The following is a 57,671-nucleotide window of genomic DNA, read 5'->3' as shown; positions in this document are numbered from 1 at the left end:
CGAAAGGTGCGACACCAGGGCCCGGGATGGTAACGGGCCGGTTCGCGATCTCCCCCGAAACGTTGGGCGCGTTTGGCATCGATTTGGCTGGGTTTGGCCTGTTGGGGCAGGCACCAGCTGATTTTGAGATGTCGTTAGATCCGCAGCGCCCTCAACGGCTGCGGCTTCGGTCTTCGCTAGAGGGATTGGGCGCGTCCATCCCGGCGCTCAGCTGGCGCAAGGCGACAGAAACAGAGGGCGAGTTGCGGCTTGAGATCGCAACAGATCAGCAGCCCGTAGGGGTGCCGGTGATGTCGATTACAGCGCCCGACTTGGCGGTTGAAGGCGCGATTACCTTGACCGAGGGTGGCGCGTTGGAGCGTGCACTACTTTCCCGGCTACAGGTGGGCAGCTGGCTCAACGCAACCGCTGATATCCGTGGGCGAGGACCAAGCCGCGCGCCCAGCGTTGCGGTTACATCAGGCTCGGCTGATCTGCGCCACGTGGATTTTGACACTGGGGCACGCGCCCCGGCGGGCGGACAAACCGTGCCCCTAAAAATTGCGCTGGATGCCATCACGATTTCGGATGGGATCGTTTTGAATAATGTGTCGGCTGAGGTGTCGACCCAGGGCGGCACCAACGGGCGGTTTACTGCTCTTTTGAATGGTGGTGCGCCAATTGCGGGTACGTTGGTGCCCTCGGCGCAGGGGACTGCGGTGCGTATTCGGGGGGATAATGCAGGTGCGACGCTGGCCTCGGCTGGGGTGTTTCGCAACGGCAACGGCGGCAGTTTTGACCTAAGGCTCGTGCCCCGCGCTGGGCAGGGTCGGTACACTGGGCGATTGGACATAGAGGACATGCGGGTTCGTGATGCGCCCGCGCTGGCCTCTTTGCTGTCCGCTGTTTCAGTCGTTGGATTGTTGGAGCAATTGGGCGGCGAGGGGTTGTTTTTCTCAACCGTTGAGGCGGATTTTGAACTGGAACCGGGCGCGGTGCGTGTGATGCGCGGGGCGGCGTTCGGCCCGTCGCTTGGGCTGACATTGGATGGGACGTACGGGCTGACGTCACGCGTGCTGGATATGCAAGGCGTGGTGTCGCCGTTTTATTTGGTGAACGACCTGTTCGGTGGGCTGTTTGCCCCGCGCGACGAGGGTTTGATTGGCATCAGTTATGCGTTAAGTGGCCTGGCAAGTGCGCCGCAGGTACGGGTCAACCCGTTGTCGGTTCTGACGCCGGGCCTTTTCCGAGAGGTCTTTCGCCGGGCCCCACCTGCACCGACACAATAGCGACGACCAATTACGGGGCCTTCCATGCAGCTGTCAGACTTTGATTTCGACCTTCCTGAGGGGCGTATTGCGACGCGGCCTGCGCGACCTCGGTCCTCTGCGCGGCTGTTGGTGTCGAACGGTGGGGCGTTGCACGATCAGCGAGTCACCGATTTGCCCAACTGGCTGCGCCCGGGTGATCGGCTGGTGTTGAACAACACCAAGGTGCTGCCCGCGCGGCTAAACGGCGTGCGCCCACGCAACAGTGCCCAAGGTCCGGTGGAAGCCAAGGTCGAAATTACCTTGCTGGAACCAAACTCTGAGGGCCACTGGTCGGCGCTGGCCAAGCCCCTGCGCAAGCTGGTCGATGGCGACCGCGTGGTGTTTTCTGACGCGCTTGAGGCGCAAGTTGTCTCGCGCCGCGAGAGCGACGTGGTGCTGCAATTCAACTGCACAGGTGATGATTTTGATGCGGCCCTAAATGCCGCCGGTGCCATGCCGCTGCCCCCCTATATCGCGGCCAAGCGGGCTGCTGATGCCCAAGACATGGATGACTATCAAACCGTGTTTGCGCGCCATTCTGGTGCGGTGGCTGCACCTACGGCCTCACTGCATTTTGATGCCGAATTGCTGCAAACCCTGCGTGATCACGGTGTTACCTTTACCGAAGTTACGCTGCACGTTGGGGCGGGCACGTTCCTACCGGTCAAGGTTGATGACGTGACCACGCACAAAATGCACGCCGAGCGGGGCAATATCACCCCCGAGGCCGCCGCCCAAATTAATGAAACCCGCGCGGCCGGTGGGCGGATCATCCCGGTTGGGACCACGGCCCTGCGCCTGCTAGAGAGTGCCGCGGCAGAGGACGGAACCCTTTCGGCATGGGAGGGGGCGACGGATATCTTTATCTATCCCGGCTATCAGTGGAAAATAACCGATGCGCTGATGACCAACTTTCACCTGCCCAAATCGACGCTGATGATGTTGGTCGCGGCCTTAATGGGGCACGAGCATATTATGCGCATCTATGATCACGCCCTAGCAGAACAATACCGCTTTTTCTCGTACGGTGACAGTTCGCTGTTGATCCCCCCGCGCACCGCCGCACAAGGTGTCTAGGGGTCGGTAAATCCGACCTCAGTGTGTCGCACGCAAGACAGAATCCCTATCTATGCCCTGCGAGACAAAACGGGTGTACCCCCGCGCTTAAGGAGCTGTGGCGATGGTTGAAGTGATGCGCGGAACTTGGGCCTTGATGCTCGGAATGATGCTGTTGATGGTCGGAAACGGCCTTCAAGGCACACTTTTGGGCGTGCGGGGCAACATCGAAGGGTTCTCCACTACGGCGATGTCGATTGTGATGTCAGGCTATTTCTTGGGTTTTTTGCTGGGCTCCAAGGCCGTGCCCGAGATGATCCGCCGGGTGGGTCACGTGCGAGTGTTCGCGGCTCTGGGCTCATTCATCTCGGCGTGTCTGATCCTGTTTCCTGTATTCACCGACCCGATTAGTTGGACTATTTTGCGCATCGCGGTGGGGTTCTGTTTTTGCGGCGTCTACATCACCGCCGAAAGCTGGCTGAACAATTCGACGACCAACGCGACGCGGGGCCAAGCGCTATCGCTGTATTTGATCGTGCAAATGCTGGGCATTGTCGCGGCGCAAGCTCTGTTTGCGCTGGGCGACGCGGGGGGCTGGGTGCTGTTCATCCTGCCGTCGGTGTTGGTTTCGATCGCGTTCGCGCCGATTTTGCTGACGATTTCTCCGGTGCCGCCGTTTGAGGCGACCAAGCCGATGTCTTTTCGTGAAATCTATGCGGTGTCGCCATTGGGGTGCGTGGGCATTTTCCTATTGGGCGGTATCTTTTCGGCGCTGTTTGGCATGTCGGCGGTTTATGGCGCTTCGATCAAGCTATCCTCGGGTGAAATTGCGACGTTCATCGCGGCGATCTACTTGGGCGGGATGCTGCTGCAATTCCCGATTGGCTGGATTTCGGACCGGATGGATCGGCGGAGCCTGATCCTGATCCTCGCGGTGATTGGGTTGTTTGCCTGTGCGCCAACGGCTTTCGGGTTGGGCGGGTTTACCGGCCTGCTGATTACGTCCTTCTTCATCGGCGGGATGGCGAACCCGCTCTATGCTCTGTTGCTTGCGTATACCAACGATTATCTCAACCCAGAGGACATGGCCGCGGCCTCAGGTCAGCTGTTGTTCATCAACGGTCTTGGCGCCATCACCGGGCCGCTGATTACCGGGTATTTGATGGAAACGATCGGCCCTTCTGGGTTCTTTCTGTATCTCGCGATCCAGCTGGGCGCACTTGCGATCTATGCGGCGTGGCGGATGACCCAACGTGCAATGCCTGGTGATGATGAAAATTACGAAATCGTTTCGATGACGCCGATGTCACCAGCATCAACAGCCGTCACCATGGAAGCCGTGGTCGAAGGCTGGGAAGAACAGGCAGAAGAAAATGCCGAAGACACTGCCGCGTGAATTTCTTGCGCAATGCCAATGAATTGGGCAAGGTGAAAGGGCCTGGTGGGGGATAAGGCTAGGGGAGGACCGGTCATGGACCGATTTGAAGAGGTGTTGGAATTCTGGTTGGAGACCTGCAGCGAGAAGGACTGGTACCAAAGCACACCAGAGGTGGATGCTGAGATATCTACGCGATTTCAGGGGCTTTGGGATGAGGCGCGCAGTGGCGGGTTAGAGGCTTGGGCCTTGTCGCCGCGAGGAGCGCTGGCGTTCTTGATCCTGACGGATCAGTTTTCACGCAATATGTTCCGAGGCGAGGCGACAGCCTTTGCTACCGATACCCAAGCGCGGGCCGTGGCGAAAAAAGCGATTGAGCGGGGTTTTGACCTGCAAGTCGAAGGCGCAGCACGTCAGTTTTTCTATCTGCCGCTTGAACACTCAGAATGTCTGAGCGATCAGGACCGAGCTGTGCGGTTGATCGCGACCCGCTTTGAGAGCGAGCAAAGCCTGCTGCATGCACGAGCGCATCGTGAAATTATACGCCAATTTGGTCGGTTCCCATTTCGGAACAAAGCCTTGGGGCGGTCAGGGACCGCACAAGAGGATGCGTTTATGACGGCTGGCGGGTACGGCGCGTTTGTCGAAACCCTCGCGGCGGATGCGGCATAGGCACTTAACTGCTATTGCGACCATTCGCGCGGGTGACGTTCGATTTAAATTTAGTTTAAGGGTAAACTAAATTTCGAATTGGAGAATCTGATGGCGGCGAAAAGCTTTGATATGGTCGTAATTGGTGCAGGCCCCGGTGGCTATGTGGCCGCGATCCGTGGGGCGCAACTGGGGCTGAATGTGGCCGTGGTTGAGCGCGAGCACCTTGGTGGCATCTGCCTCAACTGGGGCTGTATCCCGACCAAAGCGATGTTGCGTTCATCGGAGGTGTTTCACCTGATGCACCGCGCCAAGGAGTTCGGGTTGAAGGCGACAGGTATCGATTACGATCTGGATGCCGTGGTCAAACGGTCCCGCCAAGTGGCTGGGCAATTGTCCGGTGGCATCGGGCATCTGATGAAAAAGAACAAGATCACCGTCATCATGGGCGAGGCGCGGATCGCGGGCAAAGGTAAAGTGTCAGTCAAAACCGAAGGCGGCACCGAAGACCTGAGCGCAAAGGCGATCATCCTTGCCACTGGCGCGCGTGCGCGTGAACTGCCCGGGCTTGAGGCTGATGGCGATCTGGTCTGGACCTACAAAACCGCCCTCACGCCACCCCGCATGCCCAAAAAGCTGCTTGTGATCGGCTCCGGCGCGATCGGTATCGAATTCGCGAGCTTCTACAATACGTTGGGTGCCGATACGACTGTGGTTGAGGTGATGGACCGCGTCCTGCCCGTCGAAGACGCCGAGATCTCGGCCTTTGCCAAGAAGTCATTTGTCAAACAGGGTATGAAGATCATGGAAAAAGCCATGGTCAAAAAGCTTGATCGCGCCAAGGGCAAGGTCACCGCGCATATCGAGACAGGTGGCAAGGTCGAGACGCATGAGTTCGACACCGTCATTTCTGCCGTCGGTATCGTGGGCAACGTTGAGGGCCTTGGCCTTGAGGAATTGGGCGTCAAGATCGACCGTAGCCATGTTGTGACGGATCCCTATTGCCGGACCGGGGTGGAGGGGCTTTACGCGATTGGTGACATCGCAGGCGCACCTTGGTTGGCACACAAAGCCTCGCACGAGGGGGTCATGGTGGCCGAACTGGTTGCGGGCAAAGGCAATCCGCACCCAATTAAGCCCGAAGAGATCGCGGGCTGCACTTATTGCCACCCGCAGGTGGCCTCGGTGGGCTACACCGAAGCCAAGGCCAAGGAACTGGGTTTCGACATCAAGGTTGGTCGTTTCCCGTTCATCGGCAACGGCAAAGCCATTGCGTTGGGCGAGACCGAAGGCATGGTCAAAACCATCTTTGACGCCAAAACCGGCGAACTGCTGGGCGCGCATATGGTTGGGGCTGAGGTGACCGAAATGATCCAAGGCTACGTCGTAGGCCGCAAACTGGAAACGACCGAGGCCGACCTGATGGAAACCGTGTTCCCGCACCCGACGCTGTCGGAGATGATGCACGAATCCGTTTTGGACGCGTATGACAAAGTCATTCACATGTAAGCCGCGTCGCGATTAACGATGCCTTGCAGCGCCCCCGATCGGGGCGCTGTTTGCGTTTTGGGGCCTTGCGGTGTGACAGGGCATGGTTCAATCAACGGGGATGGAACGCACGCGATGGGGCCTTGTGGCCCTTCTTTTTATCATGGGTATGTTTGCCGCCGCGCAATTCGGCAAAGTCTCGCTGACGCTTAGCGAACATGCGATGGTGTTTGATCGCTCCCTCACGGGGGTTGCGCTGTTCGTTTCGTTGGTGGGCTTGGTCGGCTTGTTTTGCGGGGCGGCGGCGGGCGCGATTGTGGCGTGGCTTTCGCCCCGGACCAGTTTGCTTATCGGGCTTGTGATGAGCGCGGCGGTGTCATTGGTGCAGTCGTTTCTGCCGCCAGCCGAGATTTACGCGGCTTTGCGCCTGCTGGAAGGGGTCCCCCACCTGACGCTGGTCGTCGCGGCACCGCCCATTATGGCGATGATTGCGACAGACCGCGACCGGCCCGTTGTGATGTCGATCTGGGCAATGTTTTTTGGCCTGTCCTTCGCGCTGTCGGCGTTGATTGTGCCGACGCTGTTGGAATGGGGTGGCCTGCCGCTGGTGTTGCGGGCGCATGGGATTGGTTTTTTGGTCCTTTTGGTAGTGTTGTGGGGCCAATTGCCCTGCACAGATCGCGCGGCACTTTCGTTAAATATCATCCGGTTGCACCGGGACATCTATACCTCGCTGCCTATCGTGGCGCCGGGGGTTGGGTTTGTTTTCTATACGGTAACCTATATCGCGTTGCTGACCTATTTGCCCCTCGCGCTAGAGCGGCCAGATTTGTTCGTCAGGTTGCCGCTGGTCAGCCTATGCTCGACCCTTTTGGCGGGCTACGTGTGTCGCAGCATTGCACCTGATCGGGTTGCCACCGTTGGCTTTTTGGGTGGCGCCGTGGCAAGTGTCGGCATCGGCCTTGGCATCCCACTTACCCCGGACATAGCGTTCTTCTTTCTTGGTTTGGTGCCGGGTGCGTCGTTTGCTGCGATACCTTTTTTCAACGCGGAGCTGGCGGATCGCACCCGCTCAACGGGCGCGATCGCTCAGCTAGGGAATTTGGGTACCGTTTCGGGCACCCCGATATTTGCTGGCCTTCTGGCTAGCTTTGGATTGCCCGGCATTCTACTCGGGCTTGCGGGGTTTTGCCTCGCGGGAGCGGGTGTTTTGCTGCTAATTGGCCGCTCCTTAGGGGACCTTAAAAGATAACTGGTAAATGTTCCGCTAATGTTCCAAAATTTGGTTTGAGAGTAGCCGCAATCCACTTAGATAGTGTCCTGTGAACGGATGAGGATATCATGGCAGAGCTGAAAAACATCGAGGTGCGCGGCGCGCGCGAGCATAACCTCAAGAGCATCGACGTAGATATCCCCCGCGACAAGCTGGTGGTGATCACGGGGCTGTCTGGCTCTGGTAAGTCGTCATTGGCCTTTGATACGATCTATGCCGAGGGGCAGCGGCGTTATGTCGAGAGCCTCAGCGCATATGCGCGGCAATTCCTTGATATGATGCAAAAACCTGATGTTGATCATATCTCAGGTTTGAGCCCTGCGATTTCAATTGAACAAAAGACGACCTCGAAAAATCCGCGCTCTACCGTGGGGACCGTGACCGAGATTTATGACTACATGCGGCTGCTGTTTGCCCGGGCCGGGACCCCGTTTAGCCCGGCCACTGGCGAACCGATTGAGGCCCAGCAGGTCCAAGACATGGTAGACCGGGTTATGGCCATGGAGGAAGGCACGCGGGGCTATCTGCTCGCGCCAATCATCCGGGATCGAAAAGGGGAATATCGTAAGGAATTCCTTGAACTGCGTAAGCAAGGTTTCCAGAGGGTTAAGGTCGATGGCGTGTTCTATGACCTTGATGAACCCCCGACGCTTGATAAGAAATTTCGTCACGATATTGATGTGGTGGTTGACCGGATCGTGGTGCGCGAAGGCGTTGAAACGCGGTTAGCAGACAGTTTTCGCACGGCTTTAGATCTGGCGGATGGGATCGCAATTCTTGAAACCGCGCCCAAAGAAGGCGACCCGGACCGCATCACGTTTTCCGAAAAATTCGCCTGTCCCGTATCCGGGTTTACGATCCCCGAGATTGAGCCGCGTTTGTTTTCCTTTAACGCCCCTTTCGGGGCATGTCCCAAGTGTGATGGGCTTGGGCATGAGCTGTTTTTTGACGAACGCCTCGTTGTTCCCGATGTAACCCTTTCGCTTGCCAACGGTGCGTTGGCTCCGTGGAACAAGGGCAAAAGCCCGTATTTCTTGCAAACAATCGACGCCATCGCTGCCCATTTTGGCTTCGACAAAAAGAAAGCCTGGAAGGATTTGCCGCAAGAGGTTCAGCAGGTTTTCCTTCGCGGTTCGGGTGAGCAAGAGATTAACTTCCGCTATGACGAAGGCGGGCGCATTTACCAAGTTCAGCGCGTATTTGAGGGCGTCATTCCAAACATGGAGCGCCGCTACCGCGAGACGGATTCCGCTTGGATCAGAGAAGAGTTTGAGCGCTATCAAAACAACCGCTCCTGTGGCGCATGCGGAGGATACCGGCTTCGGCCTGAAGCGTTGGCAGTGAAAATTGCAGGCGTGCACGTTGGCCAAGTTGTGCAGATGTCGATCCGCGAAGCCTTTGACTGGATATTGTCCGCACCAGAGCATCTGAGTGTGCAGAACAATGAGATCGCAAAGGCGATTTTGAAGGAGATTGCCGAGCGTCTCGGATTTCTAAATAACGTGGGTCTAGAGTATCTTACGCTGAGCCGTTCAAGTGGTACGCTGTCTGGTGGTGAAAGTCAGCGTATTCGATTGGCAAGCCAGATCGGCTCGGGGCTGACGGGGGTGCTCTATGTGCTGGACGAGCCGTCCATCGGCTTGCACCAGCGAGACAATGATCGTCTGCTCGGAACGCTGAAAAACCTGCGGGATCAGGGCAACACGGTGATCGTTGTTGAGCACGATGAAGAAGCCGTTCGCGAAGCCGACTACGTGTTCGACATTGGACCGGGGGCGGGTGTGCACGGAGGCCAGGTAGTTGCTCACGGCACACCAAGCGAGATCGAAGCCCATGAAACCTCTATTACTGGAGCGTATCTAAGTGGGCGCCGCGAAATTGCGGTGCCGGCAACACGCCGTAAGAAGGGCAAGAAGAAGCTGACGGTCGTCAAAGCGACCGGCAATAACCTTCAAAACGTGACTGTCGATTTTCCACTTGGTCAATTTGTGTGCGTCACTGGTGTGTCGGGAGGTGGGAAATCGACCCTAACTATTGAAACGCTGTTTAAGACTGCTTCAATGAAGTTGAACGGTGCGCGCCAAACGCCAGCGCCGTGTGAGACGATCAAAGGGCTGGAACATCTTGATAAGGTGATCGACATTGACCAACGCCCAATCGGGCGCACACCACGGTCAAATCCAGCGACCTACACTGGTGCTTTTACACCGATCCGGGATTGGTTTGCGGGCCTGCCAGAGGCCAAAACACGCGGCTACAAACCTGGCCGTTTCTCGTTCAACGTCAAAGGCGGGCGATGTGAAGCGTGCCAAGGCGACGGCGTCATCAAGATAGAAATGCATTTCTTGCCAGATGTTTACGTGGAGTGCGAGACTTGCAAGGGGCAGCGCTACAACCGTGAAACACTTGAGATCAAGTTCAAGGGTAAGTCCATTGCTGACGTGTTGGACATGACTGTAGAAGATGCTCAGACGTTCTTTCAGGCGGTCCCGTCCATTCGTGAAAAGATGGACGCGCTCATGCGTGTTGGTCTTGGCTACATCAAAGTCGGCCAGCAGGCGACCACCTTGTCGGGTGGTGAGGCGCAGCGGGTTAAACTTTCGAAGGAATTAAGTAAACGCTCAACGGGACGCACGCTGTATATTCTGGACGAACCGACCACAGGTTTGCACTTTGAGGATGTACGTAAGTTGTTGGAAGTCTTGCATGAACTTGTGGATCAAGGGAACTCAGTCGTGGTGATTGAGCATAATCTTGATGTGGTAAAGACCGCTGATCATATCATCGACATCGGACCTGAGGGTGGCGATGGCGGTGGGCGTATCGTGGCTGAGGGCTCGCCGCAAAAAATTGCAGAAATCCCCGAAAGCCATACTGGTCACTACCTCAAACCACTTTTGCAAAAGCGTTCCCTGGCGGCCGAGTAGGTTTAAGTCGTGACGCGCAGGCTTTCTAATCCATGAAAATGGTAAATGTCAGCGTATCGCGGCGTGCCAAGCAGCTGCAACTTAGGCTTCCGGTCCCACAGGCGTTTGAGCGAGATCTCAAGTTCGAGGCGAGCAAGCGGAGCGCCAATGCAAAAGTGAATGCCAGCCCCGAAGCTTAACGGTTTCGGCCCAGTTCTATCTGGCTGAAATACGTCTGGGTTTTCAAAGACTTTGGCGTCACGGTTGCCAGATGCCAGCAAAAGCGCGACCCGATCACCGGGCTTAAACCTATGGCCCGCGATTTCTACGCTTTCATAGGCGATCCGTTCAAACAGATGCAGCGGTGGGTCAAACCGTAGGATTTCATTACTAAAGGCTTCGTCTACGCGCGGTACTATCTCACGCTCCAAGAGCGCCTTAACCGTATTCCCAAGTGTATGAACAGTCGCTTCATGTCCTGCATTAAGTATCAAAATACAGGTACTGATCACCTCAGCCTCGCTAAGCTTTTCTGCGGTGTGTGCCGTCAACAGAGTTGAGATTAGACTGTCATCAGGATTTTGCCGTTTAGCCTCAATTTGAATTTTGATGTAGTCAGAGAAGCTTTGTGCAGCGGCCGCTGCAATATGTTCCTCGGTACGTGTGCGATTGGATCTATACATCGCGACCATGCTGTTGGACCATTGCACGAGACGCCGCCAGTCGCCTTCGGGGACACCTAAGAAACGGGCGATGATACGCGCAGGAAGCGGACGCCCGTAGTATTCGAGTAGATCAAACGGTTCGTGCGGAAAGACATCAATGAGTTCATCGCATAGCGCGTCGATTTCGGGACGCAGCGTTTCAATGCGTCTGTTCGTGAATGCACGCAATACGGCACCGCGCAGCCGGGTATGGTCGGGCGGCTCAAGTTCTAGCATCGAGTGTGCTTCTACCGCATAGAAGGGCTCAAGGTGTGGCGGAACTGGCGTTCGCTCTATTGGTGCGCGCCCAAATTGGCGATCGCGCAATATGGCGTCTATGGTCGGGTAATCCGTGGCGCAAACAATGCCGTAGTCTTGCCAGTAGACCAAAGATTCGGCTGACCGCATGCTTGCATAGAACGAGTAGGGGTCTTGAACGAAAGCTGGGTCACGTGGCGATTGTGAGAAGCTTTGCATCACTGCGCGGCGAGGGCCTCAATGATGGGGCAGAAATCTGCGGCCTTTAGGGACGCTCCCCCAACCAATGCGCCGTTCACGTTCGCGCAGCTGAATATCTCATGCGCATTAGCCGCTTTGACGGAGCCGCCATAGAGCAATGTGAACTCTTTACCGTCGCTGAACCGCGCACTTAAGTCGTCGCGCAAAGCATCGTGGACCTCGGTGATTTGTGCGACTTCAGCTACGCGCCCGGTTCCGATGGCCCAAACAGGTTCGTAAGCGATGACTGTGTCGGCTGCGGTTGCATCGTCGGGCACGCTGTTGCGAAGTTGTGTGGCCAGAACGTCAAGGAAGCCACCCGACTCGCGCTGCGCCAGTGTCTCGCCGATGCAAATAATAGAGATCAGACCGGCGGCCTTAGCGGCTTTGGACTGTTCCTGAATGTCGACATCAGTCTCATTGTGATCGGTGCGACGCTCAGAGTGACCAACAATCACATGCGTTGCGCCAGCATCCCGCAGCATCTGAGCGGAGATATCGCCGGTATGGGCCCCGTGCTCTGCTGTGTGACAATACTGGCCACCGATGTGCAGGCCGGGTGTTGCAGCCGCCGCGATCAGCGTAGCTGGCGGGCATATCAGTGTCGGAACATCCGAAGCCTTGGCTGTCGCTGCTATGGCGCGAAGCTCGTTCAAATCGGACGTGAGCCCGTGCATTTTCCAATTGCCAGCAGCGAGTTTAGAGGGCATGCGCGGATCTCCTGAGCCTGAATGTTCAGGAATGGTTAAGGCTTATCAATGGCCAATGCATCATCAAATTTGATCGACTCGCCGCAACCACATGCGTCTACAACGTTGGGATTTCGAAATTTGAATCCGGCTTCAAGCAGGCTCACTTCGTAGTCGATTTCGGTTCCGAACAGGAACATCTGCGCCATAGGGGCGATCATAACACGCGCGCCTTCGACCTCTACGACTTCGTCATTCTTATCTATCTCAGAGACGTACTCCATCGTGTATTCCATCCCTGCGCAGCCACCTTTCTTGATGCCGATGCGCAAGCCCATGGAGTTATCTTTCTCCATCAGCTTTGAAATTTGGCCCGCCGCGGCGGGTGTCAGGGATACAGGTGGATTGCCGGGAATGCCGAACATGAGCGATCTCCTTTGAAAGCAAGATAAGCCCGAGTGGATGCGGGCTCAAGAGGCTTGGCAGCAGTTAGTGGCGCGTTCAACTGATCAGGCCACCTGAGGCTTCGTGGTGATCGCCACCACTAACGACATACTAACAAGCTTAATGTCACGGCATCACGTTTGGCGTGGTGCACTCCGGCCCCACATACACCCGAGGGGCCTTTACATGAATCCTAATTCAAGCCGCGCCTCGTCTGACATCATTTCCATGCCCCACTGTGGTTCCCACGTGAGGTCAACGTCCACCTGTTTGACGCCCGGTAAGGGGGCGACAGCATCAGCAACCCAACCAGGCATTTCACCAGCCACGGGGCAACCCGGTGCCGTGAGCGACATGATGATCCGAACTTCGCTTTCGGCATTGATATCAATGGTGTAGATTAGGCCCAAGTCATAGATGTTGACAGGAATCTCGGGGTCGAACACCGACCGGCAGGCGTTCACGATGCCTTCATAGAGCGGGTGATCTGTAGAAGAGGGCGCGATCAGCGGCGTGCCTTCAAGAGCGTCTGACATGGAGAGATGAGCCTTCGACTTGTTTCCTTACCGAAAATATAGGGAATAGGTTCGGCGGCGTCCAGACGTCAGGCGTGCATTAACCATGACTGCGTAGCATTTTGGTTAACCGGCCGCCGTAATTCATGTGCACAGTGAATTCATATCCGCAGTCTGCGACGTAAAATCGGGTGTTTTGGTCACACATCTTGCATGCGTCTGCGCGCAAGCGTATCCGCCGCTGTATGACACAGACTTTTTCTTTTAGCCTTCAAGGTACAGATGGCCGCGCGCGCACGGGCACTGTCCACACGCCGCGCGGCGATATTCGCACACCTGCCTTTATGCCTGTCGGTACTGCGGCAACCGTCAAGGCAATGATGCCTGAAAATGTACGCGCGACCGGCGCGGATATCTTGCTAGGGAATACGTACCACCTGATGCTGCGTCCGACGGCAGAACGCGTGGCGCGCTTGGGTGGTTTGCACACCTTTATGAACTGGGATCGACCGATCTTGACGGACTCGGGTGGTTTTCAGGTTATGAGTTTGGGCGCACTGCGCAAGCTTACCGAAGAAGGTGTGACCTTCAAATCTCATATTGATGGGTCCAAACACCATCTAACCCCCGAACGTTCAATGGAAATCCAGCGGCTTTTGGGCTCAGACATCGTGATGTGTTTCGACGAATGCCCGGCGCTGCCTGCAGACCGCGCGCGGATTCGCGAAAGCATGGAGTTGTCGATGCGGTGGGCCAAGCGGTCTCGCGATGCCTTTGGCGACAGGCCCGGCCACGCTCTGTTCGGCATCCAGCAGGGTGGGTTGGAGGAAGACCTTCGCGCCGAAAGCGCGGAAGCCCTGCGCGCGATCGAATTCGATGGGTATGCCGTTGGGGGGCTCGCGGTGGGTGAGGGGCAAGAGGCGATGTTCTCTTGCCTTGATTTTGCGCCAGAGCAATTGCCCAAGGACAAGCCTCGCTACCTGATGGGCGTGGGCAAGCCGGACGATTTGGTGGGGGCCGTGAAACGCGGTATCGACATGTTTGATTGTGTCCTGCCATCGCGTTCGGGGCGTACAGGCCAGGCGTTTACGCGTCACGGTGTCGTCAACATCAAGAACGCGCGCCACATGGACGATCCGCGCCCATTGGACGCCGAATGCACGTGCCCCGCTTGCTCCAACTACTCGCGCGCGTATTTGCACCACGTCTTCCGGTCCCAAGAAATCCTTAGTTCAATGCTGCTGACGTGGCATAACCTGCATTACTATCAGGAGCTGATGGCGGCGATGCGGGCAGCAATTGCCGCTGGCACATTCGCTGTTTTTGAGGCGAATTTTCATGCAGCACGTGCGCAGGGCGACATTGAGCCGGTCTAGGCTAAGGGCGATCACGTTTGAAAAGAAATGTGGCTGGCTCGAATGGTGCTGAACTAGGTGACGGTTTGCCTATGATGCATAGGGATGGTGCCCCACACCGCGCCGAATGTAACGCCAAAAAAACCAGCGTATGTATGGCTCAACCCTTGGCGTGACGTCAGCTTGGCTTACTTGCGGAGGAGTTGTGTAAAACTGTCTCGATCGCTTGCGGCGGCGGGGCGGTGCATGGCACAGTATGACAAAGGCGTAACGGGACTGAGTCCTTGAAGCGTTAACGGTTGGACCCCAAGTATTGGGGCACAAGACCGGAAGAGCACCACTGCTGCCGCTGAGCGGGGCCGGGGCTCTTTGCGAAACATAAAGGAACCAAGATGGATCATACCTCTTACCCTGTCCTGCCGCTGCGCGATGTTGTGGTTTTCCCCCATATGATCGTGCCACTGTTTGTGGGGCGCGAAAAATCGGTGCGCGCGTTGGAAGAAGTGATGCGCGACGACAAGCAAATCTTGTTGTCCAGCCAAATCGACCCTGCGGTCGACGACCCGACCAGTGACGGAATTTACCGTACCGGTGTTCTCGCGAACGTGTTGCAATTGCTCAAACTCCCCGATGGCACCGTAAAGGTACTGGTCGAGGGCCGTGGCCGCGTGCAGATCACCGAATTCATCGAGAATGAGAACTTCTTTGAGGCCGAAGCCGCGCCGCTTGAGGAAACGCTTGGAGATGAGGCCATCGTTGAGGCGATGATGCGCTCCGTGGCCGAAGAGTTTGAGCGTTACGCCAAGGTTAAAAAGAACGTCCCCGAAGAAGCATTAACAGCCGTGGCCGAAACACAGGAGCCCGCTAAACTGGTGGATCTTGTGGCGGGTCATTTGGGCATCGAAGTTGCGGACAAGCAGGAATTGCTTGAACTGCTCGTCGTGGCTGAGCGCTTGGAGCGTGTCTACGGCATGATGCAGGGCGAAATGTCGGTCCTCTCGGTTGAGAAAAAGATCAAATCTCGCGTTAAAAACCAGATGGAGCGCACGCAGCGTGAATACTATCTGAATGAGCAAATGAAGGCTATTCAGAAGGAGCTGGGCGACGGTGAAGAGGGCGGCGGCGAAGTGGCCGAGCTGGAAGCGCGGATCGCCGAGACAAAGCTGTCCAAAGAGGCCAAAGAAAAGGCCGATGCGGAGCTAAAAAAGCTCAAGAACATGTCCCCCATGAGCGCCGAGGCGACCGTGGTGCGGAACTACCTTGATTGGATGCTGTCCATTCCATGGGGCACGAAGTCTCGCGTCAAGAAAGACCTAAACCGCGCACAGAATGTTCTCGATAACGATCACTATGGCCTTGAAAAGGTTAAGGAGCGCATTGTGGAATACCTCGCGGTGCAGCAACGTTCCGCCAAGTTGCGCGGTCCAATCCTGTGCCTGGTTGGCCCTCCCGGCGTGGGTAAAACATCGCTCGGCAAGTCGGTGGCAAAGGCCACTGGGCGTGAGTTCATCCGGATTTCGCTTGGCGGCGTACGGGACGAAAGCGAAATTCGCGGTCACCGCCGTACGTACATTGGATCGATGCCCGGCAAGATCATCCAAGCGTTGAAAAAAGCAAAGACCACCAATCCGCTGATCTTGCTCGATGAAATCGACAAGATGGGGCAGGACTTCCGCGGTGATCCGGCGTCGGCCATGCTTGAGGTCCTCGACCCTGAGCAAAACGGTACCTTTGTCGATCACTACCTTGAGGTTGAATATGACCTTTCGAACGTGATGTTCCTGACGACAGCGAACTCCTACAACATGCCCGGACCGCTACTGGACCGGATGGAGATCATCAGCCTCGCAGGGTACACCGAAGAAGAAAAAGCCGAGATCGCCAAGCAGCATCTCATCTCAAAACAGGTTAAGAACCACGGCCTGCGCAAAGATGAATTCGCGCTGTCCGATGAGGCGCTGCAAGAGATGATCCGCACCTACACGCGTGAGGCGGGTGTGCGGAACCTGGAGCGTGAAATCGGCAAGCTGGCCCGGAAAGCCGTCACCAAAATCGTTCGCAAAGAAGCGGACAAGGTTGAGGTGACACTGGACAACTTGGATGATTTCCTTGGCGTGAAAAAATATCGCTATGGCTTGGCTGAAAGCAAAGATCAGATCGGTGTTGTGACGGGCTTGGCCTATACCTCAGTCGGGGGCGATTTACTGCACATTGAGGCGCTTAAGCTACCGGGTAAGGGTCGGATGAAGACCACGGGTAAGCTGGGCGATGTGATGAAGGAGTCGATTGATGCGGCGTCTTCCTACGTCCGGTCGATCGCTCCGAAGATTGGTGTGAAACCGCCCATGTTCGACACGTTCGACATCCACGTGCACGTTCCCGATGGGGCGACGCCCAAGGACGGTCCGTCAGCCGGTTTGGCAATGGTGACGTCCATTGTCTCGGTCCTGACGGGTATCCCGGTACGTAAAGATATCGCAATGACGGGTGAGGTTAGCTTGCGCGGGAATGCGATGCCTATCGGTGGCCTCAAGGAAAAACTCCTTGCGGCTCTGCGCGGCGGGATCACGACAGTGCTTATCCCCGAGGAAAATGAAAAGGACCTCGCGGACATTCCTGAAAGTGTCAAAAACGGTCTTAAAATCATTCCAGTCACGCATGTGTCCGAGGTGATTGAGCGGGCATTGGTGTCTGCACCTGAGCCTGTGGAATGGGATCAAGCGGCAGAAGAAGCCGCAGCATTGGCGCGGATTACCTCCGACAAGGTGACGACTGCCACAACGCACTAGTTACCTATTCGCTATAGACAGAATATCAGCCGCTCGCGCTCGTCGCGGGCGGCTTTCATTTTTCCGCTCAGATTGAGCGATTCCAACGCGGTATCAGCTCCAAGGCTCCTTCGCAGGCGGTACAAAACGCCATCTCTGAGGTGTTCGGTTTTGCCTGATCATCCCCTTGCATCCGACCCGCAGCCTCGCTAGACGATGGTCCAAGGGTGATTAGCTCAGTGGTAGAGCGCTTCGTTCACATCGAAGATGTCAGGAGTTCAAATCTCTTATCACCCACCATTCTTTCTCGAATTTGTACGGGCAATCGCCAGCAAGAGAGGGCCTTCATGACAGTCGAACTTTTCGTTTTGCGCCATGGAGAAACCACATGGAACCGTGAAGGTCGAATGCAGGGTCATCTAAATGCACCGCTGACCGAACTTGGTGTGGCGCAGGCGGTGGCACAGCGCAATATCATGACTGGCCAAGACCTTAGCGGCTTTCGCGTGTTGTCTAGCCCGTCCGGGCGCGCGGTGGAAACAGCCGCGATCGCGCTGGGGCCCCTTGTGACCGAAATCACCACCGACCCCGATCTGCGCGAAGTTGGCGTTGGTGAGTGGACCGGCCGTTTGCGCGCTGAACTGATTGATCCGACAGAGTGGCAGGTCACGACGGATGGCGTGTTGGAGCTGTATGACATGGCACCCGGTGGCGAAACGCTTGCGGGCCTAGAGGCGCGTTGCTCTCAGTTTTTGGCGCGCCTTGAGGGGCCGCATGTGCTGGTCACCCATGGGATCACCAGCCGCATGATCCGCGCTCTTGCGCTAGGTCATGGGCCGAATGTGACACTTGAGGCGTTGGCCGAGATGCCGGGCGGGCAGGGTGTTGTCTATCACGTTAAAAAAGGTCGTCAAAAACGTCTTTGTTAGGGCTTGCCCCTCCCTAATCTTTGACGTATTGCCTCGCCTAACGGGTCGTTAGCTCAGTTGGTAGAGCGCTTCGTTTACACCGAAGATGTCGGGAGTTCGAGCCTCTCACGACCCACCATATCCGCATATTAGATAATTGTTTTCTGGGTCTCAGGTTTACTGTGACCTATGCGTGTCTCTTAACTTGCTCACATACCACAGATGCGCAGTTTTATCGATAAGCGGATCGTGGATGTGCGAATGGAAGATTCGTGTGCGAAGGCGCGACGAATGACAGGTCACTGCAGACCGAGTCGTGGTGTAAAAAGGCTACACACTTTCAATACGATCTTGTGTAACAACACCGATTATTCGACTCCTTCGTGAAACGCTTTTTCAAGAGTGGTGTCATGGTCGGCGACGCGTGGCATCGGACATCTGGGGGATGTCATTAAAACCGACAATCGCTGTCGTGAAATGCGTATCAGCCCGAGCTGAGTGTGCTATTCAACCGCCAACCTTTCTGTAGCAGCGCGTGATCTCATGTCCACTTCAAGCCCGTTATCCGTTGGCGTCGCCCAATTTGCGTCTGACCCTACTGATTTGGATGCAAATTTCGATCAGCACTATGATTGGATTGACCAAGCACGCGCGAAAGACGTCGAGTTTCTGCTTATGCCGGAATTATCTCTGACGGGGCACTATGGGGCGTTGCGGCTTCTTGATGTTGCAATGAATATGGCCGATCCGCGGCTCAAAGCCCTATCGCAATACGCCGGAGACATGACGATTTGCTTTGGCTTCATCGAAGAAGGTCCAGCGGCGCAGTTCTACAACACCTCTGCGGTGTGGCGCGCGGGCAAGCTGTTGTATCTGCACCGCAAAATCAATCTGCCCAACTACGGTCTCCTCAATGAGGGCAAGCATTATGCGCCCGGTCGTTTCGTCGACACGTTGGCGATGCGGGATGAATGGCGCATGGGGCTGTTGATTTGTGCGGACGCATGGAACCCGGCACTTGTGCACCTTAGCTGTGTGCAGGGGGCGACGCTTTTGACCTGTCCGATTTCATCGGGGGTCGAGGCCGTTGCCGAAGATTTTGACAACCCCAAGGGCTGGGCGCGTACGATGGCCTTTTACTCGTCGATGTATGGTTTGCCATCGATCATGGCGAACCGTACCGGGGTGGAGGAAGATTTGACTTTTTGGGGCGGTTCCCGGATTCTTGACCCGTTCGGCGAAACGCTGGCGCAGGCCGGAACGGAACCGGCGCTGATCACGGCAACGTTGGAGTATCAAGCCATCCGCCGGGCACGTCATACGCTTCCCACGGTGCGAGATAGCAATATTTCGATGATCCATCGCGAAACGACGCGCATAATCGAAACACTCGGGGTCCCAAGCCACGTGCGGGATGTGGACTGATCCACTGCAGGACTTTCTTTAGCTAGGTTTAAACGTCGGTTCTCGGGCCGTAGATCGGACCTGAATGAAATCGGAATTCGCCCAAACATCGAGTATCGAGCGTTACCACGGCTGGAATGCAGCATTAACGCGGCCATGATCATCAGCTCGGGCTGCATCCTGAATGTGTCCCAGTCAGACCACTAACTGGTGCGTTCAAGCACAGTGATAAGACCATCTATGACCCGCAGGATGTCATGGCTGCACCTCTTGCGCGCTGTCTCGGTGCCCCTTGTTGCAGATCCTCCCTCTCAATCCCAATAGCGGCGCCCATAAGTCGGGAAGTGGATGCTTCTTTGGGTGGGTTGCGAAAGCGCGACTGCGGTGTGGTCTGGGCAATGCTTCGGATTAGAGGACCCGGTAGAGCGCTCAACCAGAGCTTTTGCTGAGGTACAACAGAGCCGATTAGTCCTTGGGCGGTGGCGCGCTGCGTGCAATCCACAAGCCGCCCAAAACCATGTAGGTCATCCCGCCGATGATGTAGCCGAGGATTACAGCCCATACCGGCCCGCCCACCATCCACACAGCCAGTGCGGTCAGGAGAGCACCAAGAATGCCTATGCCAACGAGGGCGCCAAGGGTTGTGATCGATTTCATACCCAAATTGTCGCAAGCAAAGCTTAACACAACCTTTACAGGCGTCATATCGAGTTAAGCATTTGCAGCGAATTTTAGGAAATCGGCCCGATAGTTCTGTCTAAAAAAGCCTTTGCAACAGTCGTCTCAGTCCACAATTCCACCACCAATAGCGAAGCTTGGGGGCGAGGTCCCCGAAACACTACAGAATGCCGGGCCGTCACGTAACAGCCCAGCCCATTTCATTTCCGTTCAAATACGCGCGTTAGCCTCGCAAAGCGGGTAAGCCGATGCCCGTGCTCTCAAAACCGCCATCGACGGCCAGTGTTTGACCATTCACATAACTGGCCTTGTCCGAACACAGCCAGAAAATCGCCTCAGCCAGTTCGTCTTCGTGACCATAGCGATTGAGAGGGATTGCGTCGTGGTAGGCCGCGATGATTTCGGGTGTGTGGACCGCCATTGCCAGCTTGGTGCGCACGGGGCCGGGGGCCACGCAGTTGGCGCGTACGCCAAACTCGCCCAATTCGGCGGCTTGCTGTTCGGTTAAATGCGCCACGGCGGCCTTGGACGTGCCATAGGCCACCCGAAGCGTAGAGGCCCGCAGCGCCGAGATGGACGCGATGTTCACGATCGCACCCTTGCGCGCCTTGAGCAGCGGGATGAACCCTTGGGACATCAGGAACGTCCCATCGAGATTGATCGACATGATCCGGCGCCAGCGCGCGAAATCAGTGTCCTCCATCGGGCCGAAATCCGCGATGCCTGCATTGTTCACCAAGGCGTTGATGCCGCCGCCCGTCAACTCCGTGACGCTGGCCACAAGGTCGTTTACGTCAGCTTCAAGGCTGATGTCGGCTACGATGTCATGCACGTCGCCCAACCCCTCGGCTGAGGCTTCTAGGGCGGGCGCATCCCAATCCACCCGGATGACTTTCCATCCATCTTCCAAGAACTTGGCAGTCGTGGCCAAGCCAATGCCACGTGCCGATCCGGTCACGAGCGCTACTTTTTGTGTCATGTTTCCCTCCCGTTTTGCGGCAGCCTGCCATGCGTTGCGGGGGCTTACAATCCGGGATCGCCGGGGCGGCAAGGACATCCCCGCGCGCCCGGCACAAGCGATTAGACTTGTTTCCCCTCCCACGGCTCCTACGGTGACGCAGGAGGCGCGCATGGGAAACTTAACTCGCAATCAAATCGGTATCTTGATGATCTGCCTGGGTACCGGGCTGATCACGCTGAATGACATGATGTTCAAGGCGCTGTCCGGTGACTACGCGCTCTATCAGATCGTTTTTGCGCGCTCGCTTGGCGGTCTGATGTTTTCAGTGATCATTCTACAGCTTGAGGGCGGCTGGCGGCTTTTGAAGACGGCGACGCCTTGGCAGCACGTCGCGCGCGCCTTGATGGTGGTTGTGTCGAACATGTCGTTCTTTCTGGCGATCGCCGCGATGCCGTTGGGGTTGGTGTCGGCGCTGTTCTTTGTGGCCCCGTTGTTGATTACGGTTCTTTCGATTCCTGTGTTGGGCGAACGGGTGGGCATCCACCGCTGGACGGCGGTGGGTGTGGGGTTTGCAGGCGTGGCGGTGATGTTCGTGCCAGAACTGTTAGGCCAAGGCCTAGGTGTTCCAGGGTGGAGCTACGCCTTACCGCTTGTCGCCGCGCTCAGCTACGCGGGCAATCAGGTGATGACCCGAAAATTGGGCGTGACCAGCCGGGCCAGTGCGCTCGCGATTTATATCCAAGTTATGTTTCTCGTGGTCAGTGTCATTTTCTACGCGGTGCTGGGGCAGGGGCAATACGCCGAGGGAATCACGAACGATAGTTTGGTGTTTTTGCTCCGCGCATGGGTCTGGCCTACGCCCGGCGACATCTGGGTGTTCCTCGCGCTTGGACTTAACGTAGCGGCAATTGCTTATTGCCTGTCACAAGCCTACCGGATGGCGGAAGCAGGCGTTGTGGCCCCGTTTGAATATGTGGCCCTTCCGCTCGCTGTTTTCTGGGGTTGGAGCGTTTTTGGAGAGATTCCGGGGCCGTTTACATGGGCCGGAATGGTGCTGATCGCGGGGGCAGGACTTTATATTGTCTGGAGAGAAAGAAAGTCGCGAAAAAGGGATTGACCCCCCCGTGCGGTAGCATTATCCCCCTCCACACGCAGTACGCGGTTGTAGCTCAGTTGGTTAGAGTACCGGCCTGTCACGCCGGGGGTCGCGGGTTCGAGCCCCGTCAACCGCGCCACTGCTGTATGACCTTTAGGTCACGTAAGAAAGCCGCCCTTCGGGGCGGCTTTTTCGTTTTGTATCATATGGTTGGGTTGGGTTAGCCCTAGGGCTAACCGCGTGATTTTCGCTCAAATCTTGGCAGCATTGCTGAGAAATCCTGCCCTGCGCCGTCCTCTGCTTCGACAAAGGTTTCATACAGCGCGGTGGTGGCTTGGCCCAGGGGTGTGTCAGCATCCACGGCCTCGGCTGCTTGCTGGCTCAGCCGCAAATCTTTCAGCATCAGCTCGGCTGCGAATCCCGGTTTGTAGCCATTGTCCGCCGGGGAATCGGGCCCAATACCCGGGGCCGGGCAGTAGGCGTTCATCGACCACGAATATCCGGAGGAAGTTGACACAACGTCAAACATCGCCTGACGGTCCAGCCCCAGTTTGTCTGCCAAGGCAAAGGCCTCACAGGTCGCTGTCATCGTCACGCCAAGAATCATGTTGTTGCAGATTTTGGCCGCTTGGCCATTGCCGGCACCCCCACAATGGACGGCCTTTTGCCCCATGATCTCAAACAGCGGCTGTGCGGTGACAAATGCGTCCTGTGAGCCGCCGACCATAAAGGTCAATGTGCCCGCATCCGCGCCACCCGTTCCGCCGGATACAGGGGCATCTAGGGCCGCGAGGCCTGCGGCCTTTGCCTGCTCGGCAACCGCTCGCGCGCTGTCTACATCCACTGTTGAACAGTCCAACAGCACAGCCCCCGGCTTCATCGCCGCAGTGACCTCGTCCGCGACGGCGCGCAGGATCGCGCCGTTGGGCAGCATCGTGATCACGACATCCGCACCCTCCGCGGCCTCGGCCCCGGATGCGGCAGCTGTTACGCCCACAGGGCAGGGCGCGTTCAGGTCAAACCCCGCAACCGTGTGTCCCGCGGAGGCCAAGTTGCGCGCCATATGGTGCCCCATATTTCCCAGGCCGATAAATCCAATCTGCATAGTATCCCTCCTCCTAAAGTTTCAAAGCATCTGGCCCTAGTGGCATCAACATCCGGGCGACGTCGGTGGCCGGAACAGCCTCCGGGCTCGAATGGCGCCATTTGGGAGATTTATCCTTGTCGATAATCTGGGCGCGAATGCCCTCGACGAAATCGCTGTGCTCAAGTGCGCGGTAGGTAAAGCGGTACTCAAGCTTTAGCGCGTCCGTCATTGTGGTGGCATCGTTCATCCGGTGCAGCATCTCAACGGCACAGGCCATGCCTAGTGGTGCATTGCTCGATAGCGCCTTGGCGGCCCGCTCGGCTAAGGGGCCTTTTGCGGTTGCGATGCACCGCACGATGTCGCCCAGTGTCTCACCACTGAATAAGGCATCAATTTCAGCCTGCGCGGCTGCCAGTGGCGCATCGGGCGGCGGCGCAGACGCATCCGCAATGACCGCCACATCACCGGTCGCGCATAGGGCCGCCTTAAGGTCCTCCCAGCCAGTGGGCACATAACTGTCTGCAAACCCAGTATAGATGGCGTCTCCCGCCGCCATTCGTGCCCCGGTGGTGCCTAGGTATTCACCCAAACGCCCCGGCGCGAGGTGCAACAGCAACGATCCACCGACATCGGGCACAAGACCAATCGCGCATTCGGGCATCGCAATTTGGCTGCTGTCATTCACAATGCGGTGGGAGCCATGGCACCCAACGCCAACGCCGCCGCCCATGGTAAACCCCTGCAAAAACGCGACAACGGGCTTTGCGTAGTGAAAAATCTTTGCGTTCATGCGGTATTCATCCGCCCAGAACCGCTGCCCGTAACCGTATTCGCCCTTAACGCCTGCGGCATACATCTCTGCGATATCGCCACCTGCACAGAATGCGCGCGTCCCGTCGGCGTCAATCACAACAAGGTCAACGGCGCTGTCCGTGGCCCATGCATCAAGGGCGGCCTCAATGGCCAGACACATTTCCCACGTTAGGGCATTTAACGCGTCCGGGCGTTGTAGCGTTATTCGACCAGCACGTCCCTCAATTCGGCACCAGATATCTTCTTGCAAGGCTGCCCTTCCTTTGTTCCCAAAATACTCAAAAAGGGGGGTGCGGGGGGACATGGTCCCCCCGCGGGGCGCCGCGTATCACGCGGCGCAGACCCGTCTTATTCCATTACAGGAATAGAGAAAGCCGCCCCATCTTTGATACCCGAGGGCCAGCGCGCCGTGACTGTTTTGGTGCGTGTATAGAATTTGAACGCATCCGGTCCGTGTTGGTTCAAGTCGCCAAACACGGATTTTTTCCAACCACCAAACGTGTGATAGGCCAATGGCACGGGGATCGGAACGTTCACCCCAACCATGCCGACGTTAATGCGCGCTGCAAAGTCGCGCGCCGCGTCGCCGTCGCGGGTGAAGATCGCGGTTCCGTTGCCGTACTCGTGATCCATCGCAAGACCGATGGCCTCTTCATAGTTCTGCGCGCGCACAACGGACAAAACGGGGCCAAAAATCTCTTTTTGGTAGATTTCCATGTCCTTGGTCACGCGGTCAAACAGATGCGGACCCACAAAGAACCCGTCCTCATACCCCTGAAGGGAAAAACCGCGACCGTCCACGACCAGTTCAGCGCCCGCCTCAACGCCGGTCTCGACGAGCCGCTCAATGTTTGCCTTTGCGGCCGCCGTCACAACGGGGCCGTAGTCCACATCTGCGCCAGAAGTGTAGGGGCCCACTTTCAGTGCCTCAATCCGCGGTACAAGCTTTTCGATCAGCTTGTCTGCAGTTTCCTCGCCCACGGGGACAGCGACAGAGATCGCCATGCAGCGTTCGCCAGCAGCACCGTAGCCCGCGCCAATCAACGCATCCGCCGCTTGATCCATATCCGCGTCGGGCAGGATGATCATGTGGTTCTTGGCACCACCAAAACACTGCACGCGCTTGCCGTTGGCACAGCCACGCTCATAAATATAGGCGGCAATCGGGGTGGAGCCGACAAAGCCCACGGATTGGATGATTTCGTTGTCCAAAATCGCATCTACGGCTGTTTTGTCGCCGTTCACGACTTGGATCACACCCTTGGGCAGGCCTGCTTCTTCCAACAGTTCAGCCAACATGATTGGCACGGATGGGTCACGCTCGGATGGCTTAAGGATAAAGCTGTTCCCGCACGCAATGGCGGGCGCAAACATCCACATCGGGATCATAGCGGGGAAGTTAAATGGCGTGATGCCGGCGGTCACACCCAAGGGCTGACGCATCGAGTACATATCGATGCCGGGGCCTGCGTCGGTAGTGTATTCGCCCTTCAGCAGCTCTGGCGCGCCGATGCAGTATTCGACCACCTCAAGCCCGCGTTGCACATCGCCTTTGGCGTCGGGCAGGGTTTTGCCATGCTCACGGCTTAGCGCTTCGGCCAGTTTGTCCATGTCGCGGTGCAATAGGCCGACAAAGGCCATCAAAACCCGCGCGCGGCGTTGTGGGTTGGTTGCGGCCCATTTGGGCTGTGCGGCCTGCGCGACGGCGACTGCATGTGCCATTTCTTCGCCATTGGCGAGCGGCACGCGTGCCTGAACCTCACCCGTGGCCGGATTGTAGACATCGGCAAAGCGCCCGGATGAGCCCGCAACGCGCGCGCCATTGATGTAGTGACACAGGTCTTCCATGACCGTTCCTCCCAAGAGTATTAAATCCCTAGCCTTGAGTGGCAAATTCGGCGGGCGGGTGCAAAGAGGTTTTGGCAACAAACGTGTCCTGCTCGAAATTGCACGACATTTTGCCCGCTTAAGTTGTAATTGCGCGCCACCACACACCTTGACAGAAGCCATTCTCGCGCGCACGCTTTATCCACACGTAAGATACGGCAGGAGGGTTAGGGATGCTCGTTCATCAAATTCTGAAATCAAAGGCCACGACTGATGTTCTGACCATCGCCCCCGACGCGCTGGTGTCAGATGCGGCCGCTGAACTGTCGTCGCGCAAAATTGGCTCATTGGTGGTTTCAAATGGGGACGGGACCGCAGCCGGTATCTTGTCAGAGCGTGACATCGTACGCGAAATTGGCCGCCGTGGGACGATCTGTCTGAGTGAGAAAGTCTCGGATATGATGACCAAAACCCTCGTGACCTGCGCCCCGAACGACGATGCGCAAAGCGTGCTTGAGAAAATGACCAACGGCCGGTTCCGTCACATGCCCGTGTTGGATGGCGGCAAGATGGTTGGTTTGGTCACGCTGGGTGATATCGTCAAAGCGCGTTTGTCTGAGGTTTCGATGGAAAAAGAAGCCCTTGAAGGGATGATCATGGGGCACTGACCTCGGCGCGCCGCACGGCAACATCTCGGGACAGATGTACGCGGGAGGCTTGCTTTTTGTGTGCGTGTCAGGTTTGCCTAAGGGCCACGACAGCACAAACCCCCGGAGGTGCCGATGCGCACTGGACTTTATCCCGGCACCTTTGACCCGATCACGTTGGGTCATATCGATATCATCAAACGGGCCTGTTCCTTGGTGGATCGCCTTGTCATTGGCGTTGCGATCAACCGTGACAAGGGGCCATTGTTTTCACTCGAACAGCGCGTCGCGATGGTTGAGGAAGAATGTGCTTTTTGGGCGAAAAAGACCGGCGTTGAGATCATCGCGCACCCCTTTGAGAACCTTTTGATTGATTGCGCCCGCGATGTGGGGGCGCAGGTGATTGTTCGAGGCCTAAGGGCTGTTGCGGACTTTGAGTATGAATTCCAGATGGTTGGCATGAACCGCCAACTCGACAACAGCATCGAGACAGTCTTTTTGATGGCTGAGGCAGAGCATCAGGCGATTGCCTCCAAGCTGGTCAAGGAAATCGCGCGGCTCGGAGGGGATGTGTCAAAGTTTGTTACACCGCCCGTAAAAGACGCGCTGCATCAGATGTACCCAAGCGATAGCGCGGTCCTGCGCCGAGAGGCCTGAAGCCCCCTTTCCCTTTCCGTCCAAGGACCCTAGGGTGCCCGCCAAACGGACACGGAAAGGAAGCCACATGGCCGATATCAAAGATCCAGAAAACACGATTCTGATGGAACTCAAGGGCGGCACGGTCGTCATTGAGCTGTTGCCGGACGTTGCCCCCGGGCATTGCGACCGCATGAAGGAATTGGCTCGCGAAGGTGCTTATGACAACGTGGTGTTTCACCGCGTGATCGAAGGTTTCATGGCGCAAACCGGTGACGTGCAGCACGGCAACCTTGATGCAGGCGGCAACATTCGTTCCGCAGGTACCGGCGGGTCCGACAAGCCGAACCTGAAGGCTGAATTCTCTGGCGTGCCACACGATCGTGGCACATTAGGCGCGGCGCGTTCCTCCAGCCCGGACAGCGCAAACTCGCAGTTCTTCATTAACTTCAACGACAACCACTTCCTTAACCGGCAATATACGGTCTACGGCCGGGTCATCAGCGGAATGGATCATGTCGATGCGATCACCCGTGGCGAGCCACCTGCGAATCCCGATGTTATGATTTCGGTTAAGGTCGCAAGCGATGCCGATGCGTAGTCTTGCTTTTGCACTGGCGTTGGCAGTCGCTACGCCCGCGCTTGCAGTCGAGATGACCATCACAGTCGAGGGGGAGGCCAACGGCGCGATCACTATCGATTTGCTCGAAGAGGTCGCCCCCAACCACGTGGCGCAAATCAGAACGCTGGCTGAGCAGGGCGCCTACGATAACGTGGTGTTTCACCGCGTTATTGATGGTTTCATGGCGCAAACTGGGGATGTCGAATTTGGCAAACTCGGTGCAGATATGCGCATGGCGGGGCGTGGCGGCTCGGATTTGCCCAATATTTCCGCTGAGTTCTCGGACATTTCGTATGAGCGTGGCACAGTCGGTATGGCACGGGCACAAAACCCCGATAGCGCCAATTCGCAGTTCTTTATCATGTTTGAACCCGGTCCGTTCTTGAATGGTCAGTACACCGTCATTGGCCAAGTGACGGACGGTTTGGATGTCTTGGACGCGATCAAACGTGGTACCGGATCGAATGGTGCGGTTGTTGGCCGCCCCGATGTCATGACGACGGTTACGATCTCTCGGTAAGACTTGTTTCATGTAAACGAGAACGGGCGGCCCAATCGGGCCGCCCGTTTTGCATCTGGTGCTAAGTCTTAGCTAGGTTTGCGCCGTCGCTTGCGACCCATGACCATTAGGCCTGCCAAACCCGTCATCCCCAGCACTGCGCCTGCCGGCAGTGGCACCGCTGCGGCGGTGGCCGCATCGATTGTGAAGCCGTCATTTAGGCCGCTGTGACGCATTTCGACGGAGGCCGATGTTACAAATCCGCTAAAATCGACCACGACCAGTTTTTCGTTTCCATTCCCTGCGCCAGGCCCGAATGTCGCGGTTTCACCGCCAGCGGATACTGTCAGCGTCTGGAACTCACCGCCGTCACGCAAGCCAAAGATCAAACGGTTGAACGATGCACTGCCCACGCGGCTGACGTCCCACTTGATCCCAAGCGTATCATTGGAATTGAGCGATCTGCTGCCCGCGATGGGGATGAGATTGCCTTGGCCATTGATGCCATCTTCTTGAATGGCTAAATCGGCAGAGCACGTTCCGCCGCCGTTCGATCGACACGTTGAGCCGCTACCAACGCCGCCAAGGCTGGAAAAGGTGCCAACGCTCGTCCCGGTGAGGGGGCCGCTCAGTGCGCCGCCAGAATAAGATTCAAAGTCTTCGAGTGAGAAGTTTCCGCCCATTGATGACGCAAAAGCGGTCAGGTCAAAGGTCGCGACTGATATGGATGAAGCCTGCGCAGACGCCCCGAATGACAGAGTGATGGCGCAAAGTGCCGCTAAGAACTGTTTTGTTTTCATGTCAAAATTCCGAAAGATATACTTTAGATATAAATCTGATACTAACGGTGAGATTCGATCCTGAAAAGATACAATATGGCAGAATTCGGGTGAATTACCCTACGTCACTTTAAAAAATGACGTAGGATTAAGTCTCTGAAGCGATCTAAGGCTGTAGCTGAACAAGCGCGTGGCGCTTTTTGCCTGCGCTTAGTTTTATAGGGGTCGCAAGGTCACTGGATGTGACCATAACACCCGGATCGGTCAGTGCGGCATCATTCATCTGCGCCCCACCGCCCGAAATCAGGCGCTTGGCCTCCTTGCCCGATCCCGCAAGGCCTGACCGTGTGATCAGCTGAACGATGGAAATGCCATCACCAACCTCATCGGCGGACAAGGTCAAGGTCGGCAGGTCATCGCCCGCGCCGCCTTTTTCAAACACTTCGCGCGCAGTTGCTTCTGCGGTTTGTGCGGCCTCTGCGCCGTGCAACAGGGTGGTGACCTCGTTGGCGAGGATGATCTTTGCTGCATTGATCTCGGATCCCTCTAGCGCGCCAAGGCGATCACATTCGTCAACAGGCAGTTCAGTGTAGAGCTTCAGGAACCGGCCAACATCTGCATCCGTCGTATTGCGCCAGAATTGCCAAAACTCATAGGGAGACAGCATTTCACCGTTTAGCCAGATCGCGCCGCCTTGGCTTTTGCCCATTTTCTTGCCGTCGCTCGTCGTCAGAAGCGGGGTTGTCAGGCCGTAGACGTCTGAATCGATAACCCGGCGTGTCAGGTCGATCCCATTAATGATATTGCCCCACTGGTCCGACCCACCCATCTGCAACAAACAACCGTAGCGGCGGTTAAGTTCCATGAAGTCATAGGCTTGCAGGATCATGTAGTTGAATTCGAGAAAGCTAAGCGATTGTTCGCGGTCCAGCCGAGATTTAACGCTTTCAAAGCTAAGCATCCGGTTCACGCTGAAATGCCGCCCAATGTCGCGCAAAAACTCTAGGTAGTTTAGCCCATCCAGCCATTCGGCATTGTTGCGCATGATCGCCTGACCGGGCGCGTCGCCGTAGTCGAGATACTGGGCAAAGACCTTTTGCATGCCAGCGATGTTGGCATCAATTTGCTCGGGCCCGAGCAGTGGGCGTTCGTCTGAGCGGAACGAAGGGTCGCCCACCTTGGTCGTGCCGCCCCCCATCAGGGTGATCGGCTTATGGCCCGTTTTCTGGAACCACCGCAGCAGCATGATGTTCAACAGATGCCCCACATGAAGCGAGGCGGCCGTGGCGTCATACCCGATATAGGCCGGGACAACGCCGGCGATCAGGGCGTCATCCAACGCTTGCAGGTCGGTGCAGTCGGCCAGAAAGCCGCGCTCGATGATCACGCGGAGAAACTCGGATTTGGGCTGGTAGGTCATCGGAATTGGGTCCATCTTTGGGGTGAGGTGTGCATAAGCAAAAGCGCGCGCAAGGGAAAGAGCCATGGAACGGATTTGGGCGGTTGGTGCCATGTCGGGCACGTCGATGGATGGTGTGGACACCGCTGAACTGTTCACGGACGGCTCTGAGATCTTTGCATTCGGCGAAGCTAGGTACCGCCCATATACTGAGTCAGAGCGCGCTGTTCTGCGCGCCGCTATGGGAAAATGGCAGGGGGATCCCGGCGTTGCCGAGGCCGCAGATGTCGTGGAGGCCGCCCACATAGAGGCACTTCGACCACATGGTGAAAAGCTGATCGGCTTTCATGGGCAGACGCTGGCCCACGCACCCGGTGCACAAGGCACGCACCAAGCGGGCAGTGGTGATGTCCTGGCCGAGGCGCTCGGCGCCCCTGTTGTTTGGGATTTTCGTACAGCCGACGTCGGCCTCGGTGGTCAGGGCGCGCCACTTGCGCCTGCGTTCCACTTTGCCTGTGCGCGCTGGATCGGGGCGACTGCACCGCTGGTGTTCCTCAATCTTGGGGGGGTTGCGAACCTTACGTGGCTCGATCCGCGGGGCGATCAAATGGATGCGCCTGGCGCGATGCTCGCGTTTGACACCGGCCCCGCGAATGCGCCCCTTGATGATTTAGTGCGCAGCGCCACAGGTGCAAGCTATGACGCCGACGGCCATTTGGCGGCTGACGGGCGGTGCTATACTGCCCTGTCAGAAGCCGTCATGGAGCATCGGTTCTTTGGCGATCTTCCGCCAAAGTCTTTGGATCGCAATGAGTTGTCGCGTGTACTTGAACCAATCACGACACTTCCTCTTGCGGACGCATTGACCACACTTGCTGATGTTGTTGGGCGCTCAGTTGCCCGCGGGCTGGCCTTTTGCCCCGAGATGCCTGCGCAGGTGCTGGTGGCTGGTGGCGGGCGGCAGAACCCGACGTTGATGGCTGCCCTTAATGCGCATATTTCGTGTCCCGTAAATCCCGTTGAAACCGTCGATCTAGATGGCGACATGCTTGAGGCGCAGGCGTTTGCCTATCTCGCGGTGCGGGTCAAAGCGGGCTTGCCTACGTCCTTTCCGGGCACAACGGGTGTTGGGGCCTCGGTCGGGGGTGGTCGGATATCGCGCCCGGCTGCCAACGTCTAAATCAAGGTTTGAACCCTGATCACGGGCTGTTACACATGCCGTATAGACAAATTGATTTTGCGTGTTAAAACGGCCTCGTTAGCGCTAACATAACGCGAGCGCGTCCGATTTCCTACCTGCGGAGACCTAAAGTATGGTTTCAAGAGTTATCCCTGTCGATGCCTTCGATCTTGTGATCTTTGGGGGGACCGGTGATCTGGCCCGCCGCAAAATCCTGCCGGGCTTGTATCGCCGTTTCTGGGCTGGGCAGATGCCCGATGAGGCGCGCATCATCGGCGCGGCCCGTACCGAACAGGATGTTGAAGGGTTTCGCACAATGGTCGCTGAGGCGATCGCTGAGTTTGTGTCCGAGCGTAAGCGCGATGCGGATTGCATCAAACGATTTCTCGATTGCATCGACTACGTGACCCTTGATGCACGCGGCGAGGCGGGCTGGAAAGAACTGAAAACCAAGTGCCGGGACAACACGGTACAGGCGTTCTATTTCTCCGTAGGTCCGGGGCTGTTCGGTGATATCGCAGAGCGACTGCGCAGCTTTAAGATTGCCCGGCAAGACGCTCGTATCGTTGTGGAAAAACCATTTGGTCGTGATCTCGCGACAGCCAAGGCGCTGAACCGCGAGTTGAGCGCGAATTTCGACGAGTCGCAGATTTACCGCATCGACCACTACCTTGGTAAAGAGACGGTTCAAAACCTCATGGCCGTGCGCTTTGGCAACGTTCTGTTTGAGCCACTGTGGAACGCGCAATACGTGGATCACGTCCAGATCACCGTGGCCGAGACCGTCGGTGTGGGCGGGCGCGGGGCCTATTACGACAAATCTGGCGCGATGCGGGACATGGTGCAAAACCACCTGATGCAGCTATTGTGCCTGACCGCAATGGAGCCGCCTGCGAAGTTTGATCCGGACGCAGTACGGGATGAAAAGCTCAAAGTCATCCGTGCGCTGGACCCGGTCGAGGCTGACGATATCGTGCGCGGTCAATACCGCGAGGGTGCGGAGCCGGGGTATCTACAGGACGTTGAGAACGCAAACAGCCGCACCGAAAGCTTCATCGCCCTCAAATGCCACATTTCCAATTGGCGGTGGAAGGGGACACCGTTCTATCTGCGTACAGGCAAACGCATGGCCGCGCGGATGTCAGAGATCGTGGTGCATTTCAAACCGACACCGCACAGCATTTTTGGCGAAGAGGCAGGGACCAAGGCCAACGTTCTTAGTATCCGATTGCAGCCTGACGAAGGGATCGACCTGTCAGTTACCATCAAGGAACCCGGCCCCGGAGGTATGCGTTTGATGGACGTGCCTCTGGATATGTCCTTCGCCGAGGCTTTGGGCGAAGAGGCCGCCGATATGCCCGATGCCTATGAGCGTCTGATCATGGATGTGATGCGTGGCAACCAGACCCTGTTTATGCGTGGCGACGAAGTCGAGGCGGCTTGGGCGTGGACCGATCCGTTAATTGATGGCTGGACCCGACGCGGCAACAAGCCGTGTAGTTATGCCCAAGGGTCCACAGGCCCAGAAGAAGCAATGATGTTAATGCACAAGGACAGACGCCGCTGGCGCGAGTTGGAGCAATGAAAGACCTAATCGAATACCCCGATGCTGACATGATGATGCTCGATCTGGCCAATACGATTGCCGGATCGCTCGAAATGAACCTTCAAACCCATGATCGGGCGTCGCTGTGTGTGCCTGGTGGCACCACGCCGGGCCCGATTTTTGACAGCCTATGCGCTGCGGATCTGGATTGGGCGCGGGTCACGATCATGCTGAGTGATGAACGTTGGGTGCCCGAAAGCTCACCTCGGTCGAATACGGCACTGTTGATGCATCGGTTGTGTGTTGGGCGCGCGGCAGCGGCCCAGATTGCGCCACTTTATATGCAGACCGACACACCCGAAGAGGCCTTGGACGAGCTGATTGAGGGGCTCAAGCCTGCGTTGCCGATCTCGGTTCTTTTGCTGGGTATGGGCGCGGATATGCACACCGCCTCACTGTTTCCGGGCGCGGATCAACTAGATGCCGCACTGCGTGATGGTGCACCCGCTTTGATGGCCATGCGGGCCCCCGGCGCGCCGGAGCCGCGCATCACCCTAACTGCCCCGGTTCTGGCCGGTGCAATGGAAACACATATCGTGATTATAGGGGATGAAAAACGCGAGGCCTTAGAACGCGCTAAGCATCTTAGCCCACAATCCGCGCCTGTGTCGGTCGTACTGCCTAACGCGACGGTTCACTGGGCGCCATGAACACGTTTTGGAAGGCCGTTGCGCAGGCCAAGCAAGAAACAGGCGCAGATATCCAAACGCTGCTAAGCGATCCGGCGCGGGATTTCACCGTCTCGCAGGGTGACGTCATTTTCGACTACCGCAAGACTGCGATGACGCAGGATGCGCGTGCGACCCTTTTGGCTGCGGCTGAAGCCGTGGTTCCCGCGGCGCGTGCCGCGATGTTTGACGGTCAGCCGATCAATGACACCGAAGGCCGCGCCGTATTGCACACCGCCTTGCGCGCAGGCCCCGACGCCGAAATTCACGTGGACGGCGCCGATATCATGCCCGGTATTCGCGCCACCTTGGACCGTATGGGCGCATTCGCGGCCCAGGTCCGCAGCGGCGAATTTACCGGCGCGGGCGGCAAGATCACAGATGTTTTGAACATCGGGATTGGCGGCTCGGACCTTGGACCTGCCATGGGAACACTTGCGTTGGCGCCCTTTGCGGATGGCCCGCGCGTGCATTTCGTATCTAACGTGGATGGGGCGGACTTCGCGGATAAAACGCGCGGCCTAAATCCGGCCACGACGCTCGTAATTGTGGCCTCCAAGACGTTCACGACGATCGAAACTATGACCAACGCGGCCACGGCCAAGGCGTGGATGGCGGATGTGCCAGACCTTGATGCACAATTCGTCGCGCTCAGCACGGCGGATGACAAGGTCGCGGCCTTTGGCATCCCGCCTGAGCGGATGTTTGGTTTTGAGGATTGGGTCGGCGGACGTTATTCGATGTGGGGTCCGATTGGCTTATCGCTGATGCTGGCCATCGGGCCAGAGCGGTTTGAGGCGATGCTGACCGGGGCACGCGCGATGGATGACCATTTCCGCACCGCACCTTTGGCGCAGAACATGCCTGTGATGCTCGCACTTGTGGGTATCTGGCATCACCAAGTGTGCGGATTTCCGACGCGCGCTGTGCTGCCCTATGACAACCGCCTCGCGCGTCTGCCTGCGTACCTGCAACAGCTTGAGATGGAGAGTAACGGCAAACGCGTCACGATGGACGGCAGCGATAGCGAGGGCGTGACAGGCCCCGTCGTGTGGGGCGAGCCGGGCACAAACGGCCAGCATGCGTTCTATCAGCTGATCCACCAAGGTACGACGCCGGTACCGTGCGAGTTTATGATCGCCGCACGCGGTCATGAGCCTGATCTGGATCATCACCATCGGCTGCTGATCGCGAATTGCCTTGCGCAGTCCGAGGCGCTGATGCGCGGTCGATCCCTAGCAGAGGCGCGGGCGATCATGGCTGCCAAGGGCTTTGAGGGCCCCGAGCAAGACCGCCAAGCCCGCCACCGTGTGTTCCCGGGTAATCGCCCGTCTACGACGCTGATCTATCCACAACTGACCCCAGAAGTGTTGGGCCAGATCGTCGCTCTGTATGAGCACCGCGTGTTCGTTGAGGGGGTGATGCTGGGCATCAATTCGTTTGATCAATGGGGTGTTGAGCTGGGCAAAGAGCTGGCCACTGCTTTGGGACCTTTGGTTGAGGGAGCCGACGCGGGGGATAAGGATGCCTCGACCCAAGGCTTGCTTGCGCAATTGTGCGCTTGGCGGGCGGACTAAAACGGGCCGCTCGGGGTAAACCTGCGGTCAGATGTGTTGCCATGGCAGCATCTTCGAATGAAACGTTGGCCTAAGCTTTTGGGCCAACGTGACTATCCTCAGATGATAGATCGGCTGCTTTTTATCCTGGCCTGTTCGCCCGGATCCTTCCGTTTTTTGGACAGGACACTCTTTTGGCTCGGGCCCAAGGGGCAGTGCCGCCGTTTGCCCCATAGCCAAGTGCGCTAGACGCTAACCCTCAAATACCGCGCCATCCTGTTGGACGATCACGTCGATAAACGCCTGAGGCAGGGCTTTGCGGGTCACGGCGTCTTCTTCCATCAGGACGATCACCGCGTGCCCCACGGCACAGACCTGTCCACGGGCTACAACGGCGTATTGCATCTTCCACGATGTGCGCCGATAGCTGAGGGACCGGCCCACGACGATGTATTCCTCGTCGAGGTGCAGGGGGGCTTTGTATTCCACATCGACGTTGCGCAGCACTAGGACTGGACGCTCACCCGATGCGACGAAATTAGCGATGCCGTAGTCCCGCATGTAGGCCACGCGAAAGCTTTCGAACCAACTGAGGTAGACGGCGTTGTTGACATGGTTCAGCACGTCCAACTCATGAAATCGCACTCGGTCCGCTTGACCGATCTTGAACACATCCGGCACGCCCCGCGCGCGCAGTGTTGGGGTATCAAGTGGGGTCAGGAGGGGCAGGGACATTGGGTGGCTCATCGCTAGAACATTTGGCCGCCAAACTGCACCATCTGACGCTAGGGTCAACCAGTTCGCGATGTTCAGAAGGACTGGAGCGGGTAACGAGAATCGAACTCGTAACTTAAGCTTGGGAAGCTCGCGTGATACCTTTTCACCATACCCGCGTCCGTAAGGCTACTTAGGCCGGGCGGCGCGGGGATACAAGCGGTCTTGGTGTGATTGCGGGTCGTTCTTGGCGGAATGTTCCGTACGGCCAGAGCCTTCGGTTTCCCGCGGCTCTGGCTGTTTGTGGGGTTGCACTAGGCGCGGCGACGGCGTCGGCCAGAGCTGTTCTTTTCGCCACCCTGACCAAAATGCGTCGCAGGAAGCGGTGCGATCGCGGCAAGGTGTGGAAAGGGGTCTGTTGCGTGCGGGATCGCGTTGGCGTTGACGAAATGCTCTTGGAATTTCGGCTCAATCGCGGTTTCGATCTTTTCGATACGGCTGACCAGCCCCTCGATGTGTGCCCGGGCGCCTGCGTTGCACAGCGCCATGCGCGCGCCGTGGCCCGCGGCATTTCCCGCACTGGTGACGTTTTCAAGCTGCGCGTCGGGGATCATTCCCAAAACCATCGCGTGCTTGGGGGAAATATGCGCCCCAAACGCCCCGGCCAGTGTGACACGGTCCACGGTATCCACGCCCAACTCATCCATCAAAAGCCGCGCCCCGGCATAGAGCGCGGATTTAGCAAGCTGGATCGCCCGGATATCGCCTTGGGTGACGGTGATGCGCGGCCCTCCCGCCTCGGCGCCGTCCCACAAAAGGTATTCATTGGTGCGACCGGTGGCGACAGCGCGTGGCGTGCCGGTTTGCGCCTCTGATCCGATCAACCCTGAAGGGTCCAACAGCCCAGCCATCCGCATTTCTGCAACGGCCTCAATGATGCCCGAGCCGCAAATCCCGGTAATCCCAGTCTCGGCTGTGGCCTCTGCGAATTCGGGCGCGTCGGACCACACGTCTGAGCCAATCACACGAAAGCGCGGCTCTTTGGTGATGGGGTCGATCTCAACGCGTTCAATGGCGCCGGGGGCGGCCCGTTGGCCAGCGCTGATCTGGGCGCCCTCAAATGCGGGCCCCGTCGGGGACGAGCAGGCCAGAACCTTGGAGCGGTTGCCCAAAAGAATTTCAGCATTGGTGCCGACATCCACGATGAGCACTAAGTCATCCGATGTTTCGGGGGATTCTGATAACGCCACGGCAGCAGCGTCTGCGCCGACGTGTCCGGCGATACAGGGCAGCAGATAAGTCTGAGCGTTGGGGTTAAGGTTGCTCAACTCCAACTCGCGCGCATGCAGCGAAAGACTGCCAGAGGTGGCCAATGCAAAGGGCGCTTGACCCAGTTCGACGGGATCAATCCCGAGAAGAAGGTGGTGCATGACCGGGTTGCAGACAAAAACAGTCTCAACCACTTGGCGCAGCTCAACGTCTGCTTCTCGTGCGAGTTCCGCAAAAAGGGTATTGATCCCTTCGCGCACGGCGCGGGTCATCTCAACATCGCCGCCGGGGTTCATCATCGCGTAGGACACCCGCGACATGAGGTCTTCGCCAAAGCGAATTTGGGGGTTCATTAGCCCGGATGAGGCGAGAACGGACCCATCCGACAGATCGCATAGGTGCGCAGCAATTGTCGTTGAACCGAGGTCCACGGCAAGACCATAGAGAGGACCTTCGAAAAAGCCGGGCCAGACATCAAGAATTTCAGCGCGCCCATGGGGCGGCTGAAATACCGCGAGCGTGACGGTCCACTGCCCTTTGCGCAAAGCGGGTTGCAGTGCGCGCAAGACACCCAAAGATGCAGTAACCCCGGTGATGTCCCATTGCGCTTCAAGCGCTTGGCCGACACGCTCAAGGTCTCCGGTCGGTTCATCCATGTCGGGTTGCGCGACCTCGATATAGTAAAGCCGCGTTGCCGGATCCATCGTAATGGGACGCTGGCTGGCGGATTTACGGATAACCTGTTTGTGCACTTGGCTTTCTGGTGGGACGTCCACGACCACATCACCATGAACCTTCGCCTGACACCCCAAGCGACGCCCATCAATCAACCCGCGTTTGTCTTTGTAACGCTGCTCAACCGCGTTCCATTCGGACAGCGCATCGGAGGCAACCGTGACCCCGTGCTTTGGGAAATCTCCCAAGCCTGGCTGAATTTGACACTTGGAGCAGATACCACGACCGCCGCAGACGCTATCAAGGTCAACACCAAGTTGCCGCGCAGCTGTCAGGATAGGCGTGCCAACCGCAAAACGGCCGCGTTTGCCAGAGGGGGTGAAAACGACAAGGGGGTCTTGAGCCATATGCAATTCAGTGTGCCGCTAGAAGACTTTTCAAAAAAGTCTTCGTGGCCGAAAAATCTTGGAAGATTTTTTCGAGGTCACACGATGAGGTGGAGGGGGTCGCGTGTGCAGATAATGATGAACTGTCCGCCTGCTTCGATGAGATGGAACCCGCGCCTGCGGACTTCCAGTTCAAAGGTCTTTCGCCCCACTTTTCGCTCTACGTCTGCCACTTTGCGGCGCACAACTCCTCCATTTTGTGCAGATTTTGCCAGAAAAATCTGGTGCATCCACTGGTCATCTTGGGTCATGAGGGGCAAATCAGGCATACACCCAGTTTGCCGCCTCAGGGTTAACAGTCGCTTAAGAGCGGCGGCGGCGCCCGCCACCGGCCCGGCCAGCACGACCGCCTTGTAGTGCGGCGTCTGGGTCTTTGTTGAAATTGATCCAAGCAGCGCCGGATGGATCTTTGTCACTCAGGAAATTGGCGGCGCGAATAGCTTCCATTTCCTTGCCAGCGCGGGGTTTGGTTGACCCCATGCCGAACAGTTTCACAAAGGTCTCATCGTCCATGCCTTCGGGCAAAATAATCCCGGCGGCCTCAATCAGCGCCTTGCGCTCGGCGATCTTTTTGGGGCCGACGGGCAGGGCTACGGGGTTCATGATGGCAGAGGTCATCCCCGCCTGCATCGCCATTGGCAGGAACGCGTTGTTGATCCCGTGACGGTTTGGCAGGCCAAAGCTGATGTTGGATGCACCACACGTCGTGTTCACGCCCAACTCATCGCGCAAACGACGTACAAGGGTGAACACTTGCAGGCCGGCGGTGCCCATGGCGCCTACTGGCATCACAAGCGGGTCCACCACGATATCGTGTGCGGGGATGCCGAAATCAGCGGCGCGTTCTACGATCTTTTTGGCGACCGCAAACCGGACCTCAGGGTCTTCGGAGATACCGGTATCGTCGTTTGAGATCGCGACAACAGGCACATTGTATTTTTTGACCAGCGGCAGGACCAATTCCAAACGCTCTTCTTCTCCGGTCACGGAGTTGAGGAGGGGGCGTCCTTCGGCAGCGGCCAGACCGTTTTCCAGCGCGCCAGGAACCGAGCTGTCGATGCACAGGGGCACATCTACGACGGCCTGCACCCGCTCAACCAATTCCTTCATCAACGTGGGCTCAACAAAGTTGTTGTCCGCGTAGCGGGGGTCTTCGGCCATTTTGTTCGAGAACACCGCGCCGGAGTTCACATCCAGCACCCCTGCGCCCGCCGCAACCTGCGCAATGGCGTCGGCCTCCACACGGCTGAAATCGCCGCGCTCGAGTTCCTCGTTGAGGATCTTGCGGCCCGTTGGGTTAATCCGCTCACCGATCACGCAGAACGGCTCGTCAAAGCCCATGACGACTGTTTTTGTTTTTGATTCCAGAACCGTACGGGTCATTACTTATCCTATGCTTGCAGCAGGAACGCCCGAGGCGCCGCCGTTTTCTTTGGCCCAATTTGCATTCGTCTTTATCCCGCCAAGCGGGAAGAAATGCACGTTGGTGATGTTGAAGTCGGGGTTGGCAGCTTTGTGCTCAGCCAAATCCGACAGGAATTCTGTGGGCTCGTATGGCAGCAGCAGCTTGGTGACGTCTATCGCCCGCTTTTGCAGAACCTTGAGGGACGCGCCGACGCCACATGCGATCGAAAACTTGATCAGCGTTTGCAGCTTGGCGGGGCCCGCGACACCAATGTGGATCGGCAGGTCCATGCCCGCAGCCTTGAGATCGTCGGCCCATTTGATCACGGGGCCAGCCTCAAAGCAGAACTGCGTTGCGATCGCCATTTCGGCATCGGTGCGTTCACGTGCAAAGTCGGCTTTCCACATAATCGCCTCGTTTACGGCTTTCATGCTGCCATCGGGGTCGATGTCTTTGTTGCCTTCGGGGTGTCCGGCGACATGCAGACGCTTAAACCCTGCTTTGTCGAACAGGCCAGTTTCCAGAAGTTGCATGGAACTGTCGAAGGCGCCGTGGGGCGTGGTCACACCACCGGCCAACAGCAGCGCCTGATCTACGCCCGCCTCGCCCTGATAGCGAGCGATCCAGTCTGCCAATGTATCGGCGTCCTTGATGATGCGTGCGGGAAAGTGCGGCATCACCGGGTAGCCAGCCTCGGACAGGCGCCGCGCGGTGGCGACCATGTCGTCGATGGGCGTGCCCTCGATGTGGGCGATGTACACGCGCGTGCCTTTGGGCAGCAGCGCGGTGAAATCCTCAATCTTTTCGGCGGTGCGTGGCATCACCTCGATGGAGTAGTCCGCCAAGATAGCCTCAAGGTCGGCACCTTGAGTTGCATCAGACTTGCGTTTGAAATTCAGCAGGGCCATCAGGCTCTCCCTCCAGGTCATTGCCGGCGCTCAGGCTCGGCCATCATTGGCGATCAGCGTTTTGATCCGCTCTTGATCATATTCGGCGTCCAACCGTGCGGCCTCTTGGGTCGCGATATCGGCGGGGTCGCCCTCGACAGGGTAGGGCGCAGCTTTGCGCCATTCGGCCAAGTAGTCATCTGTCTCGGCTGCGCCTGATTTCATCGCCGCGCGGTCAATCGCTTGCTCGAACCGCTCGGGAAGTTGCGCTTTGGCGCCCCGACGGCCTTTGCCCACAATCACCTGTGCGGGGATATCGCGCCAAAATACTACTGTTACGTCTGGCATGGATGAATCCTCCCTTGCCCCCTGATAGGGCCTAGCGCACCGCGCGCTGTGCTTGATTTCGACACGTCCTGTCGCACCTGCGACAACAATGCGTCGCACATCGGTTTTAGGCGTTTTTTCGATGAGGTGCGAGGGCCGGGCGGTCCCGTAATTCTCATCATGTTCATGAGGCGCTGTGGATAGGTGACCAAACATTAACGGATGTTTAAGCGCAGTGCCGGAATATCGGGGGCAATCCAGACAATGACGCAAGGCGATACAACCCAGACGTATACCTTGTGCGCGCCCGTTCGCGGGCGTAAGTATTGGGTAACCAGTTATGAAAGGCGCGTTTCATGTCGCCGAAACACCCCCGGCCGGGCACGGGGCACTTAAACCCCGGTGCGCAGGGCCCAAAGGGGCCTCGTCGGCGGCCCGCTGCCGTCCCGCGCAAAGACAAACCCGATCCCGCGGACCTGTATGCCGCGCTGGATCTTGGCACCAACTCGTGCCGGATGCTCGTGGCGCAGCCCAAGGGCAACCAGTTACATGTGGTTGATAGCTTTTCAAAGTCGGTTCAGCTGGGAAATGGGCTCGAAAGTTCGGGGCGGCTGAGCCGGGCGTCGATGGCGCGCACGGTTGGCGCGCTTAAAATTTGCAAGCGCAAGCTGCAAAAACATGACGTGCGCCAGATGCGCCTCGTCGCGACCGAGGCGTGCCGTCGCGCGACCAACGCGGCTGACTTTATCAACGTGGTTGAGCGCGAAACCGGCCTGCGGCTTGAGATCATCAAGCCGGAGGAGGAGGCACGTCTTGCCGTTGTCTCTTGTGCGCCTCTGGTTTCAACCAAGACTGAGCAGCTTCTGGTCGTGGATATTGGGGGTGGCTCAACCGAGCTGGTTTGGATTGACCTAAGCGGTGTGCCGCGGATTGAACGCCCTCGGGCGATTATGCGGCTTCACGCGGGGTTCCTTCCTGCCAATGATTTGTTCCCTGCCGCAAAAGTGGTGGATTGGATTTCGATCCCCTTGGGGGTTGCGACGCTCAAGGATCAGTTCAACGACGTCAGTGACGATGCCGCGCGCTTTGCTCTGATGTCGTGGTTTTTTGAGGAAAAACTGGCTGAATTCTCTCCCTATGAAGACGCGGCTGATCAAGCCCGTGAGGGATTTCAGATTATCGGCACCTCAGGCACGGTCACGACTGTGGCGGCCACACACCTTGGGCTGAAACGTTACGACCGGAACAAAGTTGATGGGTTGCGTATGACCTCGGATCAAATAGATCGGGTCATTCAGGAATACTTAGCGATGGGGCCAACAGGCCGGCGGAATGATCCGCGCATCGGGCGGGATCGACAGGCGCTGATCATGTCAGGGGCGGCGATCTTGCAAGCACTTTTGCGGGCTTGGCCCACAGATCGGCTCAGCGTGGCGGACCGTGGTCTGCGCGAGGGGCTTCTATATGCACAAATGTCGGCAGACGGCGTTTTGGAGGACGGCCCTTTCTAGGGGCTGCACGGAATTATGGTAAAAAAGACAAGCGGTGCTGGCGGCAGCGGTAGCGGCAGTGGCAAAAACAACAGCGGACGTGGGCAGCGTGATCTGCGCGTGCGGGTCAAGACGGCGCGGGGGCGCAAGCTGTCCTCAACACTTTGGCTGGAGCGTCAGCTGAACGACCCCTATGTGCAACGCGCCAAGGCCGAAGGGTACCGGGGGCGCGCAGCGTTCAAGATATCAGAGATTGACGACAAATTCCGCTTTCTGGTGCCGGGGGCGCGGGTTGTGGACCTGGGCTGTGCGCCGGGGGGCTGGTGTCAGATCGCGGCGCGTCGAGTGAACGCGCTGGGCGAAAAACAAGGCAAAAAGGTTGGCTCTATTCTGGGCGTGGACCTGCAAGAGATTGAGCCGATTGCCGGGTGTGAGCTGCACGTTCTCGATTTTCTAGAGGATGACGCGGATCAAAAGGTGAAGGAATGGCTCGGCGGACAGGCCGACGTCGTGATGTCTGATATGGCGGCCTCTGCTTCGGGGCACAAACAGACCGATCACATTCGCATCATGGCCCTGTGCGAGGCTGCGGCCTATTTTGCATTTGACGTGCTATCGCCGGGCGGCACCTTTGTGGCCAAGGTGCTTGCGGGTGGGGCTGAGGCTGACTTGCAAAAGGTGCTCAAGCAGAACTTCACCAAGGTGCAGCACTTTAAGCCGGGCGCGAGCCGCGCGGACAGCTCTGAGAAGTTTGTCGTCGCAACGGGCTTTCGCGGGCTTGAGGCTGAATAAGGAAACCTTAATGCCGCGAGCCAAGTGTTAATACGAGCAGGGGCGAGGTCTCTGCTCGTGCTATGACGCGTCTTTTGCATTTCAAAGGTCGTGTCCTTGCACAATAGCGGCGCAAACACCGCAGATTGTGCCTTTCCCTTCTCGATCTTCCGTGAAATAGGGAGTTGCCAACCGATGGTCCTTCCAAGGAGACTGGAATGAAGATTCGTGAGGCTCTCACCTTTGATGATGTACTGCTTGTTCCAGGTGCGTCTAGCGTCCTGCCGAGCACCGCTGACACGCGTACGCGGGTCACGCAATCCATTAGCCTGAACATCCCGCTGCTTAGCTCCGCGATGGACACCGTAACCGAGGCGCGTATGGCGATTGCGATGGCTCAGTCGGGCGGTATGGGCGTTGTGCACCGTAATTTTGACGTCGATGGTCAGGCGCGCGAAGTCCGCCGGGTGAAGCGCTTTGTCTCTGGCATCGTCTATAAGCCGCATACGCTGACGCCTAACCAAACGCTCGCGGACGCTAAGGCGTTGCAAGAACGTTACCGCGTCACCGGTTTCCCCGTTGTAGGTGAGGGCGGCCAATTGTTGGGCATCGTGACGAACCGCGACATGCGCTTTGCTCATGATGATGCGACACCCGTCTCTGCGATGATGACATCCGATGATCTGGCGGTTCTGCGTGAGCCGGTTGATCTGGGCGAGGCACGGTCCTTGATGCACGCGCGCCGGTTGGAGAAACTGCTAATCGTGAATGAGGAGGGTCACTTGACCGGGCTTCTTACGATTAAGGATATTGAACAGGCCGTTCTCAACCCGGACGCCTGCAAAGACGACTTGGGCCGTTTGCGCGTCGCTGCTGCGACGACTGTGGGGGACGCGGGCTTTGAACGCTCTGAGGCGTTGATTGACGCTGGCTGTGACCTGATTGTGGTTGATACAGCCCATGGTCACTCCGAAGGTGTGGGCATCGCTGTAAATCGTATCAAGAAGTTGTCGAGCAAAGTTCAAGTTGTTGCGGGCAATGTTGCGACGGCCGAAGCTACGCGTGCGCTGATCGGTGCAGGCGCGGATGCGATCAAGGTCGGGATCGGCCCGGGCTCTATTTGCACAACGCGGATTGTGGCGGGTGTTGGTGTGCCTCAGCTGACCGCAATCATGGATTGCGCGGCGGCGGCGGGCGACACCCCAGTTATCGCGGATGGCGGCATCAAATTCTCGGGTGACTTTGCAAAGGCAATCGCGGCAGGCGCGTCCTGTGCCATGGTCGGCTCGATGATTGCTGGCACGGACGAAAGCCCCGGCGAGGTTATTTTGTACCAAGGTCGTAGCTTCAAGTCCTACAGGGGCATGGGCTCGCTTGGGGCAATGGCGCGTGGCTCTGCGGACCGGTATTTCCAAAAGGATGCGGCCAGCGACAAACTGGTTCCAGAAGGCATCGAAGGGCAGGTTCCTTACAAGGGGTCTGCGGGCGCAGTGGTGCACCAATTGGTCGGCGGTTTGCGTGCGGCGATGGGCTACACCGGATGCGCGACAGTCGATGAAATGCGTGAAAACTGCGGGTTTGTACGGATCACAGGCTCCGGCCTCAAGGAAAGCCATGTTCATGATGTCCAAATCACGCGCGAGTCGCCCAATTATCGCAGCGGCGGGTAACCGATGACCCCCGCCGCGCGCTACGGGGCCGCGATTGAAATCCTCGATGCTATCAACACCGGCACACCGGCTGAGCAACAGCTGACGCGCTGGGCGCGCGGCGCGCGGTATGCGGGGTCCAAGGACCGTGCGGCAGTGCGTGATATCGTGTTTGATGTGCTGCGTCGGCGGGCCTCTAGCGCGTGGCTGGGCGGTGGTGACACGGGCCGTGCGCTGGTGCTGGGCTTGCTGCGCGGGCAGGGGGCTGACCTAGATGCAGTGTTTACTGGACAGGGCCATGCGCCCAGTCCGTTGGAGCCATCTGAGCATGTTACATCTGTCTTGTCGGACGCTCCGCGTGACCAGCAGTTGGACCTGCCTGAGTGGGCTCTGAACGCGCTGGATGCTGACCACAAAGACAATGCGACAGGCATCGCGCAGGCCCTGCGGGACCGCGCCCCGGTCGGGCTGCGCGCCAGTCTGCGCCACGGGACCCGCGATGGGTTGGTCGCGACTCTTAATGCGCTTGGGCATGATGCCGTCCCACACGATGCGGCCTCGGGCGCGCTGGTTTTGCCCAGTGGTACCAGAGGGTTGCATCTGACAGAGGCTTATTTGTCTGGCCTGTTTGAGTTGCAAGATCCGGGATCTCAGGGGCTTGTCGCGCGCTGCCCTGCGCAGCCGAACACGCGAATTTTGGACTATTGCGCGGGCGGTGGTGGCAAGGCGCTTGCGCTCGCGGATGCCTATGATCTGGACATCACGGCCCATGACGTGGACCCCAAACGTATGAAGGACCTGCCCGAGCGCGCGCGCCGCGCCGGTGTCTCGATCCAGATCGCAGAAAATGTGGCGCCTGACGCCCAGTTCGATGGCATCATTTGCGATGTGCCCTGTAGCGGTTCAGGTGCGTGGCGTCGTGCGCCGGAGGCGCGCTGGCGATCCACACCGGAGCAGGTGCAGCAGCTTTGCGCGACGCAATCTCAGATCATTGATGACTGTGTTCCAATGCTCGCTCCCGCTGGGTGGTTGGCGTATATGACCTGTTCGCTTTTTGCTGCTGAAAACGCGGATCAAGCCGCCGCAATCCTTGCGCGCCATCCTCATCTGAGCACTGAGGCAACGTGGTCCACGACGCCCTTGGACGGCACCGATGGCTTCTATCTCCATGTGTTTCGCGCAGCATCCTAAAAATTGTGATATAAAGTTAAATGGATGTGTCGCGCCTTAAGGCGTCGTTAACCATTTCGATGGCCTAATGAGACGTGCGAACTGAAATTGGAGAAACGCGTGAGCGTTGGTATTGAAAGCACGGCACGCAGGCAAGCGTTGGACCGGGTTAACAATTATGTTTGGGTGCTGGGCTTGGCGGCGATTGGCGCGCTTGCGCTGGCGTTTTGGGCGTCTTCTGCGTTGGAGCAGTCCGCGCTTTTGGCTGTGGCGGCCGCGCTTGGGCTCCAAATCATACTGGTGCGTGGCATGGTCATGTGGCGCAACGCGTCCTCTCGGCGCGATATGCGTGCCGTTATGCGGTTTCTTGAACATGACGTGGCCCCCAGCTTTTTAACAAACGCCCATGGCGAAATTCTGTTCCAAAATAAGGCTTCAATTGACCGTTTTGGCGGGTGCCGCAGCAAAACGGTCAGTCGCTCTGTGGCGTCGTTGTTTGCGAACCCGGATGCGGTGGTACTGCGGCTGCGTTCTGTCGCCGCAGAGGTTGGTGCCGCGCGCGAAGATATCGTCACGTGGCGTGGTCACATTCGTCTGACGGTACAACATGTGCATCCCGGATTTTTGTGGCGGCTAGAGGACATCGCAGAGCGGCCAGATCGTGCGGGTGATGGCATTGCCATCCCGATGATGACGGTCAGTCGATCAGGTGCAATCTTGCATATGAATGAACCCCTGCGCCTTGCGCTCGGGCGTCGGGTAAAGCGACTTCAAGATATTTTTGAGGAACTTCCCCTGCGCGATGGGTTTGTCCACAATCTGGTTCTGGACGGCAAAACCCTACCGATGCGAGTATTCCAGGCGGAGGGCAACGTTGGTCGGTCCGAGGTGTACTTGTTCCCGTCAGAGGCCCCGAGCACGGATGATGTTTCTGGCTTTCTGCCTGTGCTGGATGACCTGCCGGTCCCGTTGCTACACCTAAACTCTGATGGTTCGATCATCGGCGCGAACCGTTTGGCTCACAACCTATTGCCGCAACTGTCCGAAGGTACCGCAACGGTGCAATCGCTGGTCGAAGGGCTTGGCCGCTCTGTGGGCGAGTGGATTGGTGATGCTGCACGAGGGCGCGGGCTGAGCCGCTCAGAAGTTGTGCGTGTGGCCCGTTCGGTGCCAGAACGGTTTTTGCAGATCGCGCTTGGCCGCGTTCAGATTGATGGGCACGGGTCTTTGGTCGCGGTTTTGACGGATGCGACTGAGTTAAAAACGCTAGAGGCGCAGTTTGTTCAAAGCCAAAAAATGCAAGCTATCGGGCAGCTTGCGGGTGGCGTGGCGCATGACTTCAATAACCTGCTAACAGCGATTTCGGGCCATTGCGACTTGTTGCTTTTGCACCATGACAAGGGCGATGCGGATTACGCGGACCTCGTGCAGATCAGTCAAAATGCCAACCGGGCTGCGGCGTTGGTTGGGCAGCTTTTGGCGTTTTCGCGCAAACAAACCCTTCAGCTGGAGCGTCTGGATCTGCGTGACACGCTTGGTGATTTGACCCATCTTTTGAACCGCTTGGTGGGGGAGCGCGTGCAGTTGACGCTGTCGCACGATCCTGGGTTGATCCCCGTGCGCGCGGATCGACGGCAGATGGAGCAGGTCATGATGAACCTCGTCGTGAATGCGCGCGATGCGATGGCAGATGGGGGTGAAATCAGGATTGAGACGCGTTGCGAGTACCTCGAAGAAGATTTTTCACGCGATCGGGTCACCGTGCCCGAGGGGCAATATGTGGTGGTCAGCGTGTCGGACGTTGGCAAGGGCATTCCCAAGGACCAATTGAACCGTATTTTTGAACCGTTTTTTACGACGAAACGTACCGGTGAGGGCACGGGGCTCGGCCTTTCGATGGTCTACGGGATTGTGAAGCAAACGGGCGGGTTTATCTTTGCTGACAGCATCGTGGGGGAAGGCGCGACATTCTCACTGTATTTCCCTGCGGATGATGGAGACGATGATGATGATGAGGCGTCGGCCACGGCGCTTCCACCACGGTCGTCGAATACGTCGCAGGTGGCTGCTGATCCTCGCATGCTGATACCGCTTTCGGCAAAATCAGCAGAAGGGATCACGCAGGAAGAGCACGCGCCAATGAAAGCGGAAAAACTTTCCAGTGTGCCCCGACATCAAGAGCAAGTTGTGCTGTTGGTTGAGGATGAAGCCCCGGTTCGGGCATTTGCTTCGCGTGCTTTGCGTTTGCGCGGCTACACCGTCCTAGAAGCCGCCAGCGCAGAGGATGCACTTGAGCAGCTATCGGACAAAGATTTGAACGTCGATTTGTTCGTTACCGATGTGATGATGCCGGGAATGGATGGCCCATCGTGGGTCAAACTGGCGCTTAAGGACCGGCCTGCGGTCAAGACGGTCTTTGTGTCGGGCTACGCGCAGGAAACGTTTGATGATGACCGCGCGGGCGTTCCAAATTCGGTATTTTTGCCAAAACCGTTCTCGCTCGCGGAGCTGACGCAAACGGTTCAAAAACAACTGCACTGAGGCGCGTTTTGATTGTTCCCTAAGGGATTAGAACCCGGATATCCGCGCAATTAATAAACCTTAACAGCAGTTTGTGCGTTATTTGCGGTATTTTTTCGTGATGCGCATCGACAGTAACCATTCATTAACCGTGCATACGCAAAAGTGAATAATACAGATTTATCTTGAATTGTTCTTGTTTTGATCTCATGTATTGAACAATACCGGAACAAATGCTTCATTGCTGGCCGCATGGGGCTATGGAATAAGGGGCTAACTCATGGCAACAGGCAACCTTCTCGACATGGCAGATAAACGTTCAGGCGATAAACAAAAGGCGCTCGACAGCGCATTGGCTCAGATTGAGCGGCAATTCGGCAAGGGCTCAATTATGAAGCTCGGGGCCGAAGGCGCTATCCAAGAGATTGAGGCGACATCAACAGGCTCCCTGGGTCTTGATATCGCGCTTGGCATTGGTGGCATCCCCAAAGGCCGGATTGTTGAAATTTACGGTCCAGAAAGCTCGGGTAAAACGACCCTCACGCTGCATTGCATCGCGGAAGAGCAGAAAAAGGGTGGCGTCTGCGCCTTTGTGGATGCTGAGCACGCTCTTGATCCGCAATACGCCAAACGTCTTGGCGTGGACTTGGATGAGTTGCTGATTTCCCAGCCTGACACCGGTGAACAGGCCCTCGAAATCGTTGATACGCTGGTGCGTTCCGGCGCGGTCAGCATGGTTGTTGTCGATTCGGTTGCGGCTTTGACACCCAAATCGGAACTCGAAGGCGACATGGGCGACAGCTCGGTCGGCGTGCACGCCCGCCTGATGAGCCAAGCGATGCGCAAGCTGACCGGTTCTATTAACCGCTCTGGTTGCACGGTGATCTTCATTAACCAAATCCGGATGAAGATTGGCGTTATGTTTGGCTCGCCCGAAACCACCACTGGTGGTAACGCACTCAAGTTTTACTCGTCTGTCCGGCTTGATATTCGCCGCATCGGTGCCCTTAAGGATCGCGATGAAATCGTGGGCAACGCGACCCGTGTGAAGGTCGTGAAAAACAAAGTTGCACCACCCTTCAAGCAGGTGGAATTTGACATCATGTACGGAGAAGGCATCTCCAAAATGGGTGAGTTGCTTGATCTGGGCGTCAAAGCAGGTGTGGTCGACAAGTCTGGCGCGTGGTTCAGCTACGGTGATGAGCGGATCGGCCAAGGCCGTGAGAACGCCAAGAACTTCCTTAAGGAAAACAGCCATATCTCAATCGACATCGAGGATAAAATCCGCGCGGCACACGGGTTGGATTTCCAGATGGATGACAAAGACAAGGATGAGATCCTCGACGAGTGATCTGATCGACGAAATCCACAGCATTTAGGGCGCCTTATGGCGCCCTTTTTCGTAGCGCTAAGCCTTCGCCTTATGGACAGCCCCGCGTCGCGCAGCTACATCTGCGTGACGCTAGACACCCGTAGGATCCATCATGGCCAGCCTGAACGATATTCGCTCCACTTTTCTTAACTATTTCGAAAGAAATGGGCACCAAGTGGTGGACAGCTCCCCCCTTGTGCCACGCAATGACCCGACCCTTATGTTTACCAACTCGGGCATGGTGCAGTTCAAGAACGTGTTCACGGGGCTGGAGCATCGCGATTACAAGCGCGCGACGACATCGCAAAAATGCGTGCGCGCCGGGGGCAAGCACAACGACCTCGACAACGTGGGCTACACTGCGCGTCACCACACGTTTTTCGAGATGCTGGGCAACTTTAGCTTTGGCGACTACTTCAAAGAAGACGCCATTCGTTTCGCGTGGGAGCTGATCACCAAAGACTTTGGGATCGACAAAAACCGTCTCTATACGACTGTTTACCATACCGACGATGAGGCTTTTGAAATCTGGAAAAAGGTCGGGGTTCCCGAAGAGCGGATCATTCGGATCGCGACGTCTGATAATTTTTGGCAAATGGGGCCCACAGGTCCCTGTGGCCCATGCACTGAAATTTTCTACGACCACGGTGAACATATTTGGGGTGGCCCTCCCGGTTCTGCGGACGAAGACGGCGATCGCTTCATTGAGATCTGGAACATCGTTTTCATGCAGAACGAACAGTTCGCTGACGGGTCCATGACGCCACTGGAAATGCAATCCATCGATACGGGCATGGGGCTGGAACGGATTGGCGCGTTGCTTCAGGGCAAGCACGACAACTACGAAACCGACCTGATGCGGGACCTGATTGAGGCCTCGGCAAACGCCACGAGCGTTGATCCCGATGGGCCGAAAAACGTGCACCACCGCGTGATTGCGGATCACCTTCGTTCCACATCATTTTTGATTGCCGATGGCGTGATGCCTTCGAACGAAGGGCGCGGGTACGTGCTGCGTCGGATCATGCGCCGTGCCATGCGTCACGCGCATCTTTTGGGCGCGCAGGACCCGTTGATGCACCGTTTGGTTCCCGCGTTGGTACGCCAGATGGGGCAGGCATTTCCTGAGTTGGTGCAAGCCCAGTCCATGATTTCCGAAACGTTGTTGCTTGAGGAAGAACGCTTCCGCACGACGCTGGATCGTGGCCTAAAACTGTTGGACGACGAGCTGGCAGGTCTGGGCGCGGATGACGCGTTGCCCGGCGCCTCAGCTTTCAAGCTGTATGACACATACGGCTTCCCTCTTGATTTGACCCAAGATGCTCTGCGCGAAAAGGGCCGCTCGGTCGATACCGAAGGGTTTGATGCCGCGATGGAAGCCCAGAAGGCCAAGGCCCGTGCGGCGTGGTCTGGCACTGGCGAAACTGCGGATGCAGCCGTTTGGTTTGAAATTGCTGACGCCCATGGCGCGACCGAATTCCTTGGCTACGATACCGAAAAGGCCGAAGGTCAGCTGCTAAGCATCGTTAAAGATGGTGTAGAAATCGCTAATGCCACGGCAGGCGACAGCGTGGCATTCGTGCTGAACCAGACGCCGTTCTACGCTGAAAGCGGCGGGCAGGTCGGGGATACAGGTACCCTCAAAACCGACACGGGTGTTGCGCGCATCACGGATACGCGCAAGGCGCATGGCGTTTTCATGCACATCGCAGAGGTGACCGAAGGCACGATTTCGACCAGCCAAGCGGCTGAGTTGGAAGTAGATCATTCGCGCCGGACCGCGATCCGCGCCAATCACTCCGCCACGCACCTTCTGCACGAAGCGCTGCGCGAAGCTTTGGGTGATCATGTCGCGCAGCGTGGCTCGCTCAATGCCGAAGACCGTCTGCGGTTTGATTTCAGCCACGGTAAAGCCCTGACCGCAGAACAGCTTAAGACTGTTGAGCAAGAGGTTAATGCCTATATCCGCCAGAACACCGCCGTTGAGACACGTGTGATGGCGCCGGACGATGCGCGCGCGCTTGGGGCGCAGGCCCTGTTCGGGGAGAAATACGGCGACGAGGTGCGCGTCGTGTCGATGGGCACGCAGGCGGGCTCGGGCAAAGGGACCTCAGGCGCGAGCTATTCGCTTGAACTGTGCGGCGGGACCCATGTGCGCCAAACCGGTGATATTGGCCTGTTCGTCACGCTGGGCGACAGCGCCTCTAGCGCGGGGGTGCGCCGGATCGAGGCCCTGACAGGGGCTGCCGCATTTGAATACCTCGTGGCGCAAGATCAGCGTCTTGCTGATGCCGCACTGGCGATGAAAGCGCCCGCCGCCGAAGTGCCAGAGCGGGTGAAAGCCCTGATGGAAGAGCGTAAGGCCCTGCAAAACGAAGTGGCGACGCTGCGCCGTGAGCTGGCTATGTCTGGTGGTGCTGGTGCGCCCAAGGCCGAGGCGCGGGATGTTGCGGGGATGCCCTTCATGGCACAGGTTTTGTCCGGCGTATCGGGCAAGGATTTGCCAAGTCTCGTTGATGGTTACAAGGAACAACTGGGGTCCGGTATTGTCCTCTTGATCGCGGATGCAGACGGCAAAGCCGCCGTGGCCGCTGGCGTTACCAAAGATCTGACGGGGAATGTGTCTGCCGTTGATTTGGTCCGGGCCGCCGTTGCGGAATTGGGCGGAAAGGGCGGCGGCGGTCGCCCCGATATGGCCCAGGGCGGTGGCAAGGATGCCGCGAATGCCGAGGCCGCTATCAAGGCTGCCGAAGCGGTTTTAACGACTTAACAGTCTCATGGAAAAGCGCCCCGTCTGGACCAGACGGGGCGCTTTTTATTTAAATCCTCAGAGCGCGGCTTGCAGGTTTTCGTCGATCTTTTCCAGAAAGCCCATCGTTGTCAGCCATCCTTGATCGGGCCCCACCAAAAGCGCCAGATCCTTGGTCATGAAGCCGCTTTCTACGGTATCGACAATGACCTTTTCGAGCGTTTCGGCAAAGCGCATCAGCTCTTGGTTGTCGTCCAGCTTGGCACGGTGTTTCAGGCCCCCGGTCCAAGCGTAGATCGATGCGATGGAGTTAGTTGATGTTTGTTCCCCGGCTTGGTGCTGGCGGTAGTGGCGGGTGACGGTGCCGTGTGCGGCCTCGGCCTCTACGATTGCGCCATCTGGGGTCATGAGTTGTGATGCCATCATCCCAAGGCTGCCGAAACCCTGTGCGACGGTGTCGGATTGCACGTCACCATCATAATTCTTGGTGGCCCAAACGAACCCGCCGTTCCATTTCATCGCGCAGGCGACCATGTCATCGATCAACCGGTGCTCATACCAGATGCTGGCCTCTTTGAACTGGTCGGCGAATTCAGCGTCGAATACTTCCTGAAAAAGTTCAAGAAAACGGCCATCATATTGTTTTAGAATGGTGTTTTTCGTGGATAGATAAACGGGCCAGCCGATATTGAGCCCGTAGTTGAACGAGGCGCGTGCAAAGTCACGGATGCTATCGTCAAGGTTATACATCCCCATGAACACTCCGGCAGAGGGGGCGTTGAACACCTCACGCTCATCCACGGTGCCGTCTTCGCCGACGAATTTCATCGTCAGTTTGCCCGGCCCGGGGAACTTCATATCCGTGGCTTTGTACTGGTCGCCAAAAGCGTGGCGCCCGATCACGATCGGCTTGGTCCAGCCGGGCACAAGCCGCGGCACATTGCGGCAAATGATCGGCTGACGGAATACAACGCCCCCCAAAATGTTGCGGATCGTCCCATTTGGGGATCGCCACATTTGCTTGAGCCCAAATTCTTCAACGCGTGCCTCATCCGGGGTGATGGTTGCACATTTGACGGCCACGCCGACTTCTTTGGTTTTTTCGGCGGCATCGATGGTGATTTGATCGCTTGTCGCGTCGCGGCTTTCGATCCCAAGATCGTAATACAGCAGGTCAATATCGAGATAGGGTAGGATCAGCTTGGTCTTGATGAAATCCCACATGATACGGGTCATTTCATCGCCGTCCATTTCAACGATGGGGTTGTCTACCTTGATTTTGGTCATGCGAAACGCCTTTGGGTTCTGCACGCCTATGCTGGCGCGCATCGGAGCAAGTGATGCGCGCATCAGTATGTATACTATAGTATACAGTCAAGCTTTTTGAGATAAAGCAGTGTTAGTCCCGCAAAACACCCAGATACGCGACCCGAGATGGGGTGGCTTCGGCAGGTGGCATCAGGGCAGCGCCACCATGCATCGCGGCCAAAAGGCCCAAGAATTCATCATCCGTCAGCTCTGCAGGGGCCCGATCAAACATCAGTTCCGAAGCCTTGAAAAAACCGGTGATCCAAGTCCCGTCTGGTGCATGGCCCATTTCAACACGATCAAGAAACAGCGCAAGCTGCGCCGTTTTTGGCAGCCGTTCATCAAGGGCGAGGGTGTAAGTGAGGCGGCTGACTTTGCCAACGCCGGGCACCATGCTGGCAATTGCCACGGGGCGGGCGAGTGTTTGTGTCACGGTGCCGTCTGTTGCGGGGCCGCGCGTTTTGAGGTCGACACCATTGTGGTGAAAGAAATTTGGGTCTTGCGCGGCCAGCACCTGATCGACCCGACCTGGGCCTAGATCGTGCGCACCACGCCCCTGAGCGATCAAAGAAGCTGCCTCAACGATGAGGTCTGGCGCATCTGTACGGGCCTGATGCCAGCCGGTGTAGGCCTTCGCCACGACCACAATAGCCAACACACTTAGACAGCCGGTGAACCAACGACCCATGTACAACTCCTCCTATGCGGTGCCAGTTTCGGCTCTCACACTGTATGCGGTAGTATACGGGTTTACGTTGAAAATCAAGAATTCGATGCGACATTTTGGCATGCGCATATCTGCCATGTGGGACAAACATGGCGCATCACGCCATGTTTTCAAATGTTTGCGCTAAAGGGAGGGGCTAGATGCCCGCCACCCCGCCGCTATTCTGCGGCGGGTTCGTCTTCGCTTTGTTCGGCAATCCACGCAACAGAGACGACTTCTTCATCCTTGCTGGTGTTAAAGACCTTCACGCCACCGGCGCTGCGCGACCGGAACGAAATGCCCTCAACGGGACAGCGAATGGACTGGCCCTTGGATGTCGCGAGCATGATCTGATCTTCGATCTCAACCGGGAAGGAGGCGACAACTGCCCCGCCACGCATTCCTTTGTCGATGGCTTGCACGCCCATGCCGCCACGTCCACGGATAGGATAATCGTGTGACGACGACAGTTTGCCCGTGCCCTGCGCCGTAATCGTCAGGATCAAATCCTCGGCGGCGGACATCTGAGCGTAGCGTTCAGGGTCGATTGTGGCATTGGCGCTGACGTCTTCGTCGTCGGTGCCGACCTCAGCGTCGTCCGCAAGGCCCGCAACCGCACGGCGCATCTTGAGGTAGGCAGAGCGTTCGTCGGGCGTTGCCTCGAAGTGGCGGATTACGGCCATAGACACAACGGTGTCATCGCCCGTCAGGCGGACACCGCGCACACCGGTCGATTTACGCGATTGGAAAACCCGCACGTCCGTTGACCGGAACCTGATTGCACGACCCGAAGAGGTCATCAGCATGACATCGTCATCCTCGGTACAGATGCGCGCGTTCACCATGGTGACGCCTTCGGGCAGTTCCATGGCGATCTTGCCGTTACGCATGACCTTGGCGAAATCGGACAGGCTGTTGCGGCGGACATCGCCGGCCGAGGTCGCGAAGACGATCTGAAGGTCCGACCAGTCTTCTTCGGCCCGGTCCACGGGCATCACTGCGGCGATTGAAACGCCTGCACCAATCGGCAGGATGTTGACCAGCGCCTTGCCTTTGGACGTCCGACCGCCCTGCGGCAGCAGCCACGTTTTCAGCTTATAGACCATGCCGTCCGTTGTGAAAAACAGAAGCGGCGTGTGCGTGTTGGCGACGAACAACGTGGTGACCACGTCTTCTTCTTTGGTTGCCATGCCAGCCGTGCCCTTACCGCCGCGCTTTTGCGCGCGGAAATCGGCAAGCGGTGTGCGTTTGATGTAGCCAGCCGAGGTGATGGTCACGACCATATCCTCACGCTCAATCAGGTCCTCGTCGTCCATATCGCCGGACCAATCAACGATCTCGGTGCGACGGTCGACGGCAAAGGCCTCACGCACTTCGCGCAATTCGTCCGAGATGATCGACAGGATCCGGGTGCGGGAGCTAAGGATATCGAGGTAATCCTTGATCGCCGCCGCGAGGCTTTCTAGCTCATCCGTGACTTCCTTAACGCCAATCTGTGTCAGGCGTTGCAGGCGCAACTCAAGGATCGCGCGGGCTTGCGTTTCGGACAGGTTGTAGGTGCCGTCCTCATTCATCTTGTGGGTCGGATCGTCGATCAGCGTGATGTAGGCGGCGATATCGCCTGCGGGCCAGCGACGTTCCATCAGGGCGGCGCGCGCCTCTGCGGCATCGGCTGAGCGGCGGATCGTGGCGACCACTTCGTCGACGTTCGATACGGCCACGGCGAGGCCGCACAAAATGTGGGACCGTTCGCGTGCTTTGCGCAGATCATACGCCGTGCGGCGCGCGACCACGTCTTCGCGGAAATCGATGAAGGATGTCAGGAACCGGCGCAGGGTCAACTGCTCGGGGCGGCCGCCGTTCAGGGCCAACATGTTACAACCAAACGATGTTTGCATGGGCGTAAAGCGGAACAACTGGTTCAGAACGACTTCGGCGGTGGCATCACGCTTCAATTCAACCACAACGCGTACACCGATCCGGTCGCTTTCGTCCTGCACGTGGGCGATGCCCTCAATGCGCTTTTCCTTGGCCATTTCGGCGATCTTTTCGATCATCGTGGCCTTGTTCACCTGATAGGGAATTTCATCGATGATAATCGCGTAGCGGTCCTTGCGGATCTCTTCGACCCGCGTCTTGGATCGGATCACAACCGACCCGCGCCCCTCAAGGTAGGCTTTGCGTGCGCCGGACCGACCCAGCATAATGCCGCCCGTTGGGAAGTCGGGGCCGGGGATGTATTCCATCAATTCCATGGAATCGAGGTCGGGCTTTTCGATCAGCGCGAGGGTGGCATCGATCACTTCGCCCAAATTGTGCGGCGGGATGTTCGTAGCCATACCAACCGCAATACCGCCCGCACCATTGACGAGCATGTTGGGAAAGCGCGCAGGCAATACCGTAGGTTCACGGTCTTTGCCGTCGTAGTTGTCTTGAAAATCGACCGTATCCTTGTCGATGTCTGCCAGCAGCGAGGCGGCGGGTTTGTCCATCCGCACTTCGGTGTAACGCATGGCGGCCGGGTTATCGCCGTCCATCGAGCCAAAGTTACCCTGACCGTCGAGCAAGGGCAGCGACATGGAAAAATCCTGCGCCATCCGCACCAGTGCGTCATAAATCGCGCTGTCGCCGTGGGGGTGGTATTTACCCATCACGTCGCCAACGGGGCGGGCCGATTTACGGTAGGATTTTTCGTGCGTATTGTTGGTTTCGTGCATCGCGTACAAAATACGGCGGTGCACCGGCTTGAGGCCGTCGCGCAGGTCCGGAATGGCCCGCGAAATGATCACCGACATGGCATACTCGATGAACGAGTTCTTCATTTCATCGGTGATAT

47 protein-coding genes and 4 tRNA genes (1 of these 51 running past the window's edge) are annotated in these 57,671 nt (G+C 57.6%); 30 read left to right on the top strand and 21 right to left on the bottom strand.

Annotated features, from left to right (window positions below; genetic code table 11):
* The 7 genes from AC4GMC_RS02190 to uvrA form a co-directional block, all read left to right on the top strand.
* On the top strand, nt 1–1,268 hold the 3' end of the coding sequence (locus AC4GMC_RS02190; RefSeq protein ID WP_487880404.1) for a hypothetical protein. The gene continues 2,098 nt to the left of window position 1, outside the view; only the last 1,268 of its 3,366 coding nucleotides appear in the window; its start codon lies off the left edge, out of view; it ends in the stop codon at nt 1,266–1,268.
* A gap of 24 nt (nt 1,269–1,292) precedes the next feature.
* Complete coding sequence (gene queA / locus AC4GMC_RS02185) at nt 1,293–2,366, top strand: tRNA preQ1(34) S-adenosylmethionine ribosyltransferase-isomerase QueA (RefSeq protein WP_487878311.1); 1,074 nt, start codon at nt 1,293–1,295, stop codon at nt 2,364–2,366.
* A gap of 103 nt (nt 2,367–2,469) precedes the next feature.
* On the top strand, nt 2,470–3,741 hold the full coding sequence (locus AC4GMC_RS02180) for an MFS transporter (protein ID WP_487878310.1): 1,272 nt from the start codon (nt 2,470–2,472) through the stop codon (nt 3,739–3,741).
* Nucleotides 3,742–3,816: 75 nt separating this feature from the next.
* Nucleotides 3,817–4,392 (top strand): DUF924 family protein, encoded by a 576-nt coding sequence (locus AC4GMC_RS02175; RefSeq protein WP_487878897.1) that lies wholly within the window; start codon nt 3,817–3,819, stop codon nt 4,390–4,392.
* Nucleotides 4,393–4,482: 90 nt separating this feature from the next.
* Complete coding sequence (gene lpdA / locus AC4GMC_RS02170) at nt 4,483–5,880, top strand: dihydrolipoyl dehydrogenase (RefSeq protein ID WP_038006519.1); 1,398 nt, start codon at nt 4,483–4,485, stop codon at nt 5,878–5,880.
* A gap of 82 nt (nt 5,881–5,962) precedes the next feature.
* On the top strand, nt 5,963–7,111 hold the full coding sequence (locus AC4GMC_RS02165; RefSeq protein ID WP_487877383.1) for an MFS transporter: 1,149 nt from the start codon (nt 5,963–5,965) through the stop codon (nt 7,109–7,111).
* An 89-nt stretch (nt 7,112–7,200) separates the two neighbouring features.
* A complete protein-coding gene (gene uvrA, locus AC4GMC_RS02160; protein WP_487877382.1) occupies nt 7,201–10,059 on the top strand; it encodes an excinuclease ABC subunit UvrA in 2,859 nt (952 codons plus the stop codon).
* A 2-nt stretch (nt 10,060–10,061) separates the two neighbouring features.
* Here the strand turns inward: uvrA and AC4GMC_RS02155 are convergent, their stop codons facing one another.
* The 4 genes from AC4GMC_RS02155 to AC4GMC_RS02140 form a co-directional block, all read right to left on the bottom strand.
* Nucleotides 10,062–10,979, bottom strand: coding sequence for a cytochrome P450 (locus AC4GMC_RS02155; protein ID WP_487877381.1), 918 nt, complete (start codon nt 10,977–10,979; stop codon nt 10,062–10,064).
* A gap of 239 nt (nt 10,980–11,218) precedes the next feature.
* On the bottom strand, nt 11,219–11,950 hold the full coding sequence (gene tpiA, locus AC4GMC_RS02150) for a triose-phosphate isomerase (RefSeq protein ID WP_487877380.1): 732 nt from the start codon (nt 11,948–11,950) through the stop codon (nt 11,219–11,221).
* 35 nt (nt 11,951–11,985) lie between these two features.
* Nucleotides 11,986–12,354, bottom strand: coding sequence for a HesB/IscA family protein (locus tag AC4GMC_RS02145; protein WP_487877379.1), 369 nt, complete (start codon nt 12,352–12,354; stop codon nt 11,986–11,988).
* A gap of 201 nt (nt 12,355–12,555) precedes the next feature.
* The gene (locus AC4GMC_RS02140; RefSeq protein WP_038006525.1) at nt 12,556–12,909 is read right to left on the bottom strand and encodes a DUF59 domain-containing protein; all 354 of its coding nucleotides are present in this window, start codon (nt 12,907–12,909) and stop codon (nt 12,556–12,558) included.
* Between the two features lie 224 nt (nt 12,910–13,133).
* Here AC4GMC_RS02140 and tgt point away from each other — a divergent pair, with 224 nt between their 5' ends.
* From tgt to AC4GMC_RS02110, 6 genes are all read left to right on the top strand, one after another.
* Complete coding sequence (gene tgt / locus AC4GMC_RS02135) at nt 13,134–14,264, top strand: tRNA guanosine(34) transglycosylase Tgt (RefSeq protein ID WP_487877378.1); 1,131 nt, start codon at nt 13,134–13,136, stop codon at nt 14,262–14,264.
* A 371-nt stretch (nt 14,265–14,635) separates the two neighbouring features.
* Complete coding sequence (gene lon, locus AC4GMC_RS02130; RefSeq protein WP_487878596.1) at nt 14,636–17,032, top strand: endopeptidase La; 2,397 nt, start codon at nt 14,636–14,638, stop codon at nt 17,030–17,032.
* Between the two features lie 204 nt (nt 17,033–17,236).
* Nucleotides 17,237–17,311 (top strand) — tRNA-Val (locus AC4GMC_RS02125).
* Between the two features lie 47 nt (nt 17,312–17,358).
* Nucleotides 17,359–17,940 carry a histidine phosphatase family protein gene (locus AC4GMC_RS02120; RefSeq protein ID WP_487878595.1) on the top strand — a complete coding sequence of 194 codons (582 nt, stop codon included), beginning with the start codon at nt 17,359–17,361 and terminating at the stop codon, nt 17,938–17,940.
* A gap of 42 nt (nt 17,941–17,982) precedes the next feature.
* Nucleotides 17,983–18,058 (top strand) — tRNA-Val (locus AC4GMC_RS02115).
* A gap of 404 nt (nt 18,059–18,462) precedes the next feature.
* Complete coding sequence (locus tag AC4GMC_RS02110; RefSeq protein WP_487878061.1) at nt 18,463–19,344, top strand: nitrilase-related carbon-nitrogen hydrolase; 882 nt, start codon at nt 18,463–18,465, stop codon at nt 19,342–19,344.
* A 444-nt stretch (nt 19,345–19,788) separates the two neighbouring features.
* On the opposite strand, the gene AC4GMC_RS02105 is transcribed toward AC4GMC_RS02110, so the two are convergent.
* Complete coding sequence (locus AC4GMC_RS02105; RefSeq protein WP_487878060.1) at nt 19,789–19,980, bottom strand: hypothetical protein; 192 nt, start codon at nt 19,978–19,980, stop codon at nt 19,789–19,791.
* A 244-nt stretch (nt 19,981–20,224) separates the two neighbouring features.
* Complete coding sequence (locus AC4GMC_RS02100) at nt 20,225–20,980, bottom strand: SDR family NAD(P)-dependent oxidoreductase (RefSeq protein WP_487878059.1); 756 nt, start codon at nt 20,978–20,980, stop codon at nt 20,225–20,227.
* 151 nt (nt 20,981–21,131) lie between these two features.
* Here AC4GMC_RS02100 and AC4GMC_RS02095 point away from each other — a divergent pair, with 151 nt between their 5' ends.
* Both AC4GMC_RS02095 and AC4GMC_RS02090 read left to right on the top strand, forming a co-directional pair.
* Complete coding sequence (locus tag AC4GMC_RS02095; protein WP_487878058.1) at nt 21,132–22,079, top strand: DMT family transporter; 948 nt, start codon at nt 21,132–21,134, stop codon at nt 22,077–22,079.
* Between the two features lie 41 nt (nt 22,080–22,120).
* Nucleotides 22,121–22,197 (top strand) — tRNA-Asp (locus AC4GMC_RS02090).
* Between the two features lie 93 nt (nt 22,198–22,290).
* On the opposite strand, the gene mmsB is transcribed toward AC4GMC_RS02090, so the two are convergent.
* From mmsB to AC4GMC_RS02075, 3 genes are all read right to left on the bottom strand, one after another.
* The gene (mmsB, locus tag AC4GMC_RS02085; protein ID WP_487878057.1) at nt 22,291–23,163 is read right to left on the bottom strand and encodes a 3-hydroxyisobutyrate dehydrogenase; all 873 of its coding nucleotides are present in this window, start codon (nt 23,161–23,163) and stop codon (nt 22,291–22,293) included.
* A 13-nt stretch (nt 23,164–23,176) separates the two neighbouring features.
* Nucleotides 23,177–24,208, bottom strand: coding sequence for an enoyl-CoA hydratase/isomerase family protein (locus AC4GMC_RS02080; RefSeq protein WP_487878896.1), 1,032 nt, complete (start codon nt 24,206–24,208; stop codon nt 23,177–23,179).
* 98 nt (nt 24,209–24,306) lie between these two features.
* Complete coding sequence (locus AC4GMC_RS02075; RefSeq protein ID WP_487878895.1) at nt 24,307–25,806, bottom strand: CoA-acylating methylmalonate-semialdehyde dehydrogenase; 1,500 nt, start codon at nt 25,804–25,806, stop codon at nt 24,307–24,309.
* Between the two features lie 212 nt (nt 25,807–26,018).
* Here AC4GMC_RS02075 and AC4GMC_RS02070 point away from each other — a divergent pair, with 212 nt between their 5' ends.
* From AC4GMC_RS02070 to AC4GMC_RS02055, 4 genes are all read left to right on the top strand, one after another.
* Nucleotides 26,019–26,453 carry a CBS domain-containing protein gene (locus AC4GMC_RS02070; RefSeq protein ID WP_487878364.1) on the top strand — a complete coding sequence of 145 codons (435 nt, stop codon included), beginning with the start codon at nt 26,019–26,021 and terminating at the stop codon, nt 26,451–26,453.
* Between the two features lie 114 nt (nt 26,454–26,567).
* The gene (coaD, locus tag AC4GMC_RS02065) at nt 26,568–27,089 is read left to right on the top strand and encodes a pantetheine-phosphate adenylyltransferase (protein ID WP_487878363.1); all 522 of its coding nucleotides are present in this window, start codon (nt 26,568–26,570) and stop codon (nt 27,087–27,089) included.
* A 67-nt stretch (nt 27,090–27,156) separates the two neighbouring features.
* Nucleotides 27,157–27,669, top strand: a complete 513-nt coding sequence (locus AC4GMC_RS02060) for a peptidylprolyl isomerase (protein WP_038006547.1) — start codon at nt 27,157–27,159, stop codon at nt 27,667–27,669.
* Nucleotides 27,662–28,210: a peptidylprolyl isomerase gene (locus AC4GMC_RS02055; RefSeq protein WP_487878362.1), complete on the top strand. Its 549-nt coding sequence runs from the start codon at nt 27,662–27,664 to the stop codon at nt 28,208–28,210. The genes AC4GMC_RS02060 and AC4GMC_RS02055 overlap by 8 nt, the downstream gene beginning before the upstream one ends.
* 68 nt (nt 28,211–28,278) lie before the next feature.
* On the opposite strand, the gene AC4GMC_RS02050 is transcribed toward AC4GMC_RS02055, so the two are convergent.
* Both AC4GMC_RS02050 and tyrS read right to left on the bottom strand, forming a co-directional pair.
* Nucleotides 28,279–28,989: a VPLPA-CTERM sorting domain-containing protein gene (locus tag AC4GMC_RS02050; protein ID WP_487878361.1), complete on the bottom strand. Its 711-nt coding sequence runs from the start codon at nt 28,987–28,989 to the stop codon at nt 28,279–28,281.
* A gap of 145 nt (nt 28,990–29,134) precedes the next feature.
* The gene (gene tyrS, locus AC4GMC_RS02045) at nt 29,135–30,388 is read right to left on the bottom strand and encodes a tyrosine--tRNA ligase (protein WP_487878901.1); all 1,254 of its coding nucleotides are present in this window, start codon (nt 30,386–30,388) and stop codon (nt 29,135–29,137) included.
* Nucleotides 30,389–30,452: 64 nt separating this feature from the next.
* Here tyrS and AC4GMC_RS02040 point away from each other — a divergent pair, with 64 nt between their 5' ends.
* From AC4GMC_RS02040 to pgi, 4 genes are all read left to right on the top strand, one after another.
* Nucleotides 30,453–31,547: an anhydro-N-acetylmuramic acid kinase gene (locus AC4GMC_RS02040; RefSeq protein ID WP_487878724.1), complete on the top strand. Its 1,095-nt coding sequence runs from the start codon at nt 30,453–30,455 to the stop codon at nt 31,545–31,547.
* A gap of 133 nt (nt 31,548–31,680) precedes the next feature.
* Nucleotides 31,681–33,132, top strand: coding sequence for a glucose-6-phosphate dehydrogenase (gene zwf / locus AC4GMC_RS02035; protein WP_487878723.1), 1,452 nt, complete (start codon nt 31,681–31,683; stop codon nt 33,130–33,132).
* Complete coding sequence (gene pgl / locus AC4GMC_RS02030) at nt 33,129–33,803, top strand: 6-phosphogluconolactonase (protein WP_487878660.1); 675 nt, start codon at nt 33,129–33,131, stop codon at nt 33,801–33,803. The genes zwf and pgl overlap by 4 nt, the downstream gene beginning before the upstream one ends.
* Nucleotides 33,800–35,398 (top strand): glucose-6-phosphate isomerase, encoded by a 1,599-nt coding sequence (pgi, locus tag AC4GMC_RS02025; RefSeq protein WP_487878658.1) that lies wholly within the window; start codon nt 33,800–33,802, stop codon nt 35,396–35,398. The genes pgl and pgi overlap by 4 nt, the downstream gene beginning before the upstream one ends.
* Before the next feature lie 231 nt (nt 35,399–35,629).
* On the opposite strand, the gene AC4GMC_RS02020 is transcribed toward pgi, so the two are convergent.
* From AC4GMC_RS02020 to AC4GMC_RS01990, 7 genes are all read right to left on the bottom strand, one after another.
* On the bottom strand, nt 35,630–36,112 hold the full coding sequence (locus tag AC4GMC_RS02020; protein WP_487878659.1) for an acyl-CoA thioesterase: 483 nt from the start codon (nt 36,110–36,112) through the stop codon (nt 35,630–35,632).
* A gap of 84 nt (nt 36,113–36,196) precedes the next feature.
* Nucleotides 36,197–36,270, bottom strand: a tRNA-Gly gene (locus tag AC4GMC_RS02015).
* Nucleotides 36,271–36,405: 135 nt separating this feature from the next.
* The gene (locus AC4GMC_RS02010; RefSeq protein ID WP_487878766.1) at nt 36,406–38,442 is read right to left on the bottom strand and encodes an ASKHA domain-containing protein; all 2,037 of its coding nucleotides are present in this window, start codon (nt 38,440–38,442) and stop codon (nt 36,406–36,408) included.
* Nucleotides 38,443–38,519: 77 nt separating this feature from the next.
* On the bottom strand, nt 38,520–38,750 hold the full coding sequence (locus AC4GMC_RS02005; protein WP_488052023.1) for an N-(5'-phosphoribosyl)anthranilate isomerase: 231 nt from the start codon (nt 38,748–38,750) through the stop codon (nt 38,520–38,522).
* 34 nt (nt 38,751–38,784) lie between these two features.
* Nucleotides 38,785–39,864 (bottom strand): methyltetrahydrofolate cobalamin methyltransferase, encoded by a 1,080-nt coding sequence (locus AC4GMC_RS02000; RefSeq protein ID WP_487877148.1) that lies wholly within the window; start codon nt 39,862–39,864, stop codon nt 38,785–38,787.
* A 3-nt stretch (nt 39,865–39,867) separates the two neighbouring features.
* Nucleotides 39,868–40,794, bottom strand: coding sequence for a methylenetetrahydrofolate reductase (locus AC4GMC_RS01995; RefSeq protein WP_487877147.1), 927 nt, complete (start codon nt 40,792–40,794; stop codon nt 39,868–39,870).
* Nucleotides 40,795–40,824: 30 nt separating this feature from the next.
* Nucleotides 40,825–41,121, bottom strand: coding sequence for a virulence factor (locus AC4GMC_RS01990; RefSeq protein WP_038006575.1), 297 nt, complete (start codon nt 41,119–41,121; stop codon nt 40,825–40,827).
* Nucleotides 41,122–41,456: 335 nt separating this feature from the next.
* Here AC4GMC_RS01990 and AC4GMC_RS01985 point away from each other — a divergent pair, with 335 nt between their 5' ends.
* The 7 genes from AC4GMC_RS01985 (at nt 41,457) to alaS (ending at nt 52,842) form a co-directional block, all read left to right on the top strand.
* Nucleotides 41,457–42,611, top strand: a complete 1,155-nt coding sequence (locus AC4GMC_RS01985) for a Ppx/GppA phosphatase family protein (RefSeq protein ID WP_487877146.1) — start codon at nt 41,457–41,459, stop codon at nt 42,609–42,611.
* Between the two features lie 15 nt (nt 42,612–42,626).
* A complete protein-coding gene (locus AC4GMC_RS01980) occupies nt 42,627–43,382 on the top strand; it encodes an RlmE family RNA methyltransferase (RefSeq protein ID WP_487877145.1) in 756 nt (251 codons plus the stop codon).
* Nucleotides 43,383–43,579: 197 nt separating this feature from the next.
* Nucleotides 43,580–45,031, top strand: a complete 1,452-nt coding sequence (guaB, locus tag AC4GMC_RS01975) for an IMP dehydrogenase (protein ID WP_487877144.1) — start codon at nt 43,580–43,582, stop codon at nt 45,029–45,031.
* 3 nt (nt 45,032–45,034) lie between these two features.
* Nucleotides 45,035–46,201: an RsmB/NOP family class I SAM-dependent RNA methyltransferase gene (locus AC4GMC_RS01970; protein ID WP_487877143.1), complete on the top strand. Its 1,167-nt coding sequence runs from the start codon at nt 45,035–45,037 to the stop codon at nt 46,199–46,201.
* A 99-nt stretch (nt 46,202–46,300) separates the two neighbouring features.
* Nucleotides 46,301–48,721, top strand: coding sequence for an ATP-binding protein (locus AC4GMC_RS01965; protein WP_487877142.1), 2,421 nt, complete (start codon nt 46,301–46,303; stop codon nt 48,719–48,721).
* A 259-nt stretch (nt 48,722–48,980) separates the two neighbouring features.
* Nucleotides 48,981–50,051, top strand: coding sequence for a recombinase RecA (recA, locus tag AC4GMC_RS01960; protein ID WP_487877141.1), 1,071 nt, complete (start codon nt 48,981–48,983; stop codon nt 50,049–50,051).
* Nucleotides 50,052–50,184: 133 nt separating this feature from the next.
* Nucleotides 50,185–52,842 carry an alanine--tRNA ligase gene (gene alaS / locus AC4GMC_RS01955; protein WP_487877692.1) on the top strand — a complete coding sequence of 886 codons (2,658 nt, stop codon included), beginning with the start codon at nt 50,185–50,187 and terminating at the stop codon, nt 52,840–52,842.
* A 57-nt stretch (nt 52,843–52,899) separates the two neighbouring features.
* Here alaS and AC4GMC_RS01950 read toward each other — a convergent pair whose 3' ends face one another.
* From AC4GMC_RS01950 to gyrA, 3 genes are all read right to left on the bottom strand, one after another.
* Nucleotides 52,900–54,108, bottom strand: coding sequence for an NADP-dependent isocitrate dehydrogenase (locus AC4GMC_RS01950; RefSeq protein WP_487877693.1), 1,209 nt, complete (start codon nt 54,106–54,108; stop codon nt 52,900–52,902).
* Nucleotides 54,109–54,220: 112 nt separating this feature from the next.
* Nucleotides 54,221–54,817 carry a transglycosylase domain-containing protein gene (locus AC4GMC_RS01945; protein WP_487877694.1) on the bottom strand — a complete coding sequence of 199 codons (597 nt, stop codon included), beginning with the start codon at nt 54,815–54,817 and terminating at the stop codon, nt 54,221–54,223.
* Between the two features lie 197 nt (nt 54,818–55,014).
* On the bottom strand, nt 55,015–57,669 hold the full coding sequence (gyrA, locus tag AC4GMC_RS01940; protein WP_487880383.1) for a DNA gyrase subunit A: 2,655 nt from the start codon (nt 57,667–57,669) through the stop codon (nt 55,015–55,017).
* Nucleotides 57,670–57,671: the final 2 nt, after the last annotated feature.

The sequence above is a fragment of the Thalassobacter sp. genome (genome assembly GCF_982993085.1).
Note: the sequence above shows the minus strand (reverse complement) of the source record. Positions and strands in the feature narration are given on the sequence as shown.

Coding starts and splice junctions, on each gene's coding strand:
- queA (WP_487878311.1), top strand. CDS start 1,293: ATGCAGCTGTCAGACTTTGATTTCGACCTTCCTGAGGGGCGTATTGCG.
- AC4GMC_RS02180 (WP_487878310.1), top strand. CDS start 2,470: ATGGTTGAAGTGATGCGCGGAACTTGGGCCTTGATGCTCGGAATGATG.
- AC4GMC_RS02175 (WP_487878897.1), top strand. CDS start 3,817: ATGGACCGATTTGAAGAGGTGTTGGAATTCTGGTTGGAGACCTGCAGC.
- lpdA (WP_038006519.1), top strand. CDS start 4,483: ATGGCGGCGAAAAGCTTTGATATGGTCGTAATTGGTGCAGGCCCCGGT.
- AC4GMC_RS02165 (WP_487877383.1), top strand. CDS start 5,963: ATGGTTCAATCAACGGGGATGGAACGCACGCGATGGGGCCTTGTGGCC.
- uvrA (WP_487877382.1), top strand. CDS start 7,201: ATGGCAGAGCTGAAAAACATCGAGGTGCGCGGCGCGCGCGAGCATAAC.
- AC4GMC_RS02155 (WP_487877381.1), bottom strand. CDS start 10,979: ATGCTAGAACTTGAGCCGCCCGACCATACCCGGCTGCGCGGTGCCGTA.
- tpiA (WP_487877380.1), bottom strand. CDS start 11,950: ATGCCCTCTAAACTCGCTGCTGGCAATTGGAAAATGCACGGGCTCACG.
- AC4GMC_RS02145 (WP_487877379.1), bottom strand. CDS start 12,354: ATGTTCGGCATTCCCGGCAATCCACCTGTATCCCTGACACCCGCCGCG.
- AC4GMC_RS02140 (WP_038006525.1), bottom strand. CDS start 12,909: ATGTCAGACGCTCTTGAAGGCACGCCGCTGATCGCGCCCTCTTCTACA.
- tgt (WP_487877378.1), top strand. CDS start 13,134: ATGACACAGACTTTTTCTTTTAGCCTTCAAGGTACAGATGGCCGCGCG.
- lon (WP_487878596.1), top strand. CDS start 14,636: ATGGATCATACCTCTTACCCTGTCCTGCCGCTGCGCGATGTTGTGGTT.
- AC4GMC_RS02120 (WP_487878595.1), top strand. CDS start 17,359: ATGACAGTCGAACTTTTCGTTTTGCGCCATGGAGAAACCACATGGAAC.
- AC4GMC_RS02110 (WP_487878061.1), top strand. CDS start 18,463: ATGTCCACTTCAAGCCCGTTATCCGTTGGCGTCGCCCAATTTGCGTCT.
- AC4GMC_RS02105 (WP_487878060.1), bottom strand. CDS start 19,980: ATGAAATCGATCACAACCCTTGGCGCCCTCGTTGGCATAGGCATTCTT.
- AC4GMC_RS02100 (WP_487878059.1), bottom strand. CDS start 20,980: ATGACACAAAAAGTAGCGCTCGTGACCGGATCGGCACGTGGCATTGGC.
- AC4GMC_RS02095 (WP_487878058.1), top strand. CDS start 21,132: ATGGGAAACTTAACTCGCAATCAAATCGGTATCTTGATGATCTGCCTG.
- mmsB (WP_487878057.1), bottom strand. CDS start 23,163: ATGCAGATTGGATTTATCGGCCTGGGAAATATGGGGCACCATATGGCG.
- AC4GMC_RS02075 (WP_487878895.1), bottom strand. CDS start 25,806: ATGGAAGACCTGTGTCACTACATCAATGGCGCGCGCGTTGCGGGCTCA.
- AC4GMC_RS02070 (WP_487878364.1), top strand. CDS start 26,019: ATGCTCGTTCATCAAATTCTGAAATCAAAGGCCACGACTGATGTTCTG.
- coaD (WP_487878363.1), top strand. CDS start 26,568: ATGCGCACTGGACTTTATCCCGGCACCTTTGACCCGATCACGTTGGGT.
- AC4GMC_RS02060 (WP_038006547.1), top strand. CDS start 27,157: ATGGCCGATATCAAAGATCCAGAAAACACGATTCTGATGGAACTCAAG.
- AC4GMC_RS02055 (WP_487878362.1), top strand. CDS start 27,662: ATGCGTAGTCTTGCTTTTGCACTGGCGTTGGCAGTCGCTACGCCCGCG.
- AC4GMC_RS02050 (WP_487878361.1), bottom strand. CDS start 28,989: ATGAAAACAAAACAGTTCTTAGCGGCACTTTGCGCCATCACTCTGTCA.
- tyrS (WP_487878901.1), bottom strand. CDS start 30,388: ATGACCTACCAGCCCAAATCCGAGTTTCTCCGCGTGATCATCGAGCGC.
- AC4GMC_RS02040 (WP_487878724.1), top strand. CDS start 30,453: ATGGAACGGATTTGGGCGGTTGGTGCCATGTCGGGCACGTCGATGGAT.
- zwf (WP_487878723.1), top strand. CDS start 31,681: ATGGTTTCAAGAGTTATCCCTGTCGATGCCTTCGATCTTGTGATCTTT.
- pgl (WP_487878660.1), top strand. CDS start 33,129: ATGAAAGACCTAATCGAATACCCCGATGCTGACATGATGATGCTCGAT.
- pgi (WP_487878658.1), top strand. CDS start 33,800: ATGAACACGTTTTGGAAGGCCGTTGCGCAGGCCAAGCAAGAAACAGGC.
- AC4GMC_RS02020 (WP_487878659.1), bottom strand. CDS start 36,112: ATGTCCCTGCCCCTCCTGACCCCACTTGATACCCCAACACTGCGCGCG.
- AC4GMC_RS02010 (WP_487878766.1), bottom strand. CDS start 38,442: ATGGCTCAAGACCCCCTTGTCGTTTTCACCCCCTCTGGCAAACGCGGC.
- AC4GMC_RS02005 (WP_488052023.1), bottom strand. CDS start 38,750: ATGCCTGATTTGCCCCTCATGACCCAAGATGACCAGTGGATGCACCAG.
- AC4GMC_RS02000 (WP_487877148.1), bottom strand. CDS start 39,864: ATGACCCGTACGGTTCTGGAATCAAAAACAAAAACAGTCGTCATGGGC.
- AC4GMC_RS01995 (WP_487877147.1), bottom strand. CDS start 40,794: ATGGCCCTGCTGAATTTCAAACGCAAGTCTGATGCAACTCAAGGTGCC.
- AC4GMC_RS01990 (WP_038006575.1), bottom strand. CDS start 41,121: ATGCCAGACGTAACAGTAGTATTTTGGCGCGATATCCCCGCACAGGTG.
- AC4GMC_RS01985 (WP_487877146.1), top strand. CDS start 41,457: ATGTCGCCGAAACACCCCCGGCCGGGCACGGGGCACTTAAACCCCGGT.
- AC4GMC_RS01980 (WP_487877145.1), top strand. CDS start 42,627: ATGGTAAAAAAGACAAGCGGTGCTGGCGGCAGCGGTAGCGGCAGTGGC.
- guaB (WP_487877144.1), top strand. CDS start 43,580: ATGAAGATTCGTGAGGCTCTCACCTTTGATGATGTACTGCTTGTTCCA.
- AC4GMC_RS01970 (WP_487877143.1), top strand. CDS start 45,035: ATGACCCCCGCCGCGCGCTACGGGGCCGCGATTGAAATCCTCGATGCT.
- recA (WP_487877141.1), top strand. CDS start 48,981: ATGGCAACAGGCAACCTTCTCGACATGGCAGATAAACGTTCAGGCGAT.
- alaS (WP_487877692.1), top strand. CDS start 50,185: ATGGCCAGCCTGAACGATATTCGCTCCACTTTTCTTAACTATTTCGAA.
- AC4GMC_RS01950 (WP_487877693.1), bottom strand. CDS start 54,108: ATGACCAAAATCAAGGTAGACAACCCCATCGTTGAAATGGACGGCGAT.
- AC4GMC_RS01945 (WP_487877694.1), bottom strand. CDS start 54,817: ATGGGTCGTTGGTTCACCGGCTGTCTAAGTGTGTTGGCTATTGTGGTC.